Consider the following 50,022-nt stretch of genomic DNA (forward strand, 5'->3'; position numbering starts at 1 on the left):
CCTACCCATGTTGAGCCATTAACTGTTAAGTTGAAAGAACTTGGTGTAAACATAAATGTTGGTGATGATAGTGTAACGATTAAGAGAAGTACACCATATTCTAGTGTAGATATTAAAACATTAGTATACCCAGGTTTTGCTACAGATTTACAACAACCTATTACGCCATTATTATTTATGGCTGATGGAGTTTCTTTTGTGACTGAAACAATCTATCCAGCTCGATTCAAGCATGTCGAAGAACTTAAAAATATGGGTGCTAATATTACATCAGATAATGGTACTGCAACAATCAAACCATCTAAATTAACAGGCGCAGAAGTATACGCGAGTGATTTACGTGCAGGTGCTTGTCTAATTGTAGCTGGCTTATTAGCTGAAGGTGTTACTACAATTTATAATGTAAAACATATTTATCGTGGTTATACTAATATTGTTAAAACACTAAAATCACTTGGAGCAGACATTTGGACTGAAAAAATATAAAACATGTGGTATAATAATTATACTGAATGTATAAAGTAAATTATAGTTTATGCAGTGGGGAAATATAATTGATATGAGGTGATGACCATGGAGGTTTGCCCTTATCTAGAAGAGACCTTTAAAATAGTAGGTAGAAGTTGGAACGGTCTTATCATTAATTACTTGTCTAGGTGCACGGAAAAATCTGCTCATTTTTCTGATATGAAACGTGATTTGAAAACAATTACGCCTCGTGCACTTAGCATAAAGCTCACAGACCTTAATGAATGGGGACTTGTAGAGAAAAAAATTATTTCTACTAGTCCTATGAACATTTTATATCAACTTACAGATAAAGGTGATGCCTTAGCATCGGCATTGGTTCCTATGGAAAAATGGGCCCAAGAATATATCGAGTTAGAAAGCGAATGATTTTAACTTTTTAATTTGACATTTTCATGTAATATTTTATTTGAATATGATTGTTATATCTAGTCTGTTTTTAACATACTAAGATTAGCTATAAAGAAATCTTTAATTAAAGATTTCTTTATAGCTTTTTTATTTATTGTCGAATCATCTAACCTTTAGTAGTGTTAAAATAATTTTGTTGATTAAGAGTGGATGTGCCGATTGACATGTCATGGTATGTTTAAATATTCTAAAAAAAGCAAAATTTTAAGGATATAAATGTTATTTCTAATTGATATATAACAAAATAATGCTATTATAACTATGCATAAATTTCAGGCTTAAAACCCTGTAATAACAACGTTTGCAATGATTTGGAATGAGCAGATATGTTTTAAAATTAAAAATCTAGGTTAGAATAAAAGCATGAACACAAATTAAGGAGTGAATAATTGATGAGAAATTTCACTAAACAATATATCGACGGAGAATGGGTAGAAAGTGCAAGTGGAGAAACACTTGATGTAATCAACCCAGCAACTGAAGAAGTGGCAGGCACAATTGCTAAAGGCAATAAAGAGGATGTTAATAAAGCGGTAGAAGCAGCAGATAAAGTATATTTAGAATTTAGACAAAGTTCTGTAGCAGAAAGAAAAGAACTGTTAGATAAAATTGTTCAAGAATATAAAAATAGAAAAGATGATATTGTTGACGCAATAACTGACGAATTAGGAGCTCCTTTAAAAGTATCTGAAAATGTCCATTATCAAATGGGGTTAAATCATTTTGAAGCTGCACGAGATGCATTAGATAATTTTGAATTTGAAGAAAGACGTGGCGACGATTTAGTTGTTAAGGAAGCAATTGGTGTTGCTGGATTAATTACACCATGGAATTTCCCAACTAACCAAACTTCATTAAAATTAGCAGCAGCTTTTGCGGCAGGAAGCCCAGTTGTATTAAAACCATCAGAAGAAACACCATTTGCAGCTATCATTTTAGCAGAAATATTTGATAAAGTTGGCGTACCTAAAGGTGTATTTAACTTAGTGAATGGTGATGGCCAAGGCGTTGGAAATCCACTAAGTGAACATCCAAAAGTAAGAATGATGTCCTTTACTGGATCTGGTCCAACTGGCGCAAGCATTATGAAGAAAGCAGCTGAAGATTTCAAAAAAGTATCATTAGAATTAGGAGGTAAATCTCCTTATATTATTTTAGATGATGCTGATATTGATGGTGCTGCAAGTGCAGCAACTGGTAAAGTCGTCAATAATACAGGACAAGTTTGTACTGCAGGGACTAGAACATTGGTACCAGCAAGTATAAAAGAAGAATTCTTAACAGCTGTTAAAGAAAAATTTAGTCAAGTTAAAGTTGGTGATCCTCGTGAAGAAGGTACACAAGTAGGACCAATTATTAGTAAAAAACAATTTGATCAAGTTCAATCATATATTGATAAAGGTGTAGAAGAAGGTGCCGAATTATTATACGGTGGTCCTGGAAAACCTGAAAACTTGGAAAAAGGCTATTTTGCAAGACCAACTATTTTTAATAATGTTGAAAATGATATGACAATTGCACAAGAAGAAATTTTCGGTCCTGTTATGTCTGTGATTACTTACAACGATTTAGACGAAGCAATTGAAATTGCAAATGATACGAAATATGGCTTAGCTGGTTATGTATATGGACAAGACAAAGAAAAACTGCATAAAGTTGCGCGTTCAATTGAGGCTGGAACAGTTGAAATAAATGAAGCTGGACGAAAACCAGACTTACCATTCGGTGGCTATAAACAATCAGGTTTAGGACGTGAATGGGGAGATTATGGCATAGAAGAATTCTTAGAAGTTAAATCTATTGCAGGATATTTTAACGCGTAATTTAATACAAAATAAAATTATAAGTTGTAATAAAAATATACTGTGACAAATAATCGCAAGCTTAAAAATGACTAATCCGTATGCTTATGGATTAGTCATTTTTTAATCTTCCGATTTTTAACATGCATGCGTGAGGATATGATTTGAGCCTGTAGCCTCTCATAACCACCATTTCTTCGGTGTAAGGACATTATAAAATCGCCAAAAATGAATGTTTAACTTATATTACTTAACGAAACGACAATCTCCAATTCCTAATATAAGTCTATTACGATATGCAAAGGTCAGTTTTTATATTTCTCAATGACAATTGATGTTAATGATTGAACCAGAGATACCTATGCTTAGCTCTAATTATTTTTAGAAATTTTGAATTATAAATTAAAGCATTACAATTTAACATACTGTTTTATTAACTAATTAGCTTTAAAGCAGTATTAATAAATTTCAAAAATTGAAATACATTTTGTAATTAAATAAAATATTTGCTATAGTTATAAAGGTAAATAGCGTAGCCCTCTATGTTATTTAAAACTTTTTTATGAAATGGGTGCAAGATAATGCCTGATAAAGTACGAACATCACCTCAGTACGAATCGTTCCACGAGTTATATAAAAATTACACTACTAAAGATCTCACTCAAAAAGCAAAATCACTGAAATTAACAAACTATAGTAAATTAAATAAAAAAGAGTTAGTTCTTGCAATTATGGAAGCCCAGATGGAAAAAGATGGCAACTATTATATGGAAGGTATCTTAGATGATATCCAACAAGATGGTTATGGCTTCTTAAGGACTGTCAATTATTCAAAAGGTGAAAAAGATATATATATATCTGCTAGCCAAATACGTCGTTTTGAAATTAAAAGAGGCGACAAAGTAACTGGTAAAGTAAGGAAACCAAAGGATAATGAAAAGTATTATGGTTTGCTACAAGTAGATTTTGTTAATGATGAGAATGCAGAAGAAGTTAAGAAAAGACCACATTTCCAAGCATTAACACCATTATATCCAGAAGAGCGCATCAAGCTAGAAACAACAAAAGAAAATTATTCTACACGTATTATGGATTTAATTACGCCAATTGGTTTAGGACAACGTGGTTTGATTGTTGCCCCACCAAAAGCTGGGAAAACGTCATTATTGAAAGAAATTGCAAATGCCATCGCAAGCAATAAACCTGATGCAGAATTATTTGTGCTACTTGTGGGTGAAAGACCAGAAGAAGTAACTGATATTGAGCGTTCTGTAGAATCAGCAGAAGTCGTTCATTCAACATTTGATGAACCACCACAGCACCATGTCAAAGTAGCAGAATTACTATTAGAACGTGCCAAGCGTTTAGTAGAAATAGGTAAAGATGTCATTATTCTTATGGATTCTATTACAAGACTTGCACGTGCATATAACTTGGTTATCCCGCCAAGCGGACGCACGCTTTCAGGTGGTTTAGATCCAGCTTCATTACACAAACCTAAGGCATTCTTTGGTGCTGCGAGAAATATTGAAGCTGGTGGAAGTATGACGATATTAGCTACTGCTTTAGTAGATACAGGATCACGTATGGATGACATGATATATGAAGAATTTAAAGGGACAGGAAACATGGAATTACACCTTGATCGCAAACTGGCTGAACGCCGTGTCTTTCCAGCTATTGATATTGGTCGAAGTTCTACACGTAAAGAAGAATTACTAATACCGCCAAAAGATTTAGAGTCACTTTGGCAACTACGTAACATGTTCACAGATTCACTTGATTTCACAGAAAGATTTGTAAGAAAATTAAAACGTACAAAAACGAATCAAGAATTCTTTGAACAATTGCAACAAGCTGCCAAAGAAAGTACTAAAACTGGTAAGCCAATTATTTAAAGCAGCTTAACATTTAAATATGTGATTTAGGGTTGCGTTTTAGTTTTATAACAATTATAATTATCAAGTATTGGGTAAAAAACTCACAAACAACTCTGTTCCAGATGGTTCAGGGCAAAGGAGCTGAAAAAAATGAAACAAAATATTCATCCTGAATACCACAAAGTTATCTTTTTAGATACAACTACAGACTTTAAATTCTTAAGTGGTTCAACAAAATCTTCATCAGAAACAATGGAATGGGAAGATGGAAATGAATACCCAGTTATTCGTTTAGATATTTCATCTGATTCACATCCATTTTACACAGGACGTCAAAAATTCGCTGCTGCGGATGGTCGTGTGGAACGTTTCAACAAGAAATTCGGATTCAAATCAAGCAACGAATAATTGTTGTCATAAGGCATTCTCATTTTATGAGAATGCTTTTTTATTTAACATGGACGATGTGAAGGTTTGAACAGAATTGCACAGTTGTTAGAGCACTTTGATTACATATTAAATTACAAATATCTTATGAGAAATTGATATTTTAAGATGGAAAATATGATATAATAAACCGATTATGTTTTGAAAAAGGGTGGAACGCATAATGAATGAAACTTATCATTCCGGGTGGATAGAATGTATAACTGGAAGTATGTTTAGTGGTAAATCTGAAGAATTAATTCGTCGTTTAAGACGTGGACTATATGCTAAACAAAAGGTGGTTGTATTTAAACCGGCAATAGATGATCGCTATCATAAAGATAAGATTGTGTCGCATAACGGCAATGCAATTGAGGCAATTAATATCTCGACAGCAGCTGAGATCTATAAACACGATTTAACAAATTTTGATATTATAGCAATTGATGAAGTTCAATTTTTCGAAAATAATATTGTCCATATTGTTGAAGAATTAGCTGAAAAGGGGCATAGAGTGATTACTGCAGGTTTAGATATGGATTTCAGAGGTGAACCATTTGAACCAATTCCTCATTTATTAGCAGTAAGTGAAGAAGTGACTAAACTACAAGCTGTATGTGCAGTATGTGGCTCGTCATCAAGCCGTACACAACGATTAATTGATGGTAATCCAGCAAAAATAGATGATCCAGTGATTCTCGTTGGCGCTAACGAAAGCTATGAACCTAGATGTAGGGCACATCATATTGTTGCACCAAGTAATCATGAGAAGGAGGAAATGTAGTGTTTGATCAATTAGACATTGTAGAGGAAAGATACGAGCAATTAAATGAAATGTTAAGTGATCCTGAAGTCGTAAATAATCCAGACAATTTACGAAAATATTCAAAAGAACAGGCTGATTTGCAAAAAACAGTAGAAGTATATCGTGAATATAAACAGGTTAAAGAAGATGTAACTGAAATAGATGATATGTTACAGGAAACAAAAGACGATGAAGAAGTCGAAATGCTTAAAGACGAAAAGCAAGAATTGAGTCAAAAAATTCCAGAACTGGAAGAAGAATTAAAATTCTTGTTAATACCAAAAGACCCTAACGATGAAAAAGACGTAATTGTTGAAATTCGTGCAGCAGCTGGTGGGGATGAGGCTGCAATATTTGCTGGTGATTTATTTAGAATGTATTCTAGATATGCAGAAGCACATAGTTATAAAACTGATATCGTAGAAGCTACTGAAAGTGATCATGGTGGTTACAAAGAGATTAGCTTCTCTGTTTCAGGAACAGGCGCTTACAGTAAATTGAAATACGAAAATGGTGCACATCGTGTACAACGTGTACCAGCAACTGAGTCTGGAGGACGTATTCACACATCTACTGCTACTGTTGCCGTATTACCAGAAGTTGAAGATGTTGAGATAGAGATTCGAAATGAAGATATTAAAGTAGACACATATCGTTCTAGTGGTGCAGGTGGACAACACGTAAATACCACTGATTCTGCCGTTCGAATTACACATATACCGACAGGTGTCATTGCTACATCATCTGAGAAATCTCAAATTCAAAACCGTGAAAAAGCAATGAAAGTGTTAAAAGCACGTTTATTTGATATGAAATTACAAGAAGAACAACAAAAGTATGCTGCACAGCGTAAATCAGCTGTCGGTTCAGGTGATCGCTCAGAGAGAATTAGAACATACAATTATCCACAGAGTCGCGTAACGGATCATCGTATTGGATTGACATTGCAGAAATTAGAGCAAGTTATGGAAGGTAAGTTAGATGAGATTATTGATGCACTAACTTTAGCTGAACAAACTGATAAATTGAAAGAACTGAATGATGGTGAATTATAGAGAACGATTAAAAATCGCACAAGACAAATGCGAAATTAAAGGTATTGAAGTAACACGAGCTGAATGGTTAATGCTTGATTTATTTCAATGGCAAAAATTAGATTATTTGCTACACGCAGATGAAGTTATGACGGAAGCACACAACGTGTTGTTTGATAATGCGGAAGCAAGGATGTTACAAGGCGAACCGATTCAATATATTGTAGGAACGCAAACTTTTTATGGTGAAATATTTAAAGTGAATGAGCATTGTTTAATTCCAAGGCCAGAAACCGAGGAAGTATTACTACATTTTTATAATTTGGTAAAATCGGGAGATAAGGTTGTAGATATTGGAACAGGTAGTGGTAACATACCTATTTTACTAAAAAAAATGAATCAAAATTTGGATGTTATAGCTACAGATTTATATGATGAAGCCTTATCTGTGGCAAAAGAAAACGCTGAGTATCATGATGTAGATGTTATATTTTTACAAGGCGATACCTTAAATCCATTAATAGAAAAGCATATTAAAGTGAATGGATTGATTTCAAATCCCCCCTATATCGCTGAGAGCGAAAAAGCTTTAATGGATGATACTGTTTTACAATATGAACCTATGAGTGCTTTGTTTGCTGAAAACAACGGCTTTCAAGTTTATGAAAAGATTTTAGATCAATTACCAGACGTATTATTACCTAATGCAATTGTTGTGTTTGAGATTGGTTATAAACAAGGAGCTATATTAAAAAGCAAAATTGAAAAAAAATATCCTGCTGTAAGTGTCCAAATAATAAAAGATATTAATGATAATGATAGAATGGTTTCTTTTAAATGGTAATTTAAGAAGTTGTGTACCTAACATGATATGTCATGAAGGTGCATAACTTCTTATTTTGTTTTAAAATTGAAATTAAGATGAAAGGGTGAGTATAAATGAAAACAAAAATATGGGATTTAAGAAATCATGTGACAGAAGATGCAAATGTAGATGCTTTTAATGAGATAAAAAATATTTTTGAAGCTGGTGGACTCATCGCTATACCAACTGAAACTGTATATGGTTTAGGTGGTGATGCAAGAAATGAACAAACTATAAAAAATATTTTTGCTGCAAAAGGTAGACCTTCAGATAATCCACTCATCGTGCATATACATAATGTTAAGCAGCTAGATGTATTTACGAAGCATATTTCACAAGAAGTTAAAATACTGATGAATCAATTTTGGCCAGGACCAATTTCGTTTATTTTACCATTAAAAAAAGGATATTTATGTGAAAGTGTAAGTGGTGGACTTTCATCCATAGCGGTTAGAATGCCAAGTCATGTGATTGGGAGAAAAATATTAGAGTTTGTAGACATACCGATTGCCGCACCGAGCGCTAATTTAAGTGGTAGACCTTCTCCAACTAAGTTTGAACATGTATATCATGATTTAAACCAAAGCATTGATGGTATTGTTAATGGTGATCAAAGTGAAGAAGGTTTAGAAAGTACCGTGTTAGATTGCACGCAATACCCATTTAAAATTGCTCGTCCAGGATCTATCACCAAGTCGATGATTGAAAATGTTTTGCCAGGTTCTATTTCAGCAAAAGATGATTTAAATCAAGAAAAACCTATAGCCCCCGGAATGAAATATAAACATTATGCGCCAGATACGCCAATAACGATTGTATACGGCGTTCATCAACAACCATCCTCATGTAAAGATTGGAGTGATGTTGCGTTTATATTCCCGAAAGATAAATGTAAATATATTCCAAAAAACGCAACTTTCATTCCACTGTGTGAAAATGAAAGAGATATTAAAGGGGCAAACCATAATTTGTATCAAATATTGCACGATATAGACAAAAATAAAAAGATAAAAGAAGCTTATATATTTGGATTTGAAAATAGTGGCGAAGCAGTTGCTATTATGAATCGAATGCAAAAGGCGGCAAACTTTACCGTCGTTAAAGGAGAAAAATTATGAAAATCGTTTTTGTTTGTACTGGTAATACTTGTAGAAGTCCAATGGCAGAAAGTATTGCAAAAGCTAAAATACCTGACATCGAAGTTGCTTCGCGTGGTTTATTTGCATTAGATGGCGCACCTACCTCAGAACATACGCGTGCTATCTTAAAAGAAAAACAATTGCCAATACCTGACAATGCGCAACAATTCACTGAGATGGACATGCATGCAGATCTTATTTTGACAATGTCAAGGAGTCATAGAGATGCGATTAAACAAACGTATGGCGTAAATACACATATATTTACTTTAAGTGAATATGTATTGCATGGTGATGATGTTTCTGACCCATTTGGAGGAACTAAATCAGATTATATTGAAATTTATAATGAATTAAATTCATTGATTGAAAAATTAAAAAATAAAATATTAGAGTAAATAAATATGTGAAATTAGTATGAGTAAGTCATTAAATACGTTATAATAATTACGTGTAGCAAATGTGCTAGCAATTAAATTTGCCAGATTGGACTTATGTATTTTGGCTTACTTTTTTATCAAAATAAATAAGGGGTGTTTAATATGGAAGATTTAAGAGCATTGTTAGATGAACTAAAGTCTAAATCTTTCTTTAAAAAGGATGAGCTTTGTATTGTAGGTTGTTCTACTTCAGAAGTGATTGGCGAACGCATAGGTAGCGTCGGTTCAATGGAAGTAGCTAAAGATATATTTGAAGCATTAAAAGAGATTGAAACGGAAACAGGCGTTTCTTTTGTATTTCAAGGCTGTGAACATATCAATAGAGCAATTACGATTGAAAAAGCTAACTTCGACCCCGCAACGATGGAAGAAGTAACCGTTGTACCCGATGTCCATGCTGGAGGTAGTTTAGCTACGTATGCATATCAGCATATGGAAGCGCCTATGGTGGTTGAAACTATAACTGTTCCGAAAGGTATAGATATTGGTCAAACATTAATTGGTATGCATATCAAACATGTAGCAATACCCGAACGTACAAGCGTGAAGCAAATTGGCGAAGCAATTGTTACAATCGCTTCTTCAAGACCTAAAAAAATTGGTGGCGAAAGAGCAAAATACAACTAATACAGAAACGAGGGTTTACTAATGTCATTTATTAAAGATCAAGATAAAGAAATTTATGAAGTGATTCAAAACGAGTTCAACCGTCAAAATAACAATATAGAGTTAATTGCGTCAGAAAACTTTGTGTCGGAAGCAGTTATGGAAGCTCAAGGTTCAGTATTAACTAATAAGTATGCTGAAGGTTATCCGAACAGAAGATATTACGGTGGTTGTGAATATGTCGATGTATCTGAAACATTAGCTATTGAGAGAGCAAAGCAATTATTTGGTGCAGAACATGTTAACGTTCAACCACATTCTGGTTCACAAGCAAATATGGCTGTTTATCTCGTGGCATTAGAACACGGAGATACTGTATTAGGTATGAATTTAAGTCATGGTGGGCACTTAACTCATGGTGCGCCAGTAAACTTTAGTGGTCAATTTTATAACTTTGTCGAATATGGTGTCGACAAAGAAAGCGAACAAATAGACTATGACGAAGTATTAAAAGTAGCAAAAGCGCACCAACCTAAGTTAATCGTTGCTGGGGCTTCTGCATACTCAAAAACAATAGACTTCAAACGTTTTAGAGAAATTGCTGATGAAGTAGGCGCTAAATTGATGGTAGATATGGCTCATATCGCTGGATTAGTCGCTGCAGGCTTACACCCAAGTCCAGTAGAATATGCTGATTTTGTAACTACAACAACACATAAAACATTACGTGGCCCTCGTGGTGGAATGATTTTATGTAAAGAAGAATACAAAAAGCAAATTGACAAAACAATCTTCCCAGGCATTCAAGGTGGCCCTTTAGAACATGTTATTGCTGCCAAAGCAGTAGCATTCGGTGAAGCACTACAAGATGATTTTAGAACATATCAGCAACAAGTTATTAAAAATGCAAAAGTATTAGCTGATACACTAAATAAAGAAGGATTTAGAGTAGTATCTGGCGGTACTGATAATCACCTAGTATGCGTAGATGTAAAAGGATCAGTCAATATTACTGGTAAAGTAGCAGAAGAAGCCCTTGACTCAATAGGTATTACTTGTAATAAAAATACAATACCATTTGATCAAGAAAAACCTTTTGTAACAAGTGGTTTAAGACTTGGTACACCAGCAGCTACTACACGTGGTTTTGATGAAGCGGCATTTGAAGAAGTAGCTAAAATTATAAGCTTAGTGTTAAAAGATCCTGAAAACGAAACAACATTAAAAGAAGGAAAAGAAAGAGTTAAAGCATTAACTACGAAACATCCTTTATATAATTAAATTGGAGGAAGTAATTATGGGCAACGTACATGTTTTTGATCACCCACTTATTCAACACAAATTAAGTTACATTAGAGATGTACATACAGGTACAAAAGAATTTAGAGAACTCGTAGATGAAGTAGGCATGTTAATGGCTTACGAAGTGACTAGAAATCTAGAGTTACAAGATGTAGAAATTGAAACGCCTGTTACTAAAATGATAGCTAAGCGTTTAACTGGTAAAAAATTAGCATTTATTCCCATTTTAAGAGCAGGTCTTGGCATGACACAAGGTATCTTAAATCTTGTGCCGGCAGCAAGAATAGGTCATGTTGGCTTATACAGAGATCCTGAAACGCTAGAAGCAGTTGAGTATTTTGTGAAATTACCACAAGATATTGAAGAAAGAGAAATTGTCGTAGTTGATCCAATGCTAGCGACTGGTGCTTCCGCAATTGAAGCGATTAATTCACTTAAAAAACGTGGCGCCAAGCATATCAGATTTATGTGTCTAATTGCAGCACCAGAAGGTGTAGAAAAATTACAAGAAGCACATGAAGATGTCGATATCTATATCGCAGCATTAGATGAGAAATTAGATGACCATGCTTATATTACACCTGGATTAGGTGACGCTGGTGACCGTTTATTCGGTACAAAATAGTTTGACCCAGGAGTGGAGTAGTATGAAAAAAGTTATGACTGTATTCGGGACACGGCCTGAAGCTATAAAGATGGCACCACTCGTTTTAGAATTGGAGAAAGACGCTGAATTACAACCAATCGTTGTAGTGACGGCACAACATAGAGAAATGTTAGATTCTGTGTTGAAAAGCTTTGACATCACACCTGATTATGATTTGAACATTATGAAGCAGGGACAATCATTGTCTGATATAACTTCACGCATACTCGTACGATTAGAGGATGTTATAAAAGAAGCGAAACCAGATATGATACTTGTTCATGGTGATACCATGAGTACATTTGCTGGAAGTCTTGCAGCATTATATAATCAAGTCCCAATCGGGCATGTCGAAGCTGGTTTGAGAACTTGGAATAAATATGCTCCATTTCCTGAAGAAATGAATAGACAAATGGTAGGAGTAATGTCCGATTTAAACTTTGCTCCTACCAATAATGCTGCAAATAATTTGATTGCTGAAAACAAACCAGAAGACTCAATTGTCGTAACAGGTAATACTGCTATTGATGCAATGAAAACGACAATTCATAATGGTTATCAATCAGAAATTATAGCCAAGCACAAAGATAAACGAATTATTCTACTCACTGCGCATAGACGAGAAAATATTGGGGAACCAATGGCACATATTTTCAAAGCAGTACGAGATATCGTCGAAGCATACGAGGATGTTGTTGTCGTTTACCCAATACATAAAAACCCTAAAGTAAGAGAAATTGCAGATTATTATTTATCAAATCACACGAGAATTGAGCTTGTAGAACCCTTAGAAGTTGTTGATTTTCATAATTTTGCGCATCAGTCTTATTTAATTTTAACTGATTCTGGTGGTGTACAAGAAGAAGCGCCTTCTTTAGGTAAACCAGTACTCGTTTTGAGGGATGTTACAGAAAGACCAGAAGGTGTAGCGGCAGGTACATTAAAAATTGTAGGCACAAATGAAAAGAATATATTCGCAGCAACAAAAGAACTATTAGATAACAAAAATTTGTATGAGATCATGAGTACAGCTCAAAATCCATATGGAGACGGCAATGCATCATATAGAATTTGTCAAAATATTAAATATTTTTTTGGTTTAATTGATAAAAAACCTTCTTCTTTCAAATAATTTTCGTATTTATGTGTCATTTTTGTGACATTCTTGTAAAAAATTGAATTACAATTTGAATAGAATTGACACGTAAAGTACCCTATATTATTATTAAAATTGTATGATTGGAATGGTTTTCATATAAGAAAGATAAGGTGAAGCGAGGCACTGAAATGAAACGTTTCAACATCATTTTTAAACAGTACATGCAATACTATATATATTGTATTATTGTACTTGTAATTGTGTTTATTTTCACATACTCTGCATTTATATTAGGTCTTATAATTGGAATGATCGGATCGCTAATCAATACTTTTACTTTTGAATATTATTTGGCGGAAGCAAAAGAAAAGGATAACATACATATTTCAACGGGCAACATTTGGAGATATTTGGTTGTGATATTAGCTTGTACGACATGGTATTTTTATAAGGACCATATAAACATTTTTGGAGTAGTTGTTGGTTTAATGATTTCTTATGTTTTAATTGTTTTCAAACCATTTTTACACAAGAAATAAATTTTATAATGAAAGAGGTGAGAAAGCATGGATCATAAAGACCCTCTAGTCAGTTGGAATGTGTTCGGTCTAGACATCGTGTTTAATCTATCATCGATTATGATGATGTTGATTACGGCGTTTATTGTTTTTGTAATAGCTATTATTTGTACACGTAACCTCAAGAAACGTCCAACAGGCAAACAAAACTTTATCGAGTGGGTTTTTGATTTCGTAAGAGGGATTATCGAAAGTAACATGGCTTGGTCAAAAGGCGGTCAGTTCCATTTCTTAGCCGTTACATTAATCTTTTTCATATTTGTTAGTAATATGCTCGGTTTACCGTTCCAATTAATTTCGGGACACACCCTGTGGTGGAAATCTCCCACAGCCGATCCAACTGTGACATTAACATTATCAACGCTCATAATATTATTAACACATTATTATGGGGTTAAAATGGTTGGCACTAAAGGGTATTTTCAAAATTATACAAAGCCGATATTCCTATTGCCTATCAATGTGTTTGAAGAGTTCACTTCAACATTGACGCTAGGACTACGACTTTACGGAAATATTTTTGCAGGTGAATTATTACTAGGATTATTAGCAGGTTTAGTATTCGACTTCCCAGCATGGGGTTGGTTAATTGGATTACCTGGCCTAATCGTATGGCAAGGGTTCTCAATTTTTATCGGTACGATTCAGGCATATATATTTGTAATGCTTTCGATGGTATATATGTCACATAAAGTACAAAAGAGTCATTAAATTAAAAAATAAAAAGAACAAATTAGGAGGATTTTTAAATGAATTTAATCGCAGCAGCAATCGCAATCGGCTTATCAGCACTTGGTGCAGGTATTGGTAATGGTCTTATCGTTTCAAGAACAGTAGAAGGTGTCGCTCGTCAACCAGAAGCACGTGGTCAATTAATGGGTATTATGTTTATCGGTATCGGATTAGTTGAGGCGCTACCAATTATAGGTGTAGTTATCGCTTTCATGTCACTATAAGTAAACTAGTCTTTATGGCGAAGTCTTCTAGGCTCTCGCCGTTCGTTTTTATCAAAATACCTTATGATTATACTGGATGAAAGGAGTGTCTATGAAAGTGACTGCTACGACTAATATGTTCGTTCTAGGTGCGGCTAGTGGCGGTGGTGTACAATGGGGAACAATCATTGTTACGATTGCTACATTCGCCATATTACTCTTACTTTTGAAAAAGTTTGCATGGGGCCCACTTAAAGAAGTAATGGACAAACGTGAACGCGATATCAATAAAGATATCGACGATGCTGAACAAGCTAAATTAAATGCTCAAAAATTAGAAGCACAAAACAAACAAACACTAAAAGAAACACAAGAAGAGGTTCATAAGATTTTAGAAGAATCTAAAATACAAGCCCGTAAACAACACGAAGAAATTATTCATGAAGCCAATATTAGAGCTAATGGCATGATTGAAACAGCACAAAATGAAATTAACAGTGAAAAAGAACGCGCACTTGCAGATATTAATAATCAGGTTTCTGAGCTTTCCGTACTCATTGCTTCAAAAGTACTGCAAAAAGAAATTTCAGAAAAAGATCAAAAAGAATTAGTTGAAAAGTACATTAAAGAGGCAGGCGATAAATAATGGCTAATGTAGCAAAAAAATATGCAAAAGCGTTATTTGATACTGCTAAAGAAAAAGCGTTACTTGATCAAATGTATGAAGAGTTTTCAACAATTGACGAAGCAGTGCGACCTGAAGTAGGAAAATTAAAAGAATTAGATACAGACCCACAAAAAGATGTAGCACAACGCCAACGTTTTGTTGCTATTATTTTTGGACACGCACATCAATATTTACAAAATATGTTTATGGTGCTTGCAAGTAATCGTCACCTTACATATACTCATGAAATATTCTTAGCTTTTGAAACTTTATATAATGCGTATCACAATCAAGACTTTGCGATTATTGAATCAGTGTATGAACTATCTGAGGATGAAATAGCAAGTATTGATTCAATTATTAGATCGCGCACAAAACTATCAAAACTAATGATTACAAATGAAATAAATCCAGATCTTATCGGTGGTATCCGAGTTAAAGTTGGTACGAAAGTGATGGATGCAAGTATTAAAAATGATCTTGCCAAACTTGAAAAGCAATTTATTAGAGTGAAATAAAAATCGAAGGAGTGACATAGATGGCCATTAAAGCTGAAGAAATCAGTGCATTACTTCGCTCACAAATAGAAAATTATGAGTCAGAAATGGCTGTTACTGATGTAGGTACAGTTCTGCAAATTGGTGATGGTATCGCTTTAATCCACGGATTAAATGACGTTATGGCTGGTGAGCTTATTGAATTTAATAACGGCGTTCTAGGTTTAGCACAAAACTTAGAAGAATCCAATGTCGGTGTAGTAATTTTAGGGCCTTACACGGATATTAAAGAGGGAGATGAAGTAAAACGAACTGGACGTATCATGGAAGTTCCAGTTGGTGAGGAGTTACTTGGTCGTGTCGTTAACCCATTAGGACAAGCAATTGATGGTCAAGGACCAGTCAATACTACAAAAACACGTCCTGTAGAGAAGAAAGCAACTGGTGTAATGGATCGTAAATCTGTAGATGAACCATTACAAACTGGTATAAAAGCAATTGACGCGCTTGTACCAATCGGCCGTGGACAGCGTGAATTAATCATCGGAGACCGTCAAACGGGTAAAACGACGGTTGCCATTGATACGATTTTGAACCAAAGAGATCAAGATACGATCTGTATATACGTTGCTATCGGACAAAAAGATTCAACTGTACGTGCAAATGTTGAAAAATTACGTCAAGAAGGTGCATTAGATTATACAATTATTGTTTCTGCTTCAGCAGCAGATCCAGCGCCTATGCTTTATATCGCGCCATATTCTGGTGTAGCAATGGCTGAAGAATTCATGTTTGCTGGCAAAGATGTTTTAATCGTTTATGATGATTTAACAAAACAAGCAGCAGCTTATCGTGAACTATCATTATTATTACGTAGACCTCCAGGCCGTGAAGCTTATCCTGGTGATGTATTCTACTTACATAGTAGATTATTAGAGAGAGCGGCTAAACTAAATGATGATTTAGGTGGCGGTTCAATCACAGCATTACCTATTATTGAGACACAAGCAGGCGACATTGCCGCTTACGTTCCGACAAACGTAATTTCTATTACTGATGGACAAATATTCTTGCAATCTGACTTGTTCTTCTCTGGTGTAAGACCAGCGATTAATGCAGGTCAATCAGTATCACGTGTCGGTGGTTCTGCGCAAATTAAAGCAATGAAAAAGGTTGCTGGAACTTTACGTCTAGATTTAGCATCATATCGTGAATTAGAATCATTCGCGCAATTTGGATCTGATTTAGATGAATTTACTGCTAAAAAATTAGAACGTGGTAAACGTACAGTTGAAATATTAAAACAAGATAAAAACAAACCACTACCTGTAGAAAATCAAGTTTTAATTATTTATGCTTTAACAAAAGGACATTTGGATGATATCCCTGTAGTTGATATCACACGTTTTGAAGACGAGTTGAATCAATGGGCTAAATCGAATGCATCTGATTTATTAAATGAAATCAAAACGACGGGTGCTTTACCTAATGATGAATCATTTGAATCAGCGATTAATGAATTCAAGAAGAGTTTTAGCAAATCAGAAGAAGCATAATAGTTAATGTAGATAAAAGGTGGTGAGATAATGGCATCTCTTAAAGAAATCGATACACGAATAAAATCAACAAAAAAGATGAAACAGATTACGAAAGCAATGAACATGGTTTCTAGTTCGAAATTGCGTCGTGCTGAAAAAAATACGAATCAGTTCAGACCATATATGGTTAAAATGCAAGATGCAATTACAGCTGTTGCTGGAGCGGACAAAAATTCACATCACCCAATGTTACAACAACGAGAAGTGAAGAAAAGTGGTTATATCGTAATTACTAGTGACCAAGGCCTTGCGGGTGCATACAATGCGAATGTGTTGAAACATCTAATGAAAGATATTGAACGCAAACATAGTAGTAGTGATGAATATTCCATCTTAGTTTTAGGCCAAACAGGTGTTGATTTTCTTAAAAATAAAGGATATGACATTCATGATTCTTTAACAGAAGTTCCTGATCAACCTTCATTTAAAGAAATACAAGCAATTGCTAAAAAAGCAATAGATTTGTATAACGATGAGATTGTGGATGAGGTGAAAATTTATTACAGTCATTTCGTCAGTGTTTTAGAAAATACACCGTCGATGAAAACTGTGCTTCCATTGTCTCCAGAAGATTCAAGCTTAGGACATGGTCAAATGTCTTCATATGAATTTGAACCAGACAAAGAAGCAATTTTAAGTGTCATTTTACCTCAATATGTTGAAAGTTTAATATATGGAACGATTTTAGATGCAAAAGCAAGTGAACATGCAACACGTATGACGGCTATGAAAAATGCATCTGATAATGCGACAGATATCATTGATGATTTATCTATCGAATATAACAGAGCGAGACAAGCAGCAATCACTCAACAAATTACTGAAATTGTTGGTGGCGCAGTTGCACTTGAATAATGATTAAAGGAGGAAAATAGCATGGGATTAGGCCGTGTAACACAAGTTATGGGTCCAGTAATTGATGTTCGCTTTGAGCACAATGAAGTTCCAGAAATTAATAATGCCTTAGTTCTCGATATAGAAAGAGAAGAAGGTACTGTTGAATTAACGTTAGAAGTTGCATTACAACTTGGCGATGACGTAGTACGTACAATCGCAATGGATTCAACTGATGGTGTTAAACGTGGTACAGAAGTAAGAGACAGCGGAAACAGCATTAGCGTTCCAGTTGGTAATGAAACGTTAGGTAGAGTGTTTAATGTATTAGGTGATACGATAGACTTAGATGAAGACATAGATGACTCAGTACGTCGTGATCCAATTCATAGAGAAGCACCTGCATTTGATCAATTATCTACGAAAGTTGAAATATTAGAAACAGGTATCAAAGTTATTGATTTATTAGCACCTTATATTAAAGGTGGTAAAGTTGGATTATTCGGCGGTGCAGGTGTTGGTAAAACTGTATTAATCCAAGAATTGATCAATAATATCGCTCAAGAACACGGTGGTATATCAGTGTTCGCTGGTGTAGGTGAACGTACTCGTGAAGGTAATGACCTATACTTTGAAATGAGTGATAGTGGTGTTATTAAAAAGACAGCGATGGTTTTTGGACAAATGAACGAACCACCTGGTGCTCGTATGCGTGTAGCACTTTCTGGTTTAACTATGGCTGAGTATTTCCGTGATGAACAAGGACAAGATGTTCTACTATTCATCGATAACATCTTTAGATTTACGCAAGCCGGTTCAGAAGTTTCTGCACTATTAGGACGTATGCCTTCAGCCGTTGGTTATCAACCTACATTAGCAACGGAAATGGGACAATTACAAGAACGTATTACTTCTACAACTAAAGGATCTGTAACGTCAATTCAAGCAGTATTCGTGCCAGCTGATGATTATACCGACCCAGCACCAGCTGCAGTATTTGCGCACTTAGATTCAACTACAAACTTAGAGCGTAAATTAACTGAAATGGGCATTTATCCTGCAGTTGACCCATTAGCATCTACTTCTAGAGCCCTTGATCCATCAATTGTTGGTCAAGAACATTATGAAGTAGCACGTGAGGTACAATCTACTTTACAAAAATATAGAGAATTACAAGATATTATTGCTATTTTAGGTATGGATGAACTTTCGGAAGAGGATAAACAAACTGTAGAACGTGCGCGTCGTATTCAGTTCTTCTTATCTCAAAACTTCCACGTAGCTGAACAATTTACTGGGCAAAAAGGATCTTATGTGTCTGTTCAAAAAACAGTAGAAGGCTTCAAAGCAATATTAAATGGTGATTACGATCATATTCCAGAAGATGCATTCCGTCTAGTTGGAAGCATGGATGAAGTAATTGAAAAAGCTAAAGATATGGGTGTTGAAGTTTAAAATTAGGAGGTATGGATAATGAATACATTAAGCCTAAATATTGTCACTCCTAATGGTTCTGTTTACGACCGAGAAGATGTCACTCTGGCAGTTTTACAAACTACTGCTGGAGAAATCGGTGTCATGTATGGACATATTCCAACAGTTGCAGCACTTGAAATTGGCTATGCCAAAATTAATTTTGACGGTGGTTCAGAATATATTGCAGTGAGTGAAGGTTTTGTTGAAGTAAGACAAGATAAATTATCAATCATTGTTCAAACTGCAGAGCCTGCGAATGAAATTGATGTTGCTAGAGCAGAATTAGCTAAGTCAAGAGCAGAATCTCATTTAAACAATGAAGAAGATAGCAGTGACATAAATAGAGCCAAACGCGCATTAGATCGTGCTAATAACCGTCTTCGTGTCGCTCAATTACAATAATGAATAAAAGATATACTATGACGAATATCTAAAAAAGTCGACAAAGTTTTTACTTTGTCGACTTTTTCTTTTCTAATTAAACATGTCAAAATTAAATTTTTAGCGTTAATTTAGCAATGAAACATTAATTCAAAATATGGATTATAGTAACTTTCTTAAATCACAAGTGAATTATAATAATGTACTAAAGATTTAAGAGTGTAGTATGAATAAAAAAGTAAAAGTTTTACTTTCACATATACTTTTAATCGTTTAGAAGTAAAGTAAGTAAAAATATTTAATTTTAATAGTTATGCATACATGATATATATAATGGGAAAATAATATTAAATTGACGCTTATTATTTAAAAGTCAGTAATCTAATTATTAAGTATCTTTTGTTTAGTGTTTCGTGTAAAATATATAAATAGTGTTTATCAAGGAGAATGGCTTATGGAATATTTAGGACAATTTTCAATTGTACATCTCATACTACATGTCCTTTGTATTTGTATTGCTTATTGGGCATTAAATGCAGTGAGATTAGAGCAATTTTTTAAAAAAGGTTTTCCAGTACAAGTTCAAATTTGTATGATATTTTTAGCAATATTAATTGGAACTTCGGTCAGTAATTTTATTGTAGATTTATTACAATTTTCTACACAAATAAAATATTTGGTACAATAATTCAAATAATTGTATATTACGTATGATTATCGATATAATTTAATAGTAAGTTTGAATAAAAATTTTAGGCAATATATAAGTAGTTAAGTGGAGGATTTAAGATGGATAAGATAGAAATTAATGGTGGTAAAAAATTAACTGGTGAAGTGAAAGTTTCGGGTGCAAAAAACGCAGTATTACCAGTATTAACAGCATCACTATTAGCATCAAAAGGCGTGAGCAAATTAAAAAATGTACCAGCACTTAGTGATGTAGAAACAATTAATAATGTAATATCTACATTAAATGCTGAGGTCTCTTATAATAAAGAACAAGAAGAAGTTACAGTAGATGCAACAAAACAATTAAATGAAGAAGCACCATATGAATATGTAAGTAAAATGAGAGCAAGTATACTTGTAATGGGACCTTTACTAGCACGATTAGGTCATGCCAAAGTTGCTTTACCGGGTGGTTGTGCAATTGGTTCAAGACCGATAGAACAGCATATTAAAGGTTTTGAAGAACTAGGTGCTGAAATCCATATGGATGGTGGTTTTATATACGCAAACACTACTAACGGATTGAAAGGTACAACGATTCACTTAGATTTTCCAAGCGTAGGTGCGACTCAAAATATTATCATGGCTGCTTCATTAGCTGAAGGTAAAACTGTTTTAGAAAACGTCGCACGTGAACCAGAAATTGTTGATTTAGCAAATTATATTAATGAAATGGGCGGAAATGTGTTAGGTGCTGGTACTGACACCATTACGATTGAAGGTGTTGAAGCCTTGTATGGCGTCGAGCATTCAATTATACCTGATAGAATTGAAGCAGGTACATTATTAATTGCAGGTGCAATTACAAGAGGAAATGTTTTAGTTAACGGTGCAATCAAAGAACATATGACGAGTCTAGTTTATAAATTAGAAGAAATGGGAGTTAATCTAGAATACCTTGATGATGCTATTCGTGTAAGTGCTGAAAACGAATTGAAACCGGTAGATATCAAAACACTTCCACATCCTGGTTTTCCTACAGACATGCAATCACAAATGATGGCGTTATTATTAACTGCAAATGGACATAAAGTAGTAACGGAAACTGTGTTTGAAAATCGATTCATGCATGTCGGTGAATTTAAAAGAATGAATGCTAAAATCACTGTTGAAGGAAGAAGTGCAAAAATTGAAGGTAAAAGTCAACTTCAAGGCGCTCAAGTAAAAGCAACGGATTTACGTGCAGCAGCAGCACTTATTTTAGCGGGACTAGTAGCTGAAGGAACAACATATGTTACTGAACTAAAGCATTTAGACAGAGGGTATGTTGATTTGCATGGTAAATTAAAGGCATTAGGTGCTGACATCAAAAGAATACAAGATTAATGTTATAATATATTATATTAATAAATTGGAAACAGAGAGAAGTAAAGTTGGAGGAAGCAAATTATGGAAACAATTTTTGACTACAACCAAATAAAAGAGATTATTCCACATAGGCAACCATTTTTATTGATTGATCGTGTTGTAGAATACGATGAAGGTCAACGATGTGTAGCAATTAAACAAGTTTCAGGTAATGAACCATTCTTTCAAGGTCATTTTCCAGAATATGCAGTAATGCCTGGCGTATTAATTACTGAAGCTTTAGCACAAACAGGTGCAGTCGCTATGTTAAATAGCGAAGCAAACAAGGGAAAACTTGCACTATTTGCTGGTATCGATAAATGTCGTTTTAAAAAACAAGTAACACCTGGAGATACTTTGCGCTTAGAAGTTGAAATCACGAAGCTCAGAGGCCCTATTGGTAAAGGTAGTGCTAAGGCAACAGTAGATGGACAGTTAGCATGTAGTTGTGAGTTAACATTTGCTTTACAAGACAAATAAATAAAAATAGTGTTACAGACTGTTTATAACGGGCTGTAACACTATTTTTTATTTATCTACTTTTTCATCCTTCAGTCTTGGTTTAGATTGCATCATTCTATTAAAGGATTTCTTCAAGTCTTCACCAGATAAACCTTCATCTATTAATTGTTCTAACAAACTTTCAGCATAAACTTGTCTTAATGTGTAAATGTGACATTCACAAACAACAGAAATTGTATTTTCTAATTGAATGATATGTTTAATGGTTGCATCAAATAAAGCTGGATCGTTAGCAGGTCTAGTGATAACGACACGTATGTCTAATAATGTTTCGTTATCCATATATGTTTTCATAGTTTCATAATGATAATCTGAAATGACGATTTCAAGCAACCAGCCAGTGCCACTGTTTTCCTTATTGATGATGACACCATCTTCTAATTCGTACTCAGTTAAGCCACCATTTTCTGATACGATTTGAAATCGAACGGCTTTAAATGTTTTCATCGTCTCACATCCATTTAATTAATTTAAACTCTACATAAAATGTATTTATATTATCATTATAACGTAATTTTCTATGATAAAGGTGAAAAAAGTAGAATTTTGTAGTCATTTACTTTTTGAAATTATAAAAACTGTATTTTGACGGAATCATGTGAATTTTTTATGATTTACTTATAGAGGAGGTGACATATGATTAACAGTATTGTCATTGTAGGGAGACTAACAAAGGACCCTAAAATTTATGAGAAGGAAGGTAATAAACTAGCTACATTTTGCGTAGCTGTCTCAAGAAATTATAAAGATAAAAATCAAAAAGTTATTTGTGATTATTTATTTTGTAAGGCATTCGGAAAAATTGCTAATAATGTCGAAAAATATATCAATCAAGGTTCATTGGTTGGTATAACTGGACAAATGCAATCGAGAAAATTTGAAAAAGAAGGACAGATGCATTTTGTATCAGAAATTTTTATTGAAACTATTAAATTTATGTCCCCACGTTCTAAAAATGAAGATGAAACACTTTTTGATCCACTTCCAATAGATCAAAACCCAGATCTTATAAGTCAATTTGATTTTGAAGAAAACGAAATTTATGAAATTGTATAATATTTCAAGCACTCCCAACTCCCCGTTAATTTAACCCATAAAATCTAATATATTTAATCCTACTATTTAATTATACTTCTATCAGGCTATTCTTATTGTCTATTAAATTAACAATAGACAATAGGAATAGCTAAAATACATACTTTATAGGAAAATGTACTTTTATAAGAAGGTAGAAATTTATCTAGAAATAATACAGAATAATCTGATAAATTACAATTTTATTACACTCATTATATTTGTTAAATAGTCACATAAACTTTCATAGCAGTTTTCAACATAGTTGATGATGCTTATATTCTATTTTATAAATGTAATCACCATGTAAAGAAAAGGTGTACTTTTTTATTTGGCTGTAACCTACTACTGTTTTTAAGATGTTATAGTTGTACTTGCAAATTAATCATAACGAAAAAAATTATTTACCTTATAGGAGGAATTTTTAAAAATGAAAAAAACAGTATTAGCTTCAACATTAGCAGTAGGCTTAGGCGTAACAGGATTTGCAGCAGGAAACTCAGCAGACGCAGCTGAACAAGGTGTTGACAAAGCAGAATTAGCAAACTTAGCACAATCTAATCCAGAACAATTAAATGCATCACCTGTACAAGAGGGTGCATATAACTATAACTTTAATTATAATGGTACAAATTATAATTTTGAATCAGATGGCCAAACATGGTTATGGAGTTTTGGTGGAGGTTCTAGTGAAGATGTATCATCAGAACAAACAACTTCTGTTGAACAACCTCAACAAGCACAAACTGAACAACCAGCACAAGAAGTACAAACTGAGCAACCAGCTCAACAAGCTGCTCCACAAACTGAACAAACACAACAACCACAACAAGAAGCAACTACAAAAGCTTCAACTCAATCATCAAGCTCAAATGAAGCTTCAACTAGCTCATCAGGTGTGAATGCACACTTACAACAAATTGCACAACGTGAATCAGGTGGCGATATTCATGCTACAAACCCATCATCAGGTGCTTCAGGTAAGTTCCAATTCTTACAAAGTACATGGGATTCAGTAGCTCCAGCTGAATATCAAGGTCAACCAGCTGCTAACGCACCAGAAGCAGTTCAAGATGCAGCAGCTCAAAAATTATATGATGAAGTTGGCCCTTCACAATGGGTTACAGCATAATATAACAAAATACAATAAAGTTTATTTTTGGAAAAGCTGAGACAATTTAATTGTCTCAGCTTTTTATTGTTATATTAAGTTAGTGGTAATTATGCATGAATGATAGCCAAAGTCCTGCATATTTTTTCTTATAAATAATGTGCATCTAGAGTATATAAAGCTAATTATAAGTACATTTAACTTAGTTGATAACTGTTGGGAGTACAATCATATTAAAGGTTTTTGTATTACTAGAAGGTTTATATAAACCATTTTATTGCAATAGTTGATGTACTTTGATATGTTTTATATAAATACATAATAAAGAAACTACTAGGGGAGCCTTATGGCTGAGATGAGAAATTCAGACCCTTATAACCTGATTTGGTTAAGACCAACGTAGGAAAGTAGCATACATTAATATTTGGGAAATTGCTCTAATATATATTAATAAACTACATTCCTACGTGGGATGTAGTTTTTTTAATTAGGAGGGCTAAATTTGTTATTTTCACAGGAATTAAAAAAAGCTTCACAACCAATTATTGAGGATATCTATAATGATCCATTTATCCAAGAAATGTTGCATGGTACGATTTCTGAAGAGGCTTTGAAATTTTATTTGAGAGCAGATGCTTCTTATTTAAAAGAATTTGCAAATATATATGCATTGTTAATACCAAAAATGAGTAGATTGGAAGAGGTTCAATTTTTAGTAGAACAAATACAATTTATAGTTGATGGTGAAGTAGAAGCACACGAAATCTTAGCAACATATGTACAACAAAACTATAGTGAAATCGTTCAAGAAAAAGTTTGGCCACCAAGTGGAGATCATTATATCAAACATATGTATTTCAATGCCTATTCAAAAGAAAATGCTGCATATACAATTGCAGCAATGGCACCTTGTCCATATGTGTATCAAGTGATTGCTAAAGAAGCGTTGAAAGACAGTGAATTAAATAAAGACTCAATTTTATCAAAATGGTTTGAATTTTATAGTACGGAAATGGATGAATTGGTAAATATTTTTGATGAATTAATGGACCGATTAACGCAAAATCTTGCAGTTGAAGAAAAAGAAGCAATAAAATCTTGTTTCTTACAAAGTACGATACATGAACGAAATTTCTTTAATATGGCATATATACAAGAAAATTGGTTATACGGAGGTCAAAATAATGAATAAACCTAAGATTGCGTTAACGATTGCTGGAACAGATCCTACCGGTGGTGCAGGTGTCATGGCAGATTTAAAATCATTCCATGCATGTGGTGTATATGGTATGGCTGCAATAACAAGCATTGTGGCTCAAAATACTAAAGGCGTACAACATATTCATAATCTAGATTCACATTGGTTAGAAGAGCAAATGGAAAGTGTATTTTCAGATGAACTACCACATGCTTTGAAAACTGGGATGATTGCATCTAGAGAAATGATGGAGATTATTCAAATGTATTTAAAAAAATACGACAATATTCCATATGTTATCGATCCAGTTATGTTAGCAAAAAGTGGTGATTCTTTGATGGATGATGATGCTAAAGCAAACTTACAAAATATTTTATTGCCTTACGCTACAATAGCGACGCCTAACTTACCAGAAGCTGAAGAAATTACAGGTATTACAATTAATGACCAACAGTCGATTTATCAAGCTGGCAATATATTTATCAATGAAATTGGTAGCAAGGGTGTTGTTATAAAAGGGGGACATTCAAGTGATAAAAATACAGCTATAGACTATTTATTTACACAAGATGATTTGTTTACCTTTGAAGAACCTAGATATGATACAAAACATACACATGGTACAGGATGTACTTTTTCAGCTGTTATTACTGCAGAGTTAGCAAAAGGTAAATCGATGTTCGATGCAGTTCAAAAAGCGAAGAAATTTATTTCACTTAGTATTAAACATACACCAGAAATTGGTTTAGGTAGAGGTCCAGTAAACCATTTTGCATATATGAAGGAAGTTGGTTTAGATGATGAATAATTTAGAAAAATTAAGGGCGGATCAACCGCTTGTCATTTGTTATACAAATGATGTAGTTAAAAATTTTACTGCAAATGGTTTGTTAAGTCTTGGTGCTAGTCCAGCAATGAGTGAGGCGCCTGAAGAAGCACATGATATGCTGACAGCTGCAAACGCTTTGTTAATAAATATTGGTACGTTAACAAAAGAAAGAGAACAAGATATTTTAAAAATCGCTAAAACAGCGAATCATCTTGGCAAACCGATTATATTTGATCCTGTTGCTGTAGGTGCTTCACAATACCGCAAAGATTTTTGCAAAAAGTTTCTCAATGAAATAAAAGTTACTGTTATTAAAGGAAATGCTTCTGAAATTTTAACGTTAATTAATAGCGCTACTAAAATGAAGGGAACTGACAGCGATAGTAGTTTAGATTCAGTATCAATTGCAAAAGAAGCACGCAAACACTTTAATACGTCGATTGTCATAACTGGCAAAGAGGATATTATTGCTCAGAATGAACGCATATTTAAACTATCTAACGGATCTCCATTGTTGGCAAGAATAACTGGTGCTGGTTGCTTATTAGGAGCAATAGTAGCAAGTTTTGTTGACTCAGAAACTCCTTCTATAAATGCGTTAATAGAAGCGGTCTCTCTATATAATATCGCTGCAGAAAAAGCTGAACAAATTTCAGCAGGACCTGGTAGTTTTAAAGTAGAATTGTTAAATGCATTGTATAATATGACCTTTGAAACTGATATACAATATCAAAATAAGCAAGAGGTGTAACTATGTTTAACAAAGCGTATTTAAAGCTATATTTTATTTGTGGTACACAAGATATACCAAAACAAACATCAATCATAGATGTGGTGACTGAAGCTTTAGAATCAGGAATTACAATGTTCCAATTTCGAGAAAAAGGGGACGGTTCATTAACAGGAAATGCCAAAATTGAACTTGCACAAAAATTATTATCTTTATGTAAAAGTTATCATGTTCCTTTTATTGTTAATGATGATGTAGACTTAGCAAAAGCAATAGATGCTGATGGAATACATGTAGGACAAAATGATGCCAATATTGATGCATTCGCCAGTACATTTAGTAATAAAATAATAGGTCTTAGTGTAAGTGATTTAGAAGAATATCAAGTATCGGATTTAACCAATGTTGATTATATCGGTGTTGGACCGATGTATCATACGGGCTCAAAATCAGATGCTAAAGCTCCAGTGGGCCCAGGAATGATTCAAACATTAAGAACTAAAGTTCAAGATTTTCCAATCGTTGCAATTGGAGGTATTAATACAAAAAATGCTCAAATCATTATGAATCATGGTGCAGATGGATTATCAATTATTTCTGCAATCTCGAAAAGTTCAAATATCCAAGAAACTGTACAACAATTTTTACAAACTGTTGAATAATGCGGAAAATTTCTTTTTTTGTTTTCTACTTTCCTTTGAGTATGATAAAATAAATTTTATGTGAATATATCATTAGAGGTGGAAAAATGAAAAAGAAAGCGCTACTACCTTTATTATTAGGTGTAATGGTCCTTTTAGCAGGCTGTGACTACTCTAAACCTGAAAATAGAGATGGATTTTTCTTTAATACGTTTGTAGAACCAATGGACAAGTTAATTCATTGGTTGGGAACAAGTTTCAACAATGATTATGGTTTAGCAATAGTAGTACTTGTATTGGCAATACGTGTTGTATTATTGCCTTTCATGTTATCAAACTATAAAAATAGTCATATGATGCGAGAAAAAATGAAGGTTGCAAAACCGGATATTGATGCAGTTCAAGAAAAAGTTAAGCGTTCTAGAACGCAAGAAGAAAAAATGGCTGCAAACCAAGAAATGATGGAAGTATATAAAAAATACGATATGAATCCAATGAAGAGCATGTTAGGTTGTTTACCAATCTTAATTCAAATGCCAATCATTATGGGCTTATTCTTCGTATTGAAATACCCGTCAAGTGGTGGATTTACGGAACACCCAAATTTCCTTTGGTTTAACTTGTCTCAACCTGATATTTGGATTACTGTTATCGCTGGTATTTTATACTTCTTACAAGCTTTTGTATCAAGTAAGAGTATGCCAAATGAACAACGTCAAATGGGTTATATGATGATGATTATTTCTCCAATTATGATTGTTTGGATTTCTTTAAGTTCTGCGTCAGCATTAGGTCTTTATTGGTCAGTCAGTGCGGCATTCTTGATTGTACAAACTCAAGTTGCCAACATGTATTATTCTAATCTTGCTAAAAAAGAAGTTGCTCCAATGATTGAAGCAATGAAGAACAATAATTCTGAAAAAGCTAGCAAAGGTAAAAACACACAAGTAGCACCTAAGAAATCTAAAAAGAAATAATGCATTACATCATTAATTTAAATGATAGACCTGGCACATAATATATAGCAGGTATAAAGTTTAGAAGCACTTGAGATGATTATCTCAAGTGCTTCTATTTTTTATATTTAAAATAAATGTATCTTAGTTTCGAAAGTGACGTAGCTATCCAATATATAAAGATGGTCTACAAAGTCTGGAACAAACATACTTGAATTTTTAAAAATACCATTCTTTGAAAAAAGTATCTACATAATTTTTCATAAATTCATGTCGTTGTTGCGCTAAATTTTTTGCTGTTTGAGTGTGCATGAGTGATTTAAGTTTAAATAATTTTTCATAAAAGTGTTTTATTGCAGAAGGTTTCCAATCAAAATATGATTGATTAGATTTTTTTATATTATTGGATTGTTGGTCAATCCACATAGGTTCACCAAAATGACCTGCAAATTGAAATGTGCGTGCTATACCAATTGCACCAATCGCATCTAAACGATCAGCATCACGAACAATTTGTCCTTCAATCGATAATTTAACATGATCATTTTTACCATTTTTATAACTGATATGTTCAATAATATGTAACACATCTTGTTGTATTACGAGATCAAGTTCCAAACCATTGAGGAATTGTGCTAACTTTACTTTTGCTTCTTTAGTATTTGTAAGTTTGCTATCGATAGTATCGTGTAAAATACTTGCTAATTGTATGGTGAGTAAATGACCTTGTTGTTCATTGTTAGCAATATATTCTGCTAATCTTGTTACGCGTTGTATATGTGCAATATCGTGCCCGGTTGTATCATCTTTATGAAAAAGTTTCATGTAGTTTTGCGCTTTAGTGATTATATCTTCATTAGTCATATCAAGTTGCCTCCATTTTGACAAAAAACTAAACTAAATTATTAATTGAGATTTAATTGTTATAAAATTATAAATAATACATTGATGTGTTTAAATAGTGGGTGATCAACAATCTTTCTAAGATGAAAGTATTAAGTGTTTTTACTAGAGTGACAAACAACATGTATATACTTTAAGCTTTTATAAGCGTAGAAATACATTTTTTAATTCGGTTGTTTATAATTACTAAGATTAAAAATGTCCGAGACATATGATAAGTCTCGGACTGATAATGATTCTATAAAATCGGAGATAATAATCTTGAAATGCCTTCTTTAAATTTGACCCATAAACTTCTTTGTTCATATAGTGCTTTAGTTAATCTATAAGAGACATTTAAATCTTCTTCAAAAGCCATTCTTAAAGCTTTAGCAATATGTGGGTCATAGATGAATGCGTTTATCTCAAAGTTTAATGTGAAGCTGCGGTGATCCATATTTGTTGTTCCAACACTGGAAACTTCATCATCAATGACGAGTGTTTTAGAATGTAAGAAACCATTATTGTAGTGAAAGATATTCACACCAGCATCTAATAAAGAAGCAACGTTATTGTATGTTGCCCAATAAACAAAAGGATGATCCGGTTTATTAGGTATCATGATATTTACGTTCACGCCACCTAAAGAAGCAATTTTAACAGCATCTAAAAATGCTTGATCGGGAATAAAATAAGGCGACTGTATATAAATAGAATGCTTTGCTGAAGCAATCATTTTTAAATAACCGTATTTTATTTGTTCCCACGTTTCATCAGGACCACTAGAAGCAATTTGCACACCCGTCGTACCACCTGAATCTACGTCTGGAAAATAACGTTCTTCATATCTTAAATTATCACGTGTTGAGTGTGAGTTCCAGTCAAGCATAAAACGAAGTTGTAAAGCGTTAACGGCATCACCAACGATACGGAGATGTGTATCTCTCCAGTATCCAAATTTTTTCTTAAGTCCCAAATATTCATCACCGACGTTAAATCCACCTACGTAACCAATATGTCCATCGATAACAACAATTTTTCTATGATTACGATTATTCATTCTCAAATTGATTAATGGTAATTTAGATGGAAAGAATGCTTCAACGAGTCCACCTTTTTTTCTAAAAGCTTTAAAGTCTTTTATAGATAAACCTCTAGACCCCATGTCGTCATAAAGCATTTTCACTTCGACACCTTCGTCAAGCTTATGTTCTAATGCAGTTAATATTCGTTTTCCTAGATAATCATTACGGAAAATATAGTATTGAATATGTATATAATCTTTGGCATTATATATATCTTCAATAAGTGCATCAAACTTTTCTTTTCCGTCTATAAAGATGCTTATATCATTATCAGTAGTTAAGAAAGCCGCATTATTATACAATAACATTTGAACCATATCTTTAAATTTTACGATTTGATGATTGCCTTTAGAAAAATCATCATTTTTCAAAGCTTCTAGTTGTTCATTTACAATCATTTCAATGCCGACTTTATCTTCTTCGTCTAAACTAAAGATATGTTCGCGTTGGATTTGGCGACCAAAAAGTAAATACACGATAAAACCTAAAATAGGTATAAGACCCAAAACCAATATCCATGCCCAAACAGAACCAGCAGATCGTCGCTCCATAAAGATAATTGTAAATGCAAAGATTAGGTTTAATATAAATGCGCCAATCAGAATAACATTAATGATGACGTTTGTATGGTTGTAAGTTATAGCAAAAATATCTATCATATTAAACCTCCAAATTGCTATTCAATTAATTTACAATTGATAAATTCTTCATCATTGTAACATGGTACCACGTTTTTATCACTTGACTAATACCTGATAGGGGTATATTATAAATGTATATTAAGAGGGGGCGTTGGATTATGGCAGAAATGCAAAAAGCGCATCATTCTGAACAAATTAAATCAAATTTAAAATCTCGTTTAAATCGCATTGAAGGACAAGTAAGAGCGATCAATCGTATGATTGATGAAGATGTATATTGTGATGATGTGCTTACACAAATTAGAGCGACAAGATCAGCACTTAATAGTGTTGCTACGAAATTATTAGATCACCATATGAAAAGTTGTATTATGGATAAAGTGAACCAAGGTGAGCAACAAGAAGCAATGGATGAGTTGTTGGTAACTTTCCAAAAGTTAATGAAAGATTAGAACAGGTGACGCCAATGGAATCACAAACGATTTATTTACGTAAAATAGATAATAAACAAGATAAGCTTCAAATAGAAAGAACATTATCACAAATCATCGGTGTGAATCATGTTTCAGTTGAAATTGAAAAAGCACAAGTGTTTATAGAATTTGAAACACCAGCAAGTTTAAACAATTTAGAAAAAGACTTATATGATTTAGGATTTGAAATTTTGTATTAAATCGACTTTAGTCATTGAAATGTTATCTTTCTCATATCATGTTATAAAGTACAGGGTGAAACAATCAATAGACTGACTGGTATTGATTTATATTCTGTTTTTGTTTTTATTGCTTATAATAATTATAAGTGAATGTTTTAAAATTACGTAATAAAACAAAAAATTATTTTATAAGATAAAGAAAATTTCAATAACATGTAGTAATTCGGAAATAAATAGGGTAAGATATAATAGAAGCTAGAATTTAGGAGTGATGATATGAGTAAAGATAACGAAAAGATTCAAAATGTAGTTAAACTATTATCATCATTAGGGGTAAACATAAAGAAAACTAAATCAAGATTAGAAGTTATGCATACTTTACCAACGACTGTGAAAACCGCTAACGAATTGAAATAGTGCGTTACCCATACAAAGATTAAAAGCATATATGCAAATTTAAGAGGCTGAGACATTGATTGTCTCAGCCTCTTATTGTTAAAGCAGCAGTTAATCTTGACTTGAAGGGATGGTACGGTGAAGCCTTATTAAATAAATTGATTTTCTACTCATTCCATTTTAGTGTGCCGTGTTGAACGATAAATTTATAAAAAACAAAAGCGTTGAAAACTTTTTGATCTAAGAGTTTTCAACGCTTTTTAAATATGTCAACGCAAAACAAATAGCTATTTGTTTTGCGTTGTATATTGTCTAGATTGGTGATAATAAATTGATAATATCACACCAATACCACACATTAAACTCCATAATGAGCTACCACCATAACTAATAAATGGCAATGGTATACCCGTAATTGGTAATAACTGAATGGTCATACCAATATTTTCTAGGATATGGAATAGAATCATTGTAGTAAATCCAATGATGAAAATTTTACTGAACGGTAATTCAATTTTAGTAGCAAGTCTTACTAAGTGAAAAATAAATGCAAGAAAAATCAATAGCAAAATGACTGAACCAATAAAACCAAATTCTTCCCCAATAACTGAGAAAATAAAATCCGTATGGTTTTCCGGAATATAAACTTCACCTTGATTGAACCCTTTACCAAATAGTTGTCCAGAACCAATCGCTTTAAGTGATTCTGTTAAATGAAATCCATCACCACTACTATAAGTATAGGGATCAAGCCACGAATTGATACGACTTAATTGGTAAGGTTGAATGCCGAAACTATTTTCTAAAATAGAAGGTTTATAAATCACTGATAATATCACCGTAGAAGCAATAACGACTGACCCTATTAATATAGGTGCTAGTATCTTCCAAGTGATTCCACTGATTATCATAACACCGACAATAATCGCAAAGATAACTAGTGTTGTACCTAAATCATTTTGCAATAATATAAGTACCATAGGGATAAAAGCTATACCGATAATTTTAAAGAATAATTTAAAGTCAGTTTCTAAAGATTTGTTAAATGTAAATTGGTTATGTTTAGTTACAATTTTGGCCAAAGCTAAAATCATAACTATTTTCATAAATTCGGATGGTTGAACACTAATTGGTCCAAACGTATACCAACTTTTTGCCCCGTTAATAATCGGTGTGATAGGTGTTTCTGGAATAATTAGTAATAACAACAATGAGAAACAAAGTATAATATAAAGTAAATATGTATATTTCATAAGTTTTTTAGGTGAAATTAGCATTATTAGAAATGCGATAATCGCCCCAAAAACATAATATAGTATCTGGCGTATACTAAAGTTAGCGCTATATTGACCTCCGCCCATTGCAGAACTAATAAACGTAATACTTATGATTGCTAGTAATGCGATGAAGCCAATTAAAATCCAGTCTATTTTTCGGATCCAATGATTATTTTTTGATTGACGTGAAGTATTCATTTCTTACTCCTTTGGAAAACTATTATTTCAATTACTTGTAGTATATATAGATTTTACCGAACTTTATACGATTTTGCTAGAAGTAGGGTATGTAAAACTTAAATAATTATTTTAAGTGTCATTGAAGTTTTCACTTTAAATACTTTAAAAACTTCAATATACTTATAAAAAACAATTATTTTACAACTACATAACAAATGCAAAATGCTAATAAATCGTGATATGATGTAGTTTAAGAATTCTATATGGAGGCTAAAATATGGCTAAAGAAAATGTTTGTATCGTATATGGAGGGAAAAGTGCTGAACACGATGTATCAATATTAACAGCACAAAATGTCTTAAATGCGATTGATAAAGAAAAATATCAAGTGGACATTATTTACATAACAAACGATGGAGATTGGAAAAAGAAAGAAAATATCGTAGATCCTATAGATGACATAGATGCGTTACGATTAGCAGATGTTCCTGCCGGAGAAATCTCCAAATTATTAAATGAAGGCAGCCTTGGCACAGCATATAGTGCGGTTTTCCCATTACTACATGGACCGAATGGTGAAGATGGAACAATTCAAGGTTTATTTGAAGTGTTAGATATTCCATACGTTGGTAATGGTGTGCTAGCAGCCTCAAGTTCAATGGATAAGCTTGTGATGAAACAACTCTTTGCGCATAGAGGCTTACCTCAATTACCATATGTAAGTTTCTTAAGAAGCGAATATCAAAAATACGAAAATAATATTTTGAAATTAGTACATGACAAGTTAGAATATCCTGTATTTGTGAAACCTGCAAATTTAGGATCAAGCGTAGGTATTAGTAAGTGTAACGATGAGGAAGAGTTGAAACAAGGTATAGAAGAAGCATTTCAATTTGATCGTAAATTAGTAATTGAGCAAGGCATCAACGCTAGAGAAATTGAAGTGGCTGTCTTAGGTAATGACTACCCAGAAACGACTTGGCCGGGAGAGGTAGTTAAAGATGTGGCATTTTATGATTACAAAGCTAAGTATAAAGATGGAAAAATCAAATTGGATATTCCAGCTGACTTGAATGATGATGTAAAAATGACTTTAAGAAATATGGCTGTAGAAGCATTTAAAGCAACAGATTGTTCAGGATTATTGCGCGCTGATTTCTTTGTAACGGAAGATAATCAAATTTTTATAAACGAGACAAATGCTATGCCTGGTTTCACAGCTTATAGTATGTATCCAAGTTTATGGGAAAACATGGGCGTAAGTTATGCAGAACTCATAAGTAAATTAATTGAATTAGCAAAAGAAAAACATGAAGATAAAAAGAAAAATAAATATAAAATTGATTGAGGCGGTTAAATCATGATTGAAGTAACTTTAGAACAAATTCAAGACTGGATTCCATGCGAGATTGATAATGACTATTTAGATTACACAATTAAAGGTGTTTCTATAGATTCAAGAAAAATCGACGAACAAAATTTGTTTATTCCTTTTAAAGGAGAACATGTCGACGGACATAAATATGTGAATCAAGCGTTGGAAGATGGTGCGGGAGCGGCATTTTGTCAGAAGGACAGTGTTTTAGCCCCTCAAATTTCTGGCCCTATAATTTGGGTAGATGACACATTGGAAGCATTGCAGCAGTTAGCCAAAGCCTATTTGGCATTTGTTAATCCATTTGTGATCGCTGTTACAGGTTCTAATGGTAAAACAACGACTAAAGACATGATAGAAAGTGTATTAAAGCCTCAATTTAAAGTAAAAAAAACACTAGGAAATTATAATAATGAAATCGGTATGCCGTTAACCATTTTGCAATTAGATCAAGATACTGAAATTTCTATATTAGAAATGGGTATGTCTGGTTTTCATGAAATTGAAGCATTATCACAATTAGCTAACCCAGATATTGCAATTATTACTAATATTGGCGAATCACATATGCAAGATTTAGGATCGCGTGAAGGTATAGCGAAAGCTAAAGCTGAAATTTCATTTGGTCTTAAACCTCAAGGTCTATTTATCTACGATGGAGATGAGCCATTATTAAAGCCTCATGTCGATAAATTAGTAGATATAGATTTAATGAGTATAGGTAAAAAAGAAAATAATGATTTAGTTTGTAAAATTGACAATATAGATGATACTGGTATTGTTTTTAATATTAATGAAAATGAGCATTATGAATTACCAATTTTAGGTGAACATAATATGAAAAACGCTACTATAGCTATTGCTGTTGGTAAAAGACTTAATCTGAGTTATGAAACGATACATCAAAATATTCAAGCGGTTCAACTTACAGGTATGAGAATGGAACAACACCATACCGACTCCGATACGCTTGTTATCAATGATGCTTATAATGCTAGTCCAACTAGTATGAAAGCCGCTATTGATACACTCAGCAGTATGGGAGGCCGCAAGATACTTGTGTTAGGTGATGTCTTAGAATTAGGGCCTAATAGTCAAACAATGCATGAAACGGTTGGTGATTATTTAGTTAATAAACAAATCGATGCGTTATATACTTATGGAACAGAAGCGGGTCATATTCATCGTACAGGCAAAGCGTTTGTAAAATATGCAGAACATTTTACAGATAAAGCTGCACTGATACAGTCATTAAAATCAAATACTGAACCACAAGATAAAATACTAATTAAAGGTTCAAGAGGGATGCAATTAGAAGAAGTTGTAGATGCCTTAATTTAAAATTATTAACACCACATTTCATATCACTTTTATTAGTGGGAAAGTGGTGTTTTATTTTGTTATAAATAAAATAGATATTTCGATAGTTAGTAACTTGAACTAGTTCATTTAAGTTACTATTTTTAAAAATTACTAAAAATTATCAATATAAATAAATCTACAATTTTTTTTCGTAAACAAAAATAAATACTGGTAAATATAATTAAACGCTTACAACCTATATATCACAGTATTTTCTCAGTTTACTTTGATTATTAATGAGGTGAATTATGTCATTATAATAAATTTGGTTTATTGCGATTATAGACTTGAGGTGGTACTATAAAGAAGTTGAAGAAACTTAGATGAACATATATGTAGAGAAATACAGATAAATAAAGGAGAATTATATTGCAAAATTTTAAAGAATTAGGGATCTCAGATAAAACGGTAGAAACCCTAGTATCAATGGGGTTCGATGAGGCCACTCCTATACAAAAAGAGAGTATCCCTCTTGCCTTAGAAGGTAAGGATGTTCTTGGTCAAGCGCAAACAGGTACAGGAAAAACAGGCGCTTTTGGTATTCCACTTATTGAAAAAGTGGCAGGACAAGATGGAGTTCAATCATTAATATTAGCACCAACTAGAGAATTGGCGATGCAAGTTGCTGAATCACTTAGAGCATTTGCGACCGGCCAAAATGTACAAATAGTAACTGTATTTGGTGGAATGCCAATAGATCGTCAAATTAAATCACTTAAAAAGGGTCCACAAATTGTTGTAGGTACACCTGGACGTGTTATTGATCATTTAAATCGTCGTACGTTAAAAACAAACACTATTCATACATTAATATTAGATGAAGCAGATGAAATGATGAATATGGGCTTTATTGATGATATGAAATTTATTATGGATAAAATACCAGCAGAACAACGTCAAACAATGTTATTTTCAGCTACAATGCCAAAAGCTATTCAAACATTGGTACAACAATTTATGAAATCACCAGAAATTGTTAAAACTATGAATAATGAAATGTCAGATCCTCAAATAGATGAATATTACACAATTGTAAAAGAATTAGAAAAATTTGATACATTTACAAATTTCTTAGATGTACATCAACCTGAGTTAGCAATTGTTTTTGGTCGTACTAAGCGTCGTGTTGACGAACTAACAAGTGCGTTAATTTCAAAAGGATATAAAGCTGAAGGTTTACATGGCGATATCACACAAGCTAAACGTTTAGAAGTATTGAAGAAATTTAAGAACGACCAATTAGATATCTTAGTTGCTACAGATGTTGCAGCAAGAGGACTCGATATATCAGGTGTAAGCCATGTTTATAACTTTGATATACCTCAAGATACTGAAAGTTATACTCACAGAATTGGCCGTACGGGTCGTGCTGGTAAAAAAGGTGTAGCAATTACTTTTGTTAACCCAATTGAAATGGATTATATCCGTCAAATTGAACAAACGAACAAACGACAAATGACAGCATTGAGACCACCGCATCGTAAAGAAGTGCTTAAAGCACGTGAAGACGACATTAAAGGTAAAGTTCAAAACTGGATGTCAAGAGATAGCGAACCAAGACTGGAACGTATTGCAACAGAATTACTGGAAGAATATAATGATGTAAATTTAGTAGCAGCATTATTGCAAGAGTTAGTTGAATCAAACGATGAAGTTGATGTTCAATTAACATTTGAAAAGCCATTATCTCGAGGCAAAGGTCGCCAAGGTAAAGGTGGACCAAAACGTGGTGGAAACCATAAACGTGGTGGCGGCAAATTCGATAGCAGAAATCGTCGTCCAAATAAAGGCGGCTTCAACAATAAAAAGAAAAATGATAGATCATCAGATAGAAACAACAAAAAATCAATGAAGGGTCGCACATTCGCAGACCATAAAAAATAAAATACTTTATCATATATGAATTTTAGGTTTAGTCACTCCAATTTATTGGAGTGATTTTTTTATATCTAAAATCGATTCAATCACATAAAAGTGATTAGAAAAAGTGGGAAATTAAAGTGATGATAAAAATATTAGAATAATCATTGCCTTCTACGACGATAATGAAGCAAACATGTCCCTATGTTATAATGAATTGAAAAATTTTATGGAGGAGTGTAATTATGACTAACGACCAACAATTTAGGCGCATCCCTAAACAAGCGATGAGATATTATTACATACTAGAAGCTCTTGAATTGATTGTTAGTTTATTATTTATGATTGCATTAGTATTTTTATGGAATCATTATAATTGGTGGCATTTTTTAATTTACATATTTATTGCAATAACGATTTTTGATGTAATATATATGCTGTTGAGACCTTGGTTGAAGTATAAATATACTTTTTACTGCGTCAAAAACCAATATATTGAAATCAAAACAGGAATATTTTTTAAAAAGAATGAAATTGTTAAATATGAGCGAACGCAATTTTTAAAAAGAAAAAGCAATCCATTATTAAAACAATTACATATATCAAGGCTAACTTTGGTGACAGCTGGCCACTCACTTGATTTCCCGTTGATGTTAACAAAGGAAATTGAAGTATTTGAACATAATATTTTAAAATACTTACGAGGAGCTGATTATGATGTATAGTCCTCAAAAATTACATCCAATTTCATACATAACTGGAATAATAGAGGCGATTAAACAAAATATTATTTTGATTTTTATTTTTTTAGTGTTTAATTTACGCAACTTTGATTTTACGGATTATAAATCATATATCTATCCAGGCATTGTTACTATTATCTTTCTGATTTCGTTTATAATACAAATATTAAAGGTTTATAACACTAGATATTGGATTGAAAATGATCATTTTATTTTAGCCACTGGTATTTTTAGTAAAGAAAGGAAAGAGTTAAATATACGCAGAATTCAAACGTTAGATACTTCACAAGGTATTATTAATCAAATTGTGGGTGGGGTAATACTTCAAATTAAAACGCCTAGTGATGGTATAGAGTTAGACACTGTATCCAAAAATCAAAGTGATTTTATACAGCAAACATTAAAAGAAAAACAGCAAAAACTGACTCAAAATAGCGAAATCATTGACAACAATAATTCTTTTGCAGAGCAGGATGCTGAAAAAGAACAAAAAATGCAGTCGCCAGCTATGAATATTTATAAATTAAATTTTAAAGAACTTTTATTTATGGCTTTAACAAGTGGTGTCATTGGTGTAGCTTTTGCAACATTGTCACCAGTCATGTTTGCATTAAGTGATATTTTACCTTGGCATAAAATTACCAATACATTTTCTGAAATTTTTCAGACTGCTTTTATGATTATTTTAATGATTGTTGTCTTGGTCATTGTAGTGAGTTATATTTTTGGCACTATCATAGAAATAGTTAGAAATTTTAATTATACGGTTAAGCAACAAGGTACACAGTTAAATATTCAATATGGTTTGTTTAATGTCAAAAGTATTACTGTACCAACTGACCGTGTGCAAGCGATTGTAGAACGTCAATCATTTATAAGAAAGTTATTTGGCTATACTTCAATTCATTTTGTAATTACGAGTGATATGGATGGTGTTGATAAGGATGATGTTACTCTAGGCGGCAATGTAATGATTTTACCATTTATTAAGAGGCAAAAAGCATTTTATCTGATAAAGCACCTGATACCAGACATGAAATTCACTGAACCAAAACTAGGCATGCCTTGGAGGGGATTTCATAGGTATTTTTGGAGAGAATCACTAGTATTACTTATCGGTGCTACGATTGCTACTTATTACTGGTCTGTTTGGTCATTTGTTATTGCAGGGTGCCTAATATTAATAATGATTCTTCACAGTTTTATCGTTATTAAATCCTCTGGTTTAAACTTAAATCACGATGAATTAGTTGTGCGGAATGTAACTATGTTTGGATTTAAAAACACATATTTTAAACACAACAAATTGTTAGGTATGGAAATGTCAGAAAATCCGTTTCTTATTCGAAGTAACCTAGCAAACTTTAAATTTATCATTGCTAAAGCGGCTGGCAGTGCAGAAATAGGGTTAAAATATAGTGAAGTTAGTCATGTGGAAAAACTAAAATCATGGTATTTGAGAGGTGATTTTGATGAATGAATATAATTATATGGATCCATCAGGCAAAACAGTCATTTGTATTGCTTCAATAATTACTGCAATTTTATTAATTTTGGCTTTATCAATCATTACAGTAATAGATAAGGTATGGTTACATTTCATAAGTTCTAAAGTCATGTTTTGGTTATGGACGATTAATATCATAATTGCATTCATTGTTATCATTATCGGTGGTATGATTAGACCGATTTATAAATATAAAATATTTAGATATAAGTTAGAAAATCAAGAAATCACGGTTAGAAATGGCTTGTGGTTTATTAATGTAGTGAAAATTCCTTTGTTTCGTATTCAAAATGTCGATACCCATGAAGGTATCTTAATGAGAAAATATAATTTGGCGAGTTTAACCTTGTCGACAGCCGGTGGAAATACTGAAATAAAGCTAATTGACAAAAATAAAGCAAATACATTGAAACAAGAAATAAAAAAAGGTAATCATTCTATGCCACAGAATTTATAATAAAAAACTTGTCATAGAAAGGCAGGAGTAGCTAATGATACATGGTATAGGCGTTGATTTAATAGAAATAGCTAGAATAAAAAAACTTTACTATAGACAAGACAAATTGGTAGAACGTGTATTGTCAAAAAATGAGCAACAACACTTTCATCAATTTAAAAGTGAAACGCGTAAAATAGAATTTTTAGCAGGAAGATTTACCTGTAAAGAAGCTTTTAGCAAAGCGCTCGGTACAGGACTTGGAAAAACTATAGCATTAAATGAAATAGATTGTTTTAATGATGAACTTGGAAAACCATGTATACATTATGATGGTTTTACAGTTCATGTAAGTATTTCACACACAGAACATTACGCAATGAGCCAAGTCATTATAGAAAAATAAAAAACGATTTTAATATAAAGTTTTGGCTATCTTTATTTAATTGTTATAAAATTAATTTAATGTATGTCAAAGTGTAACTTTATTTTTGAAATGGAGGTCTCGTTTAATGACTGATAAGTATTATAGATCCACATATTTAAACGTAGATTTAAATGCAATTGTGGCAAATTTTCAAGTTTTCCAAAAATTACACCCAAATAAAACGGTGATGCCAATCGTAAAAGCGAATGCTTATGGCCTTGGCAGCGTGAAAATCGCACGTTACCTTATGGATCATGGCGCTGATTTTTTTGGCGTAGCAACTTTGGATGAAGCGATAGAATTAAGAATGCACGGTATAGATGCTAAAATTTTAATATTAGGAGTTATACCTACATATAATATTAATAAAGCCATACAACATCGTGTAGCAATCACAATTCCATCAAAAGCATGGTTAGTTGAAGCGTTAAAAGAAATTCCAGAAGATAACGACAAAGATTTATGGTTACATGTAAAAATAGATACTGGCATGGGAAGATTAGGTATTAAAGATGCAGCGGAATATAAAGAAGTTATTGAGTTAATCCATAACCATGATCATTTAGTATTTGAAGGGGTATTTACGCATTTTGCATGTGCAGATGAACCTGGAGAATCAATGAATCAGCAACAAAGTTTATTTGAATCAATTGTCAATGAAGAAGAAAAGCCACAGTATATACATTCGCAAAATTCTGCAGGCGCATTAATGAAAGATAGCCAATTCTGTAATTCAGTGCGGGTGGGTATATCATTATACGGTTATTATCCTTCAAGTTATGTTAAAGACAGTGTGAAAATACATTTAAAACCAAGTGCGCAATGGATTAGTGAAATTGTACAAACAAAAGTCTTGCAACCAGGCGAATCTGTGAGTTATGGCAGTATTTATACAGCGACAGAACCTACAAAAATAGGTATTATTCCTGTTGGTTATGCAGATGGATTTCCAAGAATGATGACCGGATTTAATGTAAATGTTAACAGCAAACAATGTGAAATTATTGGAAAAGTTTGCATGGATCAAATAATTATAAAAATTCCAGAAGAAATTCAAACTGGTGATAAAGTGATATTGTTGGATCATCATTCAGACAGTGAACAATCTGTGGAAGCGCTGGCATATCAACAACATACTATCAATTATGAAGTTTTATGTCGCTTAAATAGGAGATTGCCACGTATCTATTATGGTACTCAAGACCTAGAAATCCTTAATGAATTACTAAAATAGTATAGTCACTGTATTTAAAATTTGTTATTATATATCTAACAAGAAATCTCAATATATTCTATTTTAGTCACATGGAGGTCTTTATTCATGGCAAGTTTTAATCAAAGCAGAAATCATAGTATTGAACAACTATTAAAAGAAGGCTATTCGCAAATGGCTGACTTGAATCTCTCCCTTGCGGCGGAAGCATTTCCATTTGAATGTGAAGCTTGCGATTGCAATGAAGTCTACATTATATCTAAGAATAACAATGAATGATGAGAAGAGGAGACGTTTATTTAGCTGATTTGTCACCAGTACAGGGTTCTGAACAAGGGGGAATAAGGCCCGTAGTCATTATACAAAATGATACTGGTAACAAGTATAGTCCTACCGTAATTGTAGCTGCAATTACAGGTAGGATTAATAAAGCTAAAATACCTACACATGTAGAAATAGAAAAAAGCAAGTATAAACTCGACAAAGATTCTGTTATATTGTTAGAGCAAATACGGACGTTAGACAAGAACAGATTAAAAGAAAAACTGACATATCTATCTGAAGAAAAAATGCAAGAAGTTAATAATGCTATAGATATTAGCCTAGGTTTACATAATATTAGAAATCATAGAACATAATTTTTAAAAGTGAGCGTAATAAAATAACGAATAACAGACATCAATTCCTTATACATGCAACAAACACTTAATTCCAAGATAATTTGAAATAGAACAGAGAAAATAAAGCGTGTGTTTGTAATCAAATATTTATGAATAGGATGTTTAAGTTGAAAAGCTTTAGGTTATCCTAAAGCTTTTTTCGATATCAACGTAAAGTATGTATTTAAAAACATCTCACTTTGCTAGAAACAAAACTGTATTGCTTGATTAAATATTTAATACACATACATATAACAGAATATATTCTTGTTAAAACCGATGTATGCGATTTATATTTGCATTTTGAGGAGGAAATACTGAGTGAAAGAGTTCAAAAATCAATATAAAGCGCTAATTGACGAAAGTCTACACACAGTAAATGAGACAGATTTATTAAAAAAGTGTGAAGGCTTCACCGAAGAAGTGAAAAGAAAAGACTTGCTACCAGAAGATATCGTTGAAATTCATAAAAATTATGTTCAAGCATTAGAGTTAAGTAGTGAACAAATTTCTAAAACATTCAACGTACTTAAAGAAGTAGTAAAAGGATTTGGCTATAATTATAGAGATTATCAAGATCTTGTAAATCGATTACAATATCATGATAAAGAAATCGACTTAGCATCCCGTTTACAGCAAACGATGCTTAAGACAGATATTCCTCAATTCGATAGTATTCAAATCGGTGTAATTTCCGTAGCTGCGCAAAAGGTTAGTGGCGATTACTTTAATTTAATAGATCATAAAGACGGTACGATGAGTTTTGCAGTAGCAGATGTTATAGGTAAAGGTATACCTGCTGCCTTAGCTATGAGTATGATCAAATTTGGTATGGATTCATATGGGCATTCCCAATTGCCAAGCGATGGTCTTAAACGATTGAATCGCGTGGTAGAAAAAAATGTGAATCAAAATATGTTCGTAACGATGTTTTATGGACTGTATGAAGAATTAAACCACTTGTTATATTGCAGTTCTGCTGGCCATGAGCCAGGGTATATTTATAGAGCTGAAACCGAAACATTTGAGGAAATTAAAGTGAGAGGTCGCGTTTTAGGTGTTAGCCAACAAACACGATACAATCAACAAGAAATACCCGTTCATTTAGATGACTTAGTTATCATTTTTACAGATGGTGTCACAGAAGTAAGAAATGAAGCTGGTGACTTTTTAGATAAAAGTTATTTACTAGATATGATAAAAAAGTATAAACATATGCATCCACAAGACATTGTTCAACTTTTATATGAAGCAATTTTAAAAATTCAAAATCCAGAAAAAAGAGACGATTTAACAATATTGATAATAAAAAGAGTGAATTAGATAAGATTAATGATTAAAATAAAAGGGTATAACGGTTATTAATGAGACTATGCTTAGGAGTGTAATTTATGAATCTAAATATTGAAACAATATCACATGATACACATTATGAAGTTAAAGTTGGCGGAGAATTAGATGTTTATACTGTTCCAGAACTTGAAGAAGTACTCATGCCGATGAGACAAGAGGGAACGCATGATATATATGTAAATTTAGAAAATGTTAGTTATATGGATTCAACCGGTTTAGGACTATTTGTCGGAACATTAAAGGCTTTAAATCAAAATGATAAAGAATTATATATATTAGGTGCTTCAGATCGAATAAGTCGACTATTTGATATCACAGGTTTAAAAGATTTGATGCATGTTAATGAAGGAACGGAGGTCGAATAACATGCAACTTAAACAAGATTATATAGAAATGCGTTTACCAGCATCAGCAGAGTATGTAAGCTTAATACGTTTGACTCTATCAGGTGTATTTTCACGTGCTGGGGCGTCATATGACGATATAGAAGATGCCAAAATAGCAGTGAGCGAAGCAGTAACAAATGCAGTAAAACACGCATATAAAAACGATGCTACGGATGTAGGAATGATTAACCTTTGTTTTGAAATTTTTGATGATAAAATTAAAATAGTAATTTCCGATCAAGGGGAAAGTTTCGATTATGAAGAAACAAAAGCAAAATTAGGACCATATAAAGACAATGAAAATATAGATTTCCTTAGAGAGGGAGGTCTTGGTTTATTTTTAATTGAATCTTTAATGGATGAAGTTACAGTGGATAAAAACTCTGGTGTAACCATTAGCATGATTAAGTATATAAAAAAAGAGCAGGTGCGAAATAATGGCGAGAGAGTCGAAATCAGTTAATGACGTATCACCTGAACAAATCAACCAGTGGATAATGGAGCATCAAAATAATGAGAATTCAGATGCTCAAGATAAACTTGTTAAACATTATAAAAAGTTGATTGAATCATTGGCATATAAATATTCAAAAGGTCAATCTCATCACGAAGATCTCGTTCAGGTTGGTATGGTTGGTTTAATTGGTGCAATTAACCGATTCGACCTATCTTTTGATAGAAAGTTCGAAGCTTTTTTAGTACCAACTGTAATTGGTGAGATCAAGCGTTATCTACGTGATAAAACGTGGAGTGTGCACGTTCCTAGGCGAATTAAAGAAATTGGACCCCGTATTAAGAAAGTGACTGATGAATTGACAAATGAGTTAGAGCGCTCACCTTCTATTGCTGAAATTGCCGATAGGTTGGAAGTCAATGAAGAAGATGTGCTCGAAGCTATGGAAATGGGTCAAAGTTATAATGCATTAAGTGTAGACCATTCCATTGAAGCGGATAAAGACGGATCGACTGTTACATTATTAGATATTATGGGGCAACAAGATGATAATTATGATTTAACTGAAAAGCGTATGATATTAGAAAAAATACTCCCAATTTTATCTGAACGGGAAAGAGAGATTATACAGTGCACATTTATTGAAGGTTTAAGTCAAAAAGAAACAGGTGAAAGAATAGGTTTAAGTCAAATGCATGTATCCCGGTTACAACGAACAGCAATTAAGAAACTTCAAGAAGCAGCAAACCAATAAAATATATGCTTAAAGCAGAATTCATTTAATGAATTCTGCTTTTTTATACTTCGATTATTTTTAGGAAAAGAATCAAGATAACGTTATATGTTAGAATATATAAGTATTAGTAATAAATTTTTTATTTATGAGTGGAGGATACTATGGATAGTAATTTAATACAATCTATAAAAGAAAAATATAAATTTTCAAGTAAACAAATTAATGCAGTATTAACGTTGCTTGAAGAAAAAAATACAGTACCATTTATTGCACGCTATCGTAAAGAACAGACTGGCGGGTTAGATGAAGTAGAAATAAAACAAATTAATGATGAATATCAATATATGGTTAATCTTCAAAAAAGAAAAGAAGAAGTTATACATAATATAGAAGAACAAGGTTTACTGACTACAGAATTAAAAAATGACATTTTAAAGCAAACAAAGCTACAAAGAGTTGAAGATTTATATAGACCTTATAAACAGAAAAAGAAAACAAGAGCTACGGAAGCGAAAAGAAAAGGTTTAGAACCTTTTGCAAAATGGCTCAAAAATCCTAGTTTAGAAATGACAATAGAAGAAAAAGCAACTCAATTTTTCAATGAAGAAATAGAAAATATAGAACAAGCAATACAAGGTGCGCAAGATATTATTGCAGAAAAAGTTTCAGATGAACCTAAATATAGAACTAAAATACTTAAAGACACTTTTCAGCATGGCAAAATTGTTACACAAAAGAAAAAGAATGCTGAGGATGACCAAGAGATTTTTTCAATGTATTATGATTATTCAGAACCAATTAAAAAAATTGCAAATCATAGAACATTAGCAATCAATCGGGGAGAAAAAGAAAAAATACTATCAGTTAAAATAGATATGGATATTCAAGGCATTGAGAATTTTATTCGTAAGCATGAAATGATTCATCATCATGAAGGTTCAACAATTATTGAAAATGCGATTGCTGATAGTTTGAAAAGACTAATCATGCCTTCGATTGAAAGAGAGATAAGAGGTGACCTAACAGAAAAAGCTGAAAAACATGCTATTGATGTATTCAGCGAAAATTTAAGAAATTTATTATTACAACCACCAATGAAAGGGAAACAAATTCTAGGAGTGGATCCTGCTTTTAGAACAGGTTGTAAATTGGCTGTAATAAATCCTTTTGGCACTTTTATAGCTAAAGGAGTAATATACCCGCATCCACCAGTAAATAAAAAGGAAGACGCGGAGAAAACGTTTGTTCAGTTTGTAAATAACTATGATGTTGATTTAATTGCTATCGGTAATGGTACAGCTAGTAGAGAAACAGAACAATTTGTAGCTTCAATGATTCAAAAACATAAATTAAAAACACAATTTATAATTGTTAACGAGGCTGGAGCTTCTGTTTATTCTGCTTCAGAAATCGCTCGTTCAGAGTTCCCAGATTTTCAAGTAGAAGAACGTAGTGCTGTTTCGATTGGAAGAAGGGTACAAGATCCGTTAAGTGAGCTTGTAAAAATTGACCCAAAATCAATTGGCGTTGGTCAATATCAACATGATGTTAACCAAAAAGCATTGGAGGGCGCGTTAACTTTTGTTGTCGAAACAGCTGTTAACCAAGTAGGTGTTGATGTAAATACAGCTTCACGCTCACTATTGCAATATGTGTCGGGTCTGTCTTCGACTATAGCCCAAAACATAATTTTATACCGTGAAGAAAATGGGCCTATTAAACACAATAAGGATATTGCCAAAGTAAAAAGGTTAGGTGCTAAAACATTTGAACAAAGTATTGGTTTTTTAAGAATTATCAATGGTAGCGAACCTTTAGATAATACATCAATTCATCCAGAAAGTTACCAAGCAACTTATCAATTGTTAAGTGAGATTGGTTTTAGTGCAGATGATTTAGGAAAAGCTGATTTGAAAGCAGCTTTAAATCATGTGGATTTGACTGACATGGCTACAAAGCTAAACATTGGTGAACCCACCCTTGAAGATATTATCAAATCATTAATTGCACCAAATAGAGATCCACGTGATGAATTTGAGACACCAATATTAAAATCGGATGTCTTATCGATTGAAGATTTATCGAAAGATATGAAGTTAAGTGGAACTGTAAGAAATGTAGTTGACTTTGGAGCCTTTGTTGATATTGGTGTTAAACAAGATGGCCTTGTACACATTTCAAAATTATCTAAAAAATTTGTTAAAAACCCAATGGATGTTGTCAGTGTTGGAGATATTGTTGATGTTTGGATATTAGACATTGATGACAAGAAAGGGAAAGTATCACTAACTATGATTGATCCTCATGGATAATGAAAAATTACAAAGCATGACAGAGTCTATTTCTATCACAATTTTTAAAAGGCCGTTTAAACATAAAGCTTATTTTAATAAACGACTTAGAACAACTGGGGGGCGTTATATACTGAATACACACAATATAGAAATAAATGCAAAGCAATATGACGCTTTCGGTGAAAAGGCAGTTATTGATATTATTAAACATGAATTATGTCATTACCATCTTCATATACAAGGAAAAGGATATAAACACAAAGATAAAGATTTCAAGTTACTCAGTGCGCAAACAGGTGCCCCGAGATTTTGTTCAGCAGTTGAAAGCTATGAGAATCGAGTTAGGTACATCTATAAATGCTCAAACTGTGGTGTGAAATATGCTAGAATAAGAAAAGTGAATTTAAATAAAATGCTTTGTGGACATTGCAAAGGGAAATTGATAGAACAAAGCCATTTTTAAATAGTGAATTTAAGTAGCAAGAGAGCTGATACTTTTCAGCTCTTTTTTATTTAAGAATCACTTTACACGTTTGATATTAAAAAGACGATATAAATATATGAAATTTGTGCATTTAATTAGATAAAATAAATAAAAATGAATATTTTACTCTAATTCGTTATTTGTATGTGTTGACGATATATAATTTATGTTATATGATATTAAACGTTGCGAAAATAATATGAAATTAAATGAAGGACTTATTAAGTTTGTTAAAGAAATTTTAAAAACTTATTGACAAAACATTTCAAACATATTACAATTGAGTACGTTAACTTGATGAACGGAAAATTTTAGCGTCAACCGAGCGGCCGTGGCGGAATGGCAGACGCGCTAGGTTGAGGGCCTAGTGGGATTTATCCCGTGGAGGTTCAAGTCCTCTCGGCCGCATCAAAATACATTACATATGATTTATATGAAAATATGCGGGTGTAGTTTAATGGCAAAACCTCAGCCTTCCAAGCTGATGTTGTGGGTTCGATTCCCATCACCCGCTCCATTATGAAATATTAA

The 50,022-nt window shown here is 32.8% G+C and carries 56 protein-coding genes, 2 tRNA genes and 1 riboswitch (1 of these 59 cut by a window edge); of the genes, 54 read left to right on the forward strand and 4 right to left on the reverse strand.

Annotated elements, in window-relative coordinates:
- The 26 genes from AB1J10_RS10475 to fabZ form a co-directional block, all read left to right on the forward strand.
- Positions 1–486 carry the end of a UDP-N-acetylglucosamine 1-carboxyvinyltransferase gene (locus AB1J10_RS10475; protein ID WP_046207747.1) on the forward strand. 774 nt of this gene lie to the left of the window's left edge, so 486 of the gene's 1,260 nt are visible here — the last part of the coding sequence; its start codon lies off the left edge, out of view; it ends in the stop codon at positions 484–486.
- Between the two features lie 87 nt (positions 487–573).
- Positions 574–897, forward strand: a complete 324-nt coding sequence (locus AB1J10_RS10480; protein WP_046207748.1) for a winged helix-turn-helix transcriptional regulator — start codon at positions 574–576, stop codon at positions 895–897.
- A gap of 434 nt (positions 898–1,331) precedes the next feature.
- Positions 1,332–2,762, forward strand: coding sequence for an aldehyde dehydrogenase family protein (locus tag AB1J10_RS10485; protein WP_046207749.1), 1,431 nt, complete (start codon positions 1,332–1,334; stop codon positions 2,760–2,762).
- Between the two features lie 560 nt (positions 2,763–3,322).
- Entirely contained in the window at positions 3,323–4,639 is a 1,317-nt protein-coding gene (gene rho, locus AB1J10_RS10490) for a transcription termination factor Rho (RefSeq protein ID WP_046207750.1), read from the forward strand.
- 132 nt (positions 4,640–4,771) lie between these two features.
- Positions 4,772–5,029 carry a type B 50S ribosomal protein L31 gene (locus AB1J10_RS10495; RefSeq protein ID WP_019468287.1) on the forward strand — a complete coding sequence of 86 codons (258 nt, stop codon included), beginning with the start codon at positions 4,772–4,774 and terminating at the stop codon, positions 5,027–5,029.
- 202 nt (positions 5,030–5,231) lie between these two features.
- The gene (locus AB1J10_RS10500; RefSeq protein WP_046207751.1) at positions 5,232–5,831 is read left to right on the forward strand and encodes a thymidine kinase; all 600 of its coding nucleotides are present in this window, start codon (positions 5,232–5,234) and stop codon (positions 5,829–5,831) included.
- The gene (gene prfA / locus AB1J10_RS10505) at positions 5,831–6,907 is read left to right on the forward strand and encodes a peptide chain release factor 1 (protein ID WP_046207752.1); all 1,077 of its coding nucleotides are present in this window, start codon (positions 5,831–5,833) and stop codon (positions 6,905–6,907) included. Before AB1J10_RS10500 ends, prfA begins: the two co-directional genes overlap by 1 nt.
- Positions 6,894–7,730, forward strand: coding sequence for a peptide chain release factor N(5)-glutamine methyltransferase (gene prmC, locus AB1J10_RS10510; RefSeq protein ID WP_070657387.1), 837 nt, complete (start codon positions 6,894–6,896; stop codon positions 7,728–7,730). The genes prfA and prmC overlap by 14 nt, the downstream gene beginning before the upstream one ends.
- A gap of 95 nt (positions 7,731–7,825) precedes the next feature.
- Entirely contained in the window at positions 7,826–8,869 is a 1,044-nt protein-coding gene (locus tag AB1J10_RS10515) for an L-threonylcarbamoyladenylate synthase (RefSeq protein WP_046207754.1), read from the forward strand.
- Positions 8,866–9,288, forward strand: coding sequence for a low molecular weight protein arginine phosphatase (locus tag AB1J10_RS10520; RefSeq protein ID WP_046207755.1), 423 nt, complete (start codon positions 8,866–8,868; stop codon positions 9,286–9,288). Before AB1J10_RS10515 ends, AB1J10_RS10520 begins: the two co-directional genes overlap by 4 nt.
- A gap of 144 nt (positions 9,289–9,432) precedes the next feature.
- Entirely contained in the window at positions 9,433–9,957 is a 525-nt protein-coding gene (locus AB1J10_RS10525) for a TIGR01440 family protein (RefSeq protein WP_046207756.1), read from the forward strand.
- 21 nt (positions 9,958–9,978) lie between these two features.
- Positions 9,979–11,217 (forward strand): serine hydroxymethyltransferase, encoded by a 1,239-nt coding sequence (gene glyA, locus AB1J10_RS10530; RefSeq protein WP_107365477.1) that lies wholly within the window; start codon positions 9,979–9,981, stop codon positions 11,215–11,217.
- A gap of 16 nt (positions 11,218–11,233) precedes the next feature.
- The gene (gene upp, locus AB1J10_RS10535) at positions 11,234–11,863 is read left to right on the forward strand and encodes a uracil phosphoribosyltransferase (RefSeq protein ID WP_019468295.1); all 630 of its coding nucleotides are present in this window, start codon (positions 11,234–11,236) and stop codon (positions 11,861–11,863) included.
- 22 nt (positions 11,864–11,885) lie between these two features.
- On the forward strand, positions 11,886–13,016 hold the full coding sequence (gene wecB / locus AB1J10_RS10540; RefSeq protein ID WP_064209843.1) for a non-hydrolyzing UDP-N-acetylglucosamine 2-epimerase: 1,131 nt from the start codon (positions 11,886–11,888) through the stop codon (positions 13,014–13,016).
- A gap of 155 nt (positions 13,017–13,171) precedes the next feature.
- Entirely contained in the window at positions 13,172–13,522 is a 351-nt protein-coding gene (locus AB1J10_RS10545) for an ATP synthase subunit I (protein WP_046207759.1), read from the forward strand.
- Positions 13,523–13,549: 27 nt separating this feature from the next.
- A complete protein-coding gene (gene atpB / locus AB1J10_RS10550; RefSeq protein WP_019468297.1) occupies positions 13,550–14,272 on the forward strand; it encodes a F0F1 ATP synthase subunit A in 723 nt (240 codons plus the stop codon).
- A 38-nt stretch (positions 14,273–14,310) separates the two neighbouring features.
- Positions 14,311–14,517, forward strand: a complete 207-nt coding sequence (gene atpE, locus AB1J10_RS10555; RefSeq protein WP_002482721.1) for a F0F1 ATP synthase subunit C — start codon at positions 14,311–14,313, stop codon at positions 14,515–14,517.
- A gap of 97 nt (positions 14,518–14,614) precedes the next feature.
- Positions 14,615–15,142, forward strand: coding sequence for a F0F1 ATP synthase subunit B (locus tag AB1J10_RS10560; protein ID WP_026034759.1), 528 nt, complete (start codon positions 14,615–14,617; stop codon positions 15,140–15,142).
- Positions 15,142–15,681: a F0F1 ATP synthase subunit delta gene (locus AB1J10_RS10565; protein ID WP_070039515.1), complete on the forward strand. Its 540-nt coding sequence runs from the start codon at positions 15,142–15,144 to the stop codon at positions 15,679–15,681. Before AB1J10_RS10560 ends, AB1J10_RS10565 begins: the two co-directional genes overlap by 1 nt.
- A gap of 20 nt (positions 15,682–15,701) precedes the next feature.
- Positions 15,702–17,216: a F0F1 ATP synthase subunit alpha gene (gene atpA / locus AB1J10_RS10570; RefSeq protein WP_046207761.1), complete on the forward strand. Its 1,515-nt coding sequence runs from the start codon at positions 15,702–15,704 to the stop codon at positions 17,214–17,216.
- Between the two features lie 30 nt (positions 17,217–17,246).
- Complete coding sequence (atpG, locus tag AB1J10_RS10575; RefSeq protein ID WP_046207762.1) at positions 17,247–18,113, forward strand: ATP synthase F1 subunit gamma; 867 nt, start codon at positions 17,247–17,249, stop codon at positions 18,111–18,113.
- A 21-nt stretch (positions 18,114–18,134) separates the two neighbouring features.
- Entirely contained in the window at positions 18,135–19,547 is a 1,413-nt protein-coding gene (gene atpD, locus AB1J10_RS10580) for a F0F1 ATP synthase subunit beta (RefSeq protein ID WP_019468302.1), read from the forward strand.
- Between the two features lie 18 nt (positions 19,548–19,565).
- The gene (locus AB1J10_RS10585; protein WP_019468303.1) at positions 19,566–19,970 is read left to right on the forward strand and encodes a F0F1 ATP synthase subunit epsilon; all 405 of its coding nucleotides are present in this window, start codon (positions 19,566–19,568) and stop codon (positions 19,968–19,970) included.
- A 433-nt stretch (positions 19,971–20,403) separates the two neighbouring features.
- Positions 20,404–20,637: a DUF1146 family protein gene (locus tag AB1J10_RS10590; RefSeq protein ID WP_046207763.1), complete on the forward strand. Its 234-nt coding sequence runs from the start codon at positions 20,404–20,406 to the stop codon at positions 20,635–20,637.
- A gap of 101 nt (positions 20,638–20,738) precedes the next feature.
- Positions 20,739–22,004 (forward strand): UDP-N-acetylglucosamine 1-carboxyvinyltransferase, encoded by a 1,266-nt coding sequence (gene murA / locus AB1J10_RS10595; RefSeq protein WP_064209846.1) that lies wholly within the window; start codon positions 20,739–20,741, stop codon positions 22,002–22,004.
- Between the two features lie 63 nt (positions 22,005–22,067).
- Positions 22,068–22,505: a 3-hydroxyacyl-ACP dehydratase FabZ gene (fabZ, locus tag AB1J10_RS10600; protein ID WP_046207765.1), complete on the forward strand. Its 438-nt coding sequence runs from the start codon at positions 22,068–22,070 to the stop codon at positions 22,503–22,505.
- Positions 22,506–22,553: 48 nt separating this feature from the next.
- Here fabZ and AB1J10_RS10605 read toward each other — a convergent pair whose 3' ends face one another.
- Positions 22,554–22,994, reverse strand: a complete 441-nt coding sequence (locus tag AB1J10_RS10605; RefSeq protein ID WP_046207766.1) for a YwpF-like family protein — start codon at positions 22,992–22,994, stop codon at positions 22,554–22,556.
- Between the two features lie 189 nt (positions 22,995–23,183).
- Here AB1J10_RS10605 and AB1J10_RS10610 point away from each other — a divergent pair, with 189 nt between their 5' ends.
- The 7 genes from AB1J10_RS10610 (at position 23,184) to yidC (ending at position 29,107) form a co-directional block, all read left to right on the forward strand.
- The gene (locus tag AB1J10_RS10610) at positions 23,184–23,603 is read left to right on the forward strand and encodes a single-stranded DNA-binding protein (protein ID WP_046207767.1); all 420 of its coding nucleotides are present in this window, start codon (positions 23,184–23,186) and stop codon (positions 23,601–23,603) included.
- Positions 23,604–24,051: 448 nt separating this feature from the next.
- Positions 24,052–24,753 carry a transglycosylase family protein gene (locus AB1J10_RS10615; protein ID WP_369003116.1) on the forward strand — a complete coding sequence of 234 codons (702 nt, stop codon included), beginning with the start codon at positions 24,052–24,054 and terminating at the stop codon, positions 24,751–24,753.
- 304 nt (positions 24,754–25,057) lie between these two features.
- A riboswitch (TPP riboswitch) is annotated at positions 25,058–25,155 on the forward strand.
- A gap of 79 nt (positions 25,156–25,234) precedes the next feature.
- Positions 25,235–25,924 carry a thiaminase II gene (tenA, locus tag AB1J10_RS10620; RefSeq protein ID WP_046207769.1) on the forward strand — a complete coding sequence of 230 codons (690 nt, stop codon included), beginning with the start codon at positions 25,235–25,237 and terminating at the stop codon, positions 25,922–25,924.
- Complete coding sequence (gene thiD / locus AB1J10_RS10625) at positions 25,917–26,738, forward strand: bifunctional hydroxymethylpyrimidine kinase/phosphomethylpyrimidine kinase (RefSeq protein ID WP_107365695.1); 822 nt, start codon at positions 25,917–25,919, stop codon at positions 26,736–26,738. The genes tenA and thiD overlap by 8 nt, the downstream gene beginning before the upstream one ends.
- Positions 26,731–27,510 (forward strand): hydroxyethylthiazole kinase, encoded by a 780-nt coding sequence (gene thiM / locus AB1J10_RS10630; protein ID WP_192573702.1) that lies wholly within the window; start codon positions 26,731–26,733, stop codon positions 27,508–27,510. Before thiD ends, thiM begins: the two co-directional genes overlap by 8 nt.
- 2 nt (positions 27,511–27,512) lie before the next feature.
- The gene (gene thiE / locus AB1J10_RS10635; RefSeq protein WP_070039511.1) at positions 27,513–28,151 is read left to right on the forward strand and encodes a thiamine phosphate synthase; all 639 of its coding nucleotides are present in this window, start codon (positions 27,513–27,515) and stop codon (positions 28,149–28,151) included.
- A gap of 86 nt (positions 28,152–28,237) precedes the next feature.
- Positions 28,238–29,107, forward strand: a complete 870-nt coding sequence (gene yidC / locus AB1J10_RS10640) for a membrane protein insertase YidC (RefSeq protein ID WP_046207772.1) — start codon at positions 28,238–28,240, stop codon at positions 29,105–29,107.
- Positions 29,108–29,305: 198 nt separating this feature from the next.
- On the opposite strand, the gene AB1J10_RS10645 is transcribed toward yidC, so the two are convergent.
- Together AB1J10_RS10645 and cls are read right to left on the reverse strand one after the other, a co-directional pair.
- A complete protein-coding gene (locus AB1J10_RS10645; protein ID WP_064209849.1) occupies positions 29,306–29,950 on the reverse strand; it encodes an HD domain-containing protein in 645 nt (214 codons plus the stop codon).
- 277 nt (positions 29,951–30,227) lie between these two features.
- On the reverse strand, positions 30,228–31,712 hold the full coding sequence (gene cls, locus AB1J10_RS10650; protein WP_046207774.1) for a cardiolipin synthase: 1,485 nt from the start codon (positions 31,710–31,712) through the stop codon (positions 30,228–30,230).
- A gap of 140 nt (positions 31,713–31,852) precedes the next feature.
- Here cls and csoR point away from each other — a divergent pair, with 140 nt between their 5' ends.
- From csoR to AB1J10_RS10665, 3 genes are all read left to right on the forward strand, one after another.
- Positions 31,853–32,146 carry a copper-sensing transcriptional repressor CsoR gene (csoR, locus tag AB1J10_RS10655; protein ID WP_046207775.1) on the forward strand — a complete coding sequence of 98 codons (294 nt, stop codon included), beginning with the start codon at positions 31,853–31,855 and terminating at the stop codon, positions 32,144–32,146.
- A 14-nt stretch (positions 32,147–32,160) separates the two neighbouring features.
- Positions 32,161–32,367 carry a putative copper chaperone CsoZ gene (gene csoZ, locus AB1J10_RS10660; protein ID WP_046207776.1) on the forward strand — a complete coding sequence of 69 codons (207 nt, stop codon included), beginning with the start codon at positions 32,161–32,163 and terminating at the stop codon, positions 32,365–32,367.
- A gap of 258 nt (positions 32,368–32,625) precedes the next feature.
- Entirely contained in the window at positions 32,626–32,766 is a 141-nt protein-coding gene (locus AB1J10_RS10665) for an Lmo0850 family protein (protein ID WP_099091318.1), read from the forward strand.
- A 266-nt stretch (positions 32,767–33,032) separates the two neighbouring features.
- Here AB1J10_RS10665 and AB1J10_RS10670 read toward each other — a convergent pair whose 3' ends face one another.
- Positions 33,033–34,220 carry an FtsW/RodA/SpoVE family cell cycle protein gene (locus AB1J10_RS10670; RefSeq protein ID WP_070657370.1) on the reverse strand — a complete coding sequence of 396 codons (1,188 nt, stop codon included), beginning with the start codon at positions 34,218–34,220 and terminating at the stop codon, positions 33,033–33,035.
- A 259-nt stretch (positions 34,221–34,479) separates the two neighbouring features.
- Between AB1J10_RS10670 and AB1J10_RS10675 the strand changes: the two genes are divergently transcribed.
- The 18 genes from AB1J10_RS10675 (at position 34,480) to AB1J10_RS10760 (ending at position 50,008) form a co-directional block, all read left to right on the forward strand.
- Positions 34,480–35,550 (forward strand): D-alanine--D-alanine ligase, encoded by a 1,071-nt coding sequence (locus AB1J10_RS10675; RefSeq protein ID WP_046207778.1) that lies wholly within the window; start codon positions 34,480–34,482, stop codon positions 35,548–35,550.
- A gap of 12 nt (positions 35,551–35,562) precedes the next feature.
- On the forward strand, positions 35,563–36,918 hold the full coding sequence (locus AB1J10_RS10680; protein ID WP_369003117.1) for a UDP-N-acetylmuramoyl-tripeptide--D-alanyl-D-alanine ligase: 1,356 nt from the start codon (positions 35,563–35,565) through the stop codon (positions 36,916–36,918).
- A gap of 390 nt (positions 36,919–37,308) precedes the next feature.
- Positions 37,309–38,823, forward strand: coding sequence for a degradosome RNA helicase CshA (cshA, locus tag AB1J10_RS10685; protein WP_046207780.1), 1,515 nt, complete (start codon positions 37,309–37,311; stop codon positions 38,821–38,823).
- Between the two features lie 221 nt (positions 38,824–39,044).
- Positions 39,045–39,524, forward strand: a complete 480-nt coding sequence (locus tag AB1J10_RS10690) for a PH domain-containing protein (protein ID WP_369003118.1) — start codon at positions 39,045–39,047, stop codon at positions 39,522–39,524.
- Positions 39,517–41,022 (forward strand): PH domain-containing protein, encoded by a 1,506-nt coding sequence (locus AB1J10_RS10695; protein ID WP_070039501.1) that lies wholly within the window; start codon positions 39,517–39,519, stop codon positions 41,020–41,022. The genes AB1J10_RS10690 and AB1J10_RS10695 overlap by 8 nt, the downstream gene beginning before the upstream one ends.
- Positions 41,015–41,506 (forward strand): PH domain-containing protein, encoded by a 492-nt coding sequence (locus tag AB1J10_RS10700; RefSeq protein ID WP_046207783.1) that lies wholly within the window; start codon positions 41,015–41,017, stop codon positions 41,504–41,506. The genes AB1J10_RS10695 and AB1J10_RS10700 overlap by 8 nt, the downstream gene beginning before the upstream one ends.
- A gap of 34 nt (positions 41,507–41,540) precedes the next feature.
- Positions 41,541–41,891: a holo-ACP synthase gene (acpS, locus tag AB1J10_RS10705; RefSeq protein ID WP_046207784.1), complete on the forward strand. Its 351-nt coding sequence runs from the start codon at positions 41,541–41,543 to the stop codon at positions 41,889–41,891.
- A gap of 106 nt (positions 41,892–41,997) precedes the next feature.
- A complete protein-coding gene (gene alr, locus AB1J10_RS10710) occupies positions 41,998–43,146 on the forward strand; it encodes an alanine racemase (protein ID WP_064209856.1) in 1,149 nt (382 codons plus the stop codon).
- An 87-nt stretch (positions 43,147–43,233) separates the two neighbouring features.
- Positions 43,234–43,404: a type II toxin-antitoxin system antitoxin MazE gene (mazE, locus tag AB1J10_RS10715; protein ID WP_046207786.1), complete on the forward strand. Its 171-nt coding sequence runs from the start codon at positions 43,234–43,236 to the stop codon at positions 43,402–43,404.
- Entirely contained in the window at positions 43,401–43,763 is a 363-nt protein-coding gene (locus AB1J10_RS10720) for a type II toxin-antitoxin system PemK/MazF family toxin (protein ID WP_019468010.1), read from the forward strand. Before mazE ends, AB1J10_RS10720 begins: the two co-directional genes overlap by 4 nt.
- Before the next feature lie 342 nt (positions 43,764–44,105).
- Positions 44,106–45,107: a SpoIIE family protein phosphatase gene (locus tag AB1J10_RS10725; protein ID WP_046207787.1), complete on the forward strand. Its 1,002-nt coding sequence runs from the start codon at positions 44,106–44,108 to the stop codon at positions 45,105–45,107.
- A 68-nt stretch (positions 45,108–45,175) separates the two neighbouring features.
- Positions 45,176–45,502 (forward strand): anti-sigma factor antagonist, encoded by a 327-nt coding sequence (locus AB1J10_RS10730; protein ID WP_046207788.1) that lies wholly within the window; start codon positions 45,176–45,178, stop codon positions 45,500–45,502.
- Position 45,503: 1 nt separating this feature from the next.
- Complete coding sequence (gene rsbW, locus AB1J10_RS10735) at positions 45,504–45,986, forward strand: anti-sigma B factor RsbW (protein ID WP_064209857.1); 483 nt, start codon at positions 45,504–45,506, stop codon at positions 45,984–45,986.
- Complete coding sequence (gene sigB, locus AB1J10_RS10740) at positions 45,961–46,731, forward strand: RNA polymerase sigma factor SigB (RefSeq protein WP_046207790.1); 771 nt, start codon at positions 45,961–45,963, stop codon at positions 46,729–46,731. Before rsbW ends, sigB begins: the two co-directional genes overlap by 26 nt.
- 143 nt (positions 46,732–46,874) lie before the next feature.
- Positions 46,875–49,025 carry a Tex family protein gene (locus AB1J10_RS10745; protein WP_064209858.1) on the forward strand — a complete coding sequence of 717 codons (2,151 nt, stop codon included), beginning with the start codon at positions 46,875–46,877 and terminating at the stop codon, positions 49,023–49,025.
- Positions 49,018–49,470: a SprT family protein gene (locus AB1J10_RS10750; RefSeq protein ID WP_064209859.1), complete on the forward strand. Its 453-nt coding sequence runs from the start codon at positions 49,018–49,020 to the stop codon at positions 49,468–49,470. The genes AB1J10_RS10745 and AB1J10_RS10750 overlap by 8 nt, the downstream gene beginning before the upstream one ends.
- Positions 49,471–49,816: 346 nt before the next feature.
- Positions 49,817–49,899 (forward strand) — tRNA-Leu (locus tag AB1J10_RS10755).
- A 35-nt stretch (positions 49,900–49,934) separates the two neighbouring features.
- Positions 49,935–50,008: transfer RNA gene (locus tag AB1J10_RS10760), tRNA-Gly, on the forward strand.
- Positions 50,009–50,022: the final 14 nt, after the last annotated feature.

It is taken from the genome of Staphylococcus cohnii species complex 1663, assembly GCF_041008415.1.
In the GTDB taxonomy this organism is placed as follows: domain Bacteria; phylum Bacillota; class Bacilli; order Staphylococcales; family Staphylococcaceae; genus Staphylococcus; species Staphylococcus ureilyticus.

What these genes read in the sequence shown, in the direction of transcription:
- AB1J10_RS10480 (WP_046207748.1), top strand. Translation starts at nt 574, where the DNA reads ATGGAGGTTTGCCCTTATCTAGAAGAGACCTTTAAAATAGTAGGTAGA.
- AB1J10_RS10485 (WP_046207749.1), top strand. Translation starts at nt 1,332, where the DNA reads ATGAGAAATTTCACTAAACAATATATCGACGGAGAATGGGTAGAAAGT.
- rho (WP_046207750.1), top strand. Translation starts at nt 3,323, where the DNA reads ATGCCTGATAAAGTACGAACATCACCTCAGTACGAATCGTTCCACGAG.
- AB1J10_RS10495 (WP_019468287.1), top strand. Translation starts at nt 4,772, where the DNA reads ATGAAACAAAATATTCATCCTGAATACCACAAAGTTATCTTTTTAGAT.
- AB1J10_RS10500 (WP_046207751.1), top strand. Translation starts at nt 5,232, where the DNA reads ATGAATGAAACTTATCATTCCGGGTGGATAGAATGTATAACTGGAAGT.
- prmC (WP_070657387.1), top strand. Translation starts at nt 6,894, where the DNA reads ATGGTGAATTATAGAGAACGATTAAAAATCGCACAAGACAAATGCGAA.
- AB1J10_RS10515 (WP_046207754.1), top strand. Translation starts at nt 7,826, where the DNA reads ATGAAAACAAAAATATGGGATTTAAGAAATCATGTGACAGAAGATGCA.
- AB1J10_RS10520 (WP_046207755.1), top strand. Translation starts at nt 8,866, where the DNA reads ATGAAAATCGTTTTTGTTTGTACTGGTAATACTTGTAGAAGTCCAATG.
- AB1J10_RS10525 (WP_046207756.1), top strand. Translation starts at nt 9,433, where the DNA reads ATGGAAGATTTAAGAGCATTGTTAGATGAACTAAAGTCTAAATCTTTC.
- glyA (WP_107365477.1), top strand. Translation starts at nt 9,979, where the DNA reads ATGTCATTTATTAAAGATCAAGATAAAGAAATTTATGAAGTGATTCAA.
- upp (WP_019468295.1), top strand. Translation starts at nt 11,234, where the DNA reads ATGGGCAACGTACATGTTTTTGATCACCCACTTATTCAACACAAATTA.
- wecB (WP_064209843.1), top strand. Translation starts at nt 11,886, where the DNA reads ATGAAAAAAGTTATGACTGTATTCGGGACACGGCCTGAAGCTATAAAG.
- AB1J10_RS10545 (WP_046207759.1), top strand. Translation starts at nt 13,172, where the DNA reads ATGAAACGTTTCAACATCATTTTTAAACAGTACATGCAATACTATATA.
- atpB (WP_019468297.1), top strand. Translation starts at nt 13,550, where the DNA reads ATGGATCATAAAGACCCTCTAGTCAGTTGGAATGTGTTCGGTCTAGAC.
- atpE (WP_002482721.1), top strand. Translation starts at nt 14,311, where the DNA reads ATGAATTTAATCGCAGCAGCAATCGCAATCGGCTTATCAGCACTTGGT.
- AB1J10_RS10565 (WP_070039515.1), top strand. Translation starts at nt 15,142, where the DNA reads ATGGCTAATGTAGCAAAAAAATATGCAAAAGCGTTATTTGATACTGCT.
- atpA (WP_046207761.1), top strand. Translation starts at nt 15,702, where the DNA reads ATGGCCATTAAAGCTGAAGAAATCAGTGCATTACTTCGCTCACAAATA.
- atpG (WP_046207762.1), top strand. Translation starts at nt 17,247, where the DNA reads ATGGCATCTCTTAAAGAAATCGATACACGAATAAAATCAACAAAAAAG.
- atpD (WP_019468302.1), top strand. Translation starts at nt 18,135, where the DNA reads ATGGGATTAGGCCGTGTAACACAAGTTATGGGTCCAGTAATTGATGTT.
- AB1J10_RS10585 (WP_019468303.1), top strand. Translation starts at nt 19,566, where the DNA reads ATGAATACATTAAGCCTAAATATTGTCACTCCTAATGGTTCTGTTTAC.
- AB1J10_RS10590 (WP_046207763.1), top strand. Translation starts at nt 20,404, where the DNA reads ATGGAATATTTAGGACAATTTTCAATTGTACATCTCATACTACATGTC.
- murA (WP_064209846.1), top strand. Translation starts at nt 20,739, where the DNA reads ATGGATAAGATAGAAATTAATGGTGGTAAAAAATTAACTGGTGAAGTG.
- fabZ (WP_046207765.1), top strand. Translation starts at nt 22,068, where the DNA reads ATGGAAACAATTTTTGACTACAACCAAATAAAAGAGATTATTCCACAT.
- AB1J10_RS10605 (WP_046207766.1), bottom strand. Translation starts at nt 22,994, where the DNA reads ATGAAAACATTTAAAGCCGTTCGATTTCAAATCGTATCAGAAAATGGT.
- AB1J10_RS10610 (WP_046207767.1), top strand. Translation starts at nt 23,184, where the DNA reads ATGATTAACAGTATTGTCATTGTAGGGAGACTAACAAAGGACCCTAAA.
- AB1J10_RS10615 (WP_369003116.1), top strand. Translation starts at nt 24,052, where the DNA reads ATGAAAAAAACAGTATTAGCTTCAACATTAGCAGTAGGCTTAGGCGTA.
- thiD (WP_107365695.1), top strand. Translation starts at nt 25,917, where the DNA reads ATGAATAAACCTAAGATTGCGTTAACGATTGCTGGAACAGATCCTACC.
- thiM (WP_192573702.1), top strand. Translation starts at nt 26,731, where the DNA reads ATGAATAATTTAGAAAAATTAAGGGCGGATCAACCGCTTGTCATTTGT.
- thiE (WP_070039511.1), top strand. Translation starts at nt 27,513, where the DNA reads ATGTTTAACAAAGCGTATTTAAAGCTATATTTTATTTGTGGTACACAA.
- yidC (WP_046207772.1), top strand. Translation starts at nt 28,238, where the DNA reads ATGAAAAAGAAAGCGCTACTACCTTTATTATTAGGTGTAATGGTCCTT.
- AB1J10_RS10645 (WP_064209849.1), bottom strand. Translation starts at nt 29,950, where the DNA reads ATGACTAATGAAGATATAATCACTAAAGCGCAAAACTACATGAAACTT.
- cls (WP_046207774.1), bottom strand. Translation starts at nt 31,712, where the DNA reads ATGATAGATATTTTTGCTATAACTTACAACCATACAAACGTCATCATT.
- csoR (WP_046207775.1), top strand. Translation starts at nt 31,853, where the DNA reads ATGGCAGAAATGCAAAAAGCGCATCATTCTGAACAAATTAAATCAAAT.
- csoZ (WP_046207776.1), top strand. Translation starts at nt 32,161, where the DNA reads ATGGAATCACAAACGATTTATTTACGTAAAATAGATAATAAACAAGAT.
- AB1J10_RS10665 (WP_099091318.1), top strand. Translation starts at nt 32,626, where the DNA reads ATGAGTAAAGATAACGAAAAGATTCAAAATGTAGTTAAACTATTATCA.
- AB1J10_RS10670 (WP_070657370.1), bottom strand. Translation starts at nt 34,220, where the DNA reads ATGAATACTTCACGTCAATCAAAAAATAATCATTGGATCCGAAAAATA.
- AB1J10_RS10675 (WP_046207778.1), top strand. Translation starts at nt 34,480, where the DNA reads ATGGCTAAAGAAAATGTTTGTATCGTATATGGAGGGAAAAGTGCTGAA.
- AB1J10_RS10680 (WP_369003117.1), top strand. Translation starts at nt 35,563, where the DNA reads ATGATTGAAGTAACTTTAGAACAAATTCAAGACTGGATTCCATGCGAG.
- AB1J10_RS10690 (WP_369003118.1), top strand. Translation starts at nt 39,045, where the DNA reads ATGACTAACGACCAACAATTTAGGCGCATCCCTAAACAAGCGATGAGA.
- AB1J10_RS10695 (WP_070039501.1), top strand. Translation starts at nt 39,517, where the DNA reads ATGTATAGTCCTCAAAAATTACATCCAATTTCATACATAACTGGAATA.
- AB1J10_RS10700 (WP_046207783.1), top strand. Translation starts at nt 41,015, where the DNA reads ATGAATGAATATAATTATATGGATCCATCAGGCAAAACAGTCATTTGT.
- acpS (WP_046207784.1), top strand. Translation starts at nt 41,541, where the DNA reads ATGATACATGGTATAGGCGTTGATTTAATAGAAATAGCTAGAATAAAA.
- alr (WP_064209856.1), top strand. Translation starts at nt 41,998, where the DNA reads ATGACTGATAAGTATTATAGATCCACATATTTAAACGTAGATTTAAAT.
- mazE (WP_046207786.1), top strand. Translation starts at nt 43,234, where the DNA reads ATGGCAAGTTTTAATCAAAGCAGAAATCATAGTATTGAACAACTATTA.
- AB1J10_RS10720 (WP_019468010.1), top strand. Translation starts at nt 43,401, where the DNA reads ATGATGAGAAGAGGAGACGTTTATTTAGCTGATTTGTCACCAGTACAG.
- AB1J10_RS10730 (WP_046207788.1), top strand. Translation starts at nt 45,176, where the DNA reads ATGAATCTAAATATTGAAACAATATCACATGATACACATTATGAAGTT.
- rsbW (WP_064209857.1), top strand. Translation starts at nt 45,504, where the DNA reads ATGCAACTTAAACAAGATTATATAGAAATGCGTTTACCAGCATCAGCA.
- sigB (WP_046207790.1), top strand. Translation starts at nt 45,961, where the DNA reads ATGGCGAGAGAGTCGAAATCAGTTAATGACGTATCACCTGAACAAATC.
- AB1J10_RS10745 (WP_064209858.1), top strand. Translation starts at nt 46,875, where the DNA reads ATGGATAGTAATTTAATACAATCTATAAAAGAAAAATATAAATTTTCA.
- AB1J10_RS10750 (WP_064209859.1), top strand. Translation starts at nt 49,018, where the DNA reads ATGGATAATGAAAAATTACAAAGCATGACAGAGTCTATTTCTATCACA.